This is a genomic window from Synechococcus sp. HJ21-Hayes (genome assembly GCF_024345835.1).
GTDB lineage: Bacteria > Cyanobacteriota > Cyanobacteriia > PCC-6307 > Cyanobiaceae > Vulcanococcus.
The window spans coordinates 1-47,109 of the sequence record NZ_JAGQBW010000020.1 but is presented as its reverse complement, the minus strand read 5'-3'; the positions used below and the strand labels follow the sequence as shown (position 1 = coordinate 47,109).

Genomic DNA, 47,109 nt, shown 5'->3' with positions numbered 1-47,109 from the left:
GGTTGAGTTGGTTGCGATGAAGGCGGAGCTAGCCCAGCTGTGGAGTTCCTGGCAGGAGTGCGGGGGCGTGAAGTCCGCCTGAGCGTCAGCTGGGAGAGGGCAGCTCAAACCATTGGGGCACAGCCTCGAAGCAGGCGGCGTTCTTCTCGTTTTCGCGGGCTTCCACCTTCCAGCAGCAGCTGCGGCTCCCGTCGCGGGCCTGAAGCAGCGCGTTGGCCCACTGCCACACCAGCTGGGCACTGGCCTCCATGCCCACGTTGTCCATCACCCGCAGGTCGAGGGCCCCTTGCTCGTGCAGGGCCTGCCACTGCTCCAGCAGCGGGTCGTCGGCATTCACCAGAAAGGTGTGGTCGAACTGTTCCGCCAGCTGGGCCTGCAGGGCGCCGAGGCTGGAGAAATCCACCACGAAGCCGTGGATGTCCAGAGCGTTGGCCTGGAACCACACGGTGAAGCTGCGGCTGTAGCCATGCACGAACCGGCAGTGGCCGGGATGGCGCCACTGGCGATGGCAGCAGGGGTAACCGCTGAAGGTCTTCGAGCAGGTGAAGGCGGCGGTCATTCCCTCGGGGAGTGGGGCGGGAGGTGGGTCTTGCGGGAGGATCAGGTCAGATGGATCGGCTGCCCGTGCAGGCATCATTTCAGGCCCCGGATCCGGCCTTTCGCGCCTCACTCCTCGCCAGCCTTCGTTTTAACGAGGCCGGCCTGATCCCCGCTGTGGCCCAGGACTGGCTCGATGGAGCCGTGCTGATGGTGGCCTGGATGAATCAGGAGGCCATCGAGCACACCCTGGCCAGCGGTGAGGTGCATTACTGGAGCCGTTCCCGCCAGGAGCTGTGGCACAAGGGGGCCACCAGCGGTCAGCTCCAGAAACTGCGGGGCCTCCGCTACGACTGCGATGCCGATGTGCTGCTGCTCAGCATTGAGCAGATCGGAGCTGGGGCCTGCCACACCGGTGCCCGCAGCTGCTTCTACGACGAGGGGCCCACACCCAGCGGTGGCGGTCCTGCGGCTCCCCAGCCCCCGGCCGATGCCTGCACCGAGCTGATGCGGGTGATCGAGGACCGCCGCGATCGGCCCGAGCCGGGCAGCTACACCAACAAGCTGTTGGAGGGCGGTGACAACCGCATCCTCAAGAAGATCGGCGAGGAGAGTGCCGAGTTCGTGATGGCCTGCAAGGACAACAACCCCGCCGAGATCGCCGGAGAAGCGGCCGACATCGTGTTTCACCTGCAGGTGGCCCTGGCCCACCATGGCGTCAGTTGGCGCCAGGTGCAGGAGGTGCTGGCGCAACGCCGCGGGGCGCCCCGCCGGCCTTGATCCTCACCGGGCTGCCGTGCCGCAGCCCCATGGTGCCCGACACGATCACCCGCTCCCCCGGCCGCAGCCCCTCCAGCACCGGATAGCGGTTCCCCTGCAACGGGCCCACCTGCACTGGGCGCTGCAGCGCCATGGCGGTGCCTTTGTGGAGTCGCTCCAGCGCCTTCAGGTCGGCGCGGCCAGGGTCCTGGCGTAGCTGCTCGAGGTTGCCCACCACAAAGACAAAGGCCTGGCCGAACTGGCGGGTCACCGCCTCAAACGGCACCGAGAGCTGCTGCTCGCTGCCCAATAGCACCCGCGTGCGCAGCCGCTGGCCATTGCGCAGCAGGCCATCGGGATTGCGGATGATGGCCTTGGCCAGCAGGGTCTGGCTGGTGGCGCTGACGCCGGGGTCCACCTGGCTGATGCGGCCCTCCGCCTGCGGCTGGTCGCTATCGGCCGCCAGCAGCTGCACCGATTGCCCCGGCCGCAGCTGACCCATCCGGCCGGCGGGCACATCGATGCGTGCCAGTAGTCGTTCGTTGCGGATGATGCGGCTGAAAGGGGTGCCCGCGGACACCACATCGCCGGGCTTGATGGTCAGATCCCCCATCACCCCAGCAATCGGGGCGCGGATCTCCTTGTAGGCAAGATCCGCCAGCCTGGCCCGCAGGGACTCGCTCGATCCGATGGCGTTGGCCTGGTATTCCTCGGCCTGTAGGGCGCTGGCGGCCCCCTGGCTCACCAGGCTGCGAAAGCGCTCGTAGGCCAGTTGATCCCGTTTGGCCTTGGCCCGTAGGGCCTGCACCTCGGCCCGCAGCTGGGTTTGATCCAGCACCACCAGCAGCTGGCCGGCCCGTACGGAATCACCGGTGCGCACCAGCAGCCGCTGCACGCGACCGCCCGCTTGGGCCGCCAGGTCGATCTCCTCAGCCGCCTCGAGGGTGCTCACGGTGTTGAGGGTCTGCTCGAAGCGCTGGCTGCTGGCCGGCGCCACCGTCACCAGTGCCGGTGGCCGCCGTTTGCCGCCCTCGCCGCAGCCCGCCAGGCCCAGCAGGAGCGCCGCCAGGGTCACCGCCCCGGCGGGAGATCGATGGCGGCCACTGCCAGAGCCGATGTCAGCGTCCATGCCCTTGGCCCTTGCTTCAGCCATGGTGTCGTTGCCTCCAGCGCGATTGGTTCTGGAGCTCCCAGCCCTTGATGACCCGATAAACGCTGGGGACCACGAACAGGCTCAGGGCGGTGGACACCAGCGATCCTGAAAACACCACGGTGCCAAGGCTGATGCGGCTACCGGAGATGGCGCCACTGGCCAGCAGCAGGGGTACAACGCCCGCCAAGGAGGAGAAAACCGTGAGCAGGATCGGCCTCAGGCGACTCACGGCGGCTTCACGGATCGCCGCTTCGAGCTCCAGGCCCTCCCGCAGCCGTTGGTTGGCGAACTCCACGATCAACACGCCGTTCTTCGCCGCCAGGGCCACCAGCATGAGCAGGCCCATCTGGCCGTACACATCCAGGGGCAGGCCCCGCAGCATCAGCCCCGCCAGGGCTCCCAGGAGGGCTAGGGGCACGGTGATCAGGATGATCAGTGGATCGAGCAGGTTCTCGTAGAGGGCCGCTAGCACCAGCCCCATCACCAGCACCGCCAGCAGGAACACCCGCAGACTGCCGCCCCCCGCCAGCCGCTCTTCCCTGGCCAGGCCCGCCCATTCCAGGTCGGTGTCGCTGCTGCCCAGCCGCTGCTGGATCTGCTCCAGCTCCGCCATGGCCTGGCCGGTACTGACACCCGGGGCCGGAAGGGCCCGGATTGTGATCGCCCGCACCAAGCGGCTGTGGTTGATGGTGCTGGGGCCGGTGGCAGGCAGCACACGCACCACTTGGCCCACGGGGATCAGCTGGCCACTGCGGCTGCGCACCTGCAGGCTGAGCACATCCTCCGGGCCGCGGCGCCCCTGACCGTCGAGCTGCACGATCACGCGCCGCACCTGGTCGGCTTCAAAGCTGTCGTTCACATAGCTGCTGCCGAAGCTGGCGCCAATGGTGGACACCAGAGTGTCCAGGTCGATGCCCAGTGAGGCCAGCTGCAGCCGGTCCGGCTCCAGCCGCAACAGCGGCGCATCGGCGTTGAAGCGGGTGGAGACCCGCTCAAAGCGGCCGCTGGCGTTGGCGGCACTGATCAGAGCCTGGGCCCGTTGGGCGAACTGCTGCAGGCTGAGCTGGCCGTTGCTGGTGTCCAGCAGCTCAAGTTCCAGCCCCCCTTCGCTGCTGAAGCCCCGCACACTGGGGGGCGGACTCAGCTGCACCATGGCGTCGCTGATGCGCCGGCTGAGGGCGCGGTTCAGCCGTTGGGCAACGGCCTCGAGGCTGGTATCGCCGCTGCCCCGCTGGCCGATCGGCTTGAGCCGCAGAAACACGCTCCCTTTGTTGGGGCTGCTGTCCCCGAAGGAGCGGCCGGCGTAGAGGTTGGCGCTGGCCAGGCTCGGTTCCCGTTCCACCACCGCCCGTACTTGCTCCATCACCGCCTGGGTGCGCTGCAGTGACGACCCCTCCGGCAGCACCACGACCCCCCGCAGCTGGCCGTTGTCCTCCTGGGGCATGAAGGCGGTGGGACGCAGGCTGAGGCCAACGGCGGTGATCAGCAGCCCCAGGGCCAGGGCAAGCAGCACCCGGTGCCGCTGCTCGAGGCTGCGCTCCAGCCAGCGGCCGTAGGGCTCCTCCAGGCTCTCCAACCACCGCCGCGGCGGGTCGATGCAGCGCTGCAGCCAGGCCGGCTCCCGTTGCTCAGCGTGCAGGAAGCGGCTGGCCGCTACCGGCGTGAAGCTGATGGCGTTGAACGTTGACACGATGATCGCCGAGCCGATGCTGATGGCGATCGGGGCGTAGAGCCGGCCGAGGCTGCCCTGAAGCCCCAGCACCGGCAGAAACACCACCACCAGCACCACGGAGGTGGCAATCACGGCGCCCCCCAGCTCCGCCATCGCCTCCCGGGCGGCCGCCAACGGTGAAGCCCCACGCTCCAGCCGGCGCCCGATGTCCTCACACACCACGATGGCATCGTCCACTACCAGGCCCGACGCCAGCACCATCCCGAACAGGCTGAGGGTGTTGATCGAGCTGCCCGAGAGCTTGATCAGGCTGATGGACCCCAACAGGGACACCGGCACCGCCAGGGCGCTGATCAGGGCCAGGCGACTGTTCCCCAGCCCCAGCAGCAGCGTCAGGAACACCAGCAGCACCGCATCGCGCAGGCTGCCGGTGGCCTCGGCGATGCTCTCGCGCACCGTGTCGGCTTCGTTGACGATCAACTGCAGGTCGATCCCTGGCGGGAAGCGGGGCTCCAGTTCGGCGATGGCCTGCTCCAGCCGTTCGCTCACCTCCAGGGCATTGCTGCCATCGCGCTGGTACACCGCCAGCGCCACGGTGGGATCGCCCTGCAGGTTGGTGGCGATCGTGTCGTAGGTCTCGCTGCCCAGGTCCACACGGCCGATGTCGCGCAGCAGCACCACCCCCCCCTCTGGCCCGCGGCCCACGACCAGTTGCGCCAGTTCCTCGGGGCTGCGTAGCCGCCCTTCCATCCGCAGCGGCAGGGTGGTGGCCTGACCTGGTGGGCCGGGTTCATCGCCCGTCTGCCCCAGGGCCGCCAACACGTTCTGGGCCTCCAGGGCGCGGCTAACGTCAGCGATGGTGAGTTGGCGCTCCAAAAGAGCCGCCGGCTTGAGCCACAGCCGAAAGGCCAGCGGGCTGCCGCCATTGAGGGTCACTAGGCCCACCCCCTCCACCCGTTGCAGGCGTTCCTTCATCACCTGGTTCACCCAGCCGCTCAGGAACTGGGGGGAGTAGCGCCCCTTGCGAGCGCTGAAACTGAGCACCATCAGCAGGTCGTCGGAGCTGCGGCGCACCTGCACCCCCAGCCGCGCCACCGGTGCCGGCAGCTGACGCAGCACCTGGTTGGCCTCGTTCTGAGCATTGATCTGGTTGAGCTCCGGCTCACCCCCTTCAAAACTGAGGGTGATGGAGCTGCCGTTGGCGCTGCTGCTGGAGCGGATCGTCTGGAGGCGCTCCAGGCCGTTCAGCTGTTTCTCCAGCAGGGCCGTCACCCCTTGCTCCACTACCTCCGGGTTGCCGCCGGGATAGGTGCTGCGCACGGTGACCCGGCCCGGGGCGATGGGCGGCAGGTTTTCCACCTGCAGGCCTGCCAGGCTCAGGATCCCCAGCAGTAACAGCAGCAGGCTCAGCACCAGGCTGAACACCGGCCGGCGCAGGAACAGATCAGAGATGGTGCGCCGCGGTGGGTTCGGTTGGCTCATGGCTTCCCCAGCCCCGGCTGCTGCTGCACCCACTGCAGGGTGGCCCGGTCGCGCGGACTCAACTCCAGCACCGGTTCGGCTCCCGGCTGGGAGGCCATGGCATCACCGGGCTGATCGCTGTGGCCCCAGAGCCCAAAGGCATGGCCCAGCTCATGCAGGGCCGTGGCCTGGATGGCTCTGGGCCCCTGGCCAGGACTGATCAACACCTCCACCCGCGGCTCCAGTTGCCAGGGGCCGTCCCTTTTTACCTCCAGCAGCTGCAACTGCGCCCGGCCATGGCTGGCGCGCTGATTACGCAAGGGTGGGCGGCGCTGTTGCACCAGCACCTGGGCCCGGGTGGGGTCACTCACCAGGGTGATCGGCAGCTGACGCTGCCAGGTGGCCACAGCCGCCAGCACAGCCCCATGCCAGCGCTGCTGCCAGATCCCGGTGGGTTCTGTGTCGCTGATGGGTTCCACCCAGAGGCACCAGTGGTCGCGCCGGGGCCAGCCGGCGGGGGTGGGTCGCAGGGCCTGGCGGTAATCCGTGGGAGGCGTGGCGGCCGGATGGGCTGTTGGCGGAGCAGTGCTGCGGGCGTTGGGCGGTGCACTCCAGGGCCGGATCTCCGTGGATCTGGCACAGGGGAGGGTCGCGGGGGGTAGGTCCACGCGGGGCCGGTTCAGGCCGCCGGCAGGCCAACGCCCCGGGCCATCAGGGTGGCCAGCAGCGGCACAGCGGCAAAGCCCACCAGTTCGATGTTGAGGATCCAGCCCAGCCGTTTGGCCAGGGCCTCGCTCACTTGGGGGAGTTCCCCCTTGCGCAGCGGGATGGCCCAGAGGATGTAGGTGACGGTGGGATAGAGCGACAGCCCGCCCACCGACAGGTAGAGGCCCACCTTCCACCAGAACAGGGGATTCTGGGTGTAGAACTCGCTGCCCTGGCCGAAGTAGAGCACCCGCAGGATGCCACTCACCAGGAGTGCCAGAGCGGCCAAGCCGTACACCACATCGGTGATCACCATCAAGGTGGCGTCCTGCTTGCTGGGGTTCGGCTTGATCAGCCGCCGCTCCAGCACCAGGGCGCCGAAGCAGAGCATGAAGCTCAGATAGTGCACGTAGGCCACGCCCGCCCGGGAGAGCACATCGGGGGCGATCGCCGCAAAACCGGCCATGGAACTGGGGCTTCAGAAGGCCACGACCGTAGCCACCAGCCTCCTCAGGTGTGTGCATGGCAGGCAACACCGCCGGCGATGCGCTCAAAAGCGTTGGAAATCCGCAGGAATTAAGCGTTCTTTCTGGAGTTCAGTTGTGAATCTGTAGTTGGGAAGAAAACCGGTACTTGCGAAGCAATTGGGAAAGTTGGAAGCCTTTTGGGGGCTTTCATTTCTTCCTGAAAAAGCTTCTAGGTTCATTTGAGTGGATCGGAAGGATCATGGCCAGCTCCCTGAGTGCTTTCCTTGGAGAAATCGGCCGCCATCAGCTGTTGACTCCCGAGCAGGAGTTGATGCTCGGCCGCAAGGTGCAGGCCATGGTGGCCCTGAACGAACGCTGTGCCATGGCGGGGGGTGAGGGGGAAGCCTGCTCCTACGACGATGGTGAGAAGCGCACGATGCGTGTGGGTGAACGAGCCAAGGATCAGATGATCACGGCCAACCTGCGGCTGGTGGTGAACCTGGCCAAGCGCTACCAGGGCAAGGGCCTCGACCTGCTGGATCTGATCCAGGAAGGCACGCTTGGTCTCACCCGTGCCGTTGAGAAATACGACCCCACCCGTGGGCACCGTTTCAGTACATATGCCTATTGGTGGATTCGCCAGGGCCTGAACCGAGCCCTCTCCACCCAGAGCCGCACCATTCGTATTCCCGTGAATGTGAATGAGAAACTCACCCGTTTGCGGGCCGCCAAGGCACGGCTGTTACAGGCCAATGGCCTGCTGCCCACCGCCAAGCAGCTCGCCCAGATGATGGAGTTGCCCCTTGAGGAAGTGGAAGATCTGCTGGGTTGCGAACTGCGCAGCGTCACGGTGAGCCTCCAGGGAGTGGTGAAGTCGAAGTCGGATCCCACCGAGTTGGTGGATGTGCTTCCCAGTGAGGAGATGGCGCCGATGGAGCGCTGTGAGCTGGCGGAGCGCAATGCGGCGGTGTGGAAGCTGCTAGATCAGTCGAATCTCACCCCCAAGGAGCGCACGGTGGTGATGCTGCGCTTCGGGCTCGATGGCGGCAACGAGTGGCGCACCCTGGCGGAGGTGGCACGGCAGTTGGGCTGCAGCCGCGAGTACTGCCGCCAGGTGGTGCAACGGGCCCTGCGCAAGCTGCGCAAGGCCGGCATTCAGAGTGGGCTGGTGGAGGCCGATTGAGCCTCCGCTTCTCCAGGCGGTAAACCGCCGTGCAGGGCCGTGGCGACCCCCCTGCTGCCATGGCGCGATCAACTCACAATGGTGTCGTTGTTCCTCATCGGGAACTCTCTGCCATGGCTGCATCAAACCCCGTGAATGGCGATCCTCTAGATGCCCAGGTGCTCGACAGCACTGAGGTGGATGAGGGCGCTCTGCGCCGTTTGCTGCGCCGTGCGGGTCGCACCTTGGCCCGTCCTGCCCTCGAATGTCTGGAGCTGCTGCTCGATGGCAAGACTCCGCCGCAGGTGCGCATCACGATGGTGGCCGCCCTCACCTATCTGCTGGTGCCGATGGATCTGATTCCGGATTTCATCCCCGCGGCTGGCTTCAGCGACGACCTGGTGGCCCTCACGGCCCTGCTGGGCCTGTGCAGCACCCACATGAATGAGGAGATCCGCATCCGGGCACAGCGCAAACTGGATCGCTGGTTTCCCCACGGGCGCTGATGGCCACGCTCACTGCCGAGCAGCTCGACGACCTCCAGTCCTTTCTCAAGGACTGGTTGCGCCATGCGGGTCGCACCCAGGCGGACCTGCGCCGGGCCCTGCGGGCCAGCTCCATCCGTATGCCTGTGCTGCTGGAGGAGCTCGCCAGGATCCACGGCCGTGATGGTCTGATCGGCCTGGCAGAGCGCCTCTGTGAGATCGAATCCCTCTGGCAGGGCGAGGAAGACCTCGCTGATGACGACGAGAGTCCCCTGCCCCTGGCTCTGGAGGATTCCCTGGGCCAGCTCGACCTGCTGCTTCGGGAAATCCGGCTGGATACCTGACCCGCGGCCAGGGGGGGCGCGTCAGACTGAGCGCCGTAAGGGCAGGTGCCATGGTGTCGAACGCAGTGGGTGTGGTGTCGGGGCTCGTGTTGCTATTAGCAGCCACTCCCGCCCTGGCCCAGGTGGAGAGCTTCCTGTTGGGTCCTGGCAGCAAGGTGGGTCCCGCCACCAAGGTGGAGCCCACCAACTGCGTCACCGCTCCAGATGGCTCGATCACCTGTGGCACCAAGATCGTGAATCCGGAAGGCGATACGCCCGCCAAGCCGCAGTACAGCCCCTTCAACCGCTGAGTCCGTGGTGGAGAAGGGGTTTCTGAGGGTCGTGTACGGGTTTGAGCGGCAGCTGGCCAAGCTGCTCGCCAGCATCCTGGCGGCTGTGATTGTGGTGGCCACCCTCCAGCTGGTGCTGTTCCTCGGCACCGATCTGCTCGATCTGCGGGTGGACTGGACGGGCGAAGGCCTGATTGGCTTGCTCGACCAGATCCTGGTGATCCTGATTGCCTTGGAGGTGCTCCAGAACCTCACGGCCTATCTACGCGAGCACGTGGTGCAGATCGAGCTGGTGCTGATCACAGCCCTCACGGCGCTGTCCCGCAAGCTGATCGTGATGCCGCCGGGTAGCCAGAAAGATGGCTCTCTGTTGATTGGCCTCTCGGCGGGAGTGCTCTCGCTGGCGGTGGCCTATTGGCTGGTGCGCCAGTCGCACCTTATGCGGATGCCTTCCAGAAGAGAGCCAGCCAAAGGGTTCCTGGAGCAGGATCCGTAGCCAGCACCCGATGGCGGCGGTGGGCCTCGATCAGCACACTGTCGCCCACGCAGAGGTCCCGGGGTGCCGTTTCATCGGCGAATTCGATTGTGGCGCTGCCCCGTAGCACCAGGATCCATTCGTGGTCGTGTTGGTCGTACCAGAACCCTGGTGCGCTGCAGGATCCACAGGAGTGGATGCGCTCCAGTCTCCAGTCCGGCGTCTGAAGGAGCACCTCCACCCGTTCTTCGCCGGCAGCTGGGGCCCTGCCCTCCAGCAGGTTGCGCTGATCAGGATGGTTGGCGCCTGGATGCGTTGGGCTGGGCCCCTCGGCTCTGTCACCCCAGCGCCGGCCGATGTCAAATCCCCATTGCGCAGCCAGGGTCACCACATCGTGATGGCTGTCGCAGTCCCGTAGGGCGTTTTGCACGGCGGGGTTCGCCTCACTCAGGGCCACAAGGGCATTGAGCTGGCGGATCTTCTCGAGAAATTGCTGCAGCTGGGCTTCGGCCATCAGCTCAGTATCAATGCCCCCTGGGCTTGGTTCAGGGGTTTGGCCATGCGGAAGCGGCGGAACAACACCCCGTTGATCAGCAGTTCCTCCTGCCAGCTCACCTGCCAGCCCTGGCTGCGGAACAGCGGTTCTGAGATCAAGCTGGCCTCCGTTCGCAGCCGCGGGATCCCACGCCGGCGGCCCTCCTCTTCCAAGGCCCGCAGCAGTGCCCCGCCACGACCTTCACGGCAGGCGCGGCCCCGGCAATAGAGCAGGGCCACGTGATCCTCGGGGTCCAACAGTGCAAAGGCCTCAGCCTTGCCATCCACTGAACGACTCACGAGCCCCCAGCCCCGCCGCAGGGAGTTCCGTAATGGTGTAATGCCAGATCCCGATCTTGCCTGCTGTGACCAGGCCTTTACCTGTGCTGGGCTGTACTGGGCGGGGGCGACAGTTTCCACCGCATCGCGATAGATCTCCAGGGCAGCATCGTGATCCTGGGCTGCAAGGGGAGTGATGGCGTTCATTTCCGTGGCGTACTGCCGATATGGCTGGGTTGATTCTTCCGTGCTCATCGGCGAGCCATGGCATGCATCGTGGGCATGTTGTAAGTTATGGAGGCTGAATTGATGAACCCACGAAATCAATGCTCACCGGATCCGAACTGCTGGCCAAGGTCAAGGAACTGGGCGATGTGGGTAAATCCGAGATCGTCCGCTCCTGCGGTTACGTCTCCACCAAGAAGGATGGCGGCGAGCGGCTCAACTTCACGGCCTTCTATGAGGCCCTGCTGGAAGCCAAGGGTGTTGAGCTCGGTGTCAGCGGCAAGGTTGGCAAGGGCGGCCGCAAGCTCAGCTATGTGGCCACCGTTCAAGGCAACGGCAATCTTCTGATCGGTAAGGCCTACACCGCCATGCTCGATCTCAAGCCCGGCGACGAGTTTGAAATCAAGCTGGGTCGCAAGCAGATCCGCCTGATCCCTGCAGGCTCCACCGAAGAAGACGAAGAGTGAGTCCTGTGGTTCAGCACCCCTGAGGCCCTGGCTGTTACCCACTCAGCCCTCGGTTCTCAACTCAGCTGAACCCACATCACGTCGTCGGGCAGATTCCGCTGCTGTTCGCCCCCGTTGATGCGTTCACCGGGGGCTTTTTGTTGGCTGCCGGCGGCATCAAGGTCGCGATAGTCCTGCGGCTGGCAGGAGAGCAGCAGGATCTGGATGCCCTGCTCCATGCCACGCCGCAGCATGTGTTTGAGCCCCACCAGGCGTTCGCGGTCGCTGTTGGTGAAGGCATCGTCAAACACCAGCGGTAGGCCAGAGGCGTAGGCGGGGTGCAGCACCTCCGCCAGCGCCGGGCGGCGGCCAGCTGCCAGCTGCTCGCGCATGCCGCCACTGAGACGATCAAAGTCATAGGCCTCGCTGCCCTGGCGCAGCTGCAGATCCTGAAAGCCCTGCTGGGGATCGAAGGCCAAGAGGGGCTGGAGTGGCGTGGTGGTGAGGGTCGCCATGTAGGGGCCGATTGCCTCCCGCAGGGGTTCGCTGTAGCGGTTGGCCAGCCGGCTCTGGGCCTCGTGAAAGCGGCTCTGCAGCAGGGTGAGGGCCTGGGCCTGCCGTTGCTCCAGCTCGGCAGCGGGGTCGTTGGAGCCCAGGCTGGCGCAGCGCTGTTCGGCCTGGCCGCGGCTGGTGGTGAGCTGCTGCTGGAGTGCGCGCTCGCGCGTTTCACTCTGTTGCTGGCTGGTCGCCAGCCGCTCCAGCTGGCGGTTCAGGCTGGTGCTGGAGCTGCGCAGGTTCTGCAGTGCCCACTCCAGGCCAGCACGATCCAGCTGAGGCAGATCGGAAGCCTCAGGATCAATGGCCAGGTTGACCGCCCAGGCCAGGGAATGGCGGCCGCTGCCTTGCGCAGGGTGGTGAGCTCCGCGTCCAGATCGCACCGTTGGCGTTCGATTGTTTCGGCGGCATCGCTCGTGGCCACTCCGAGCTTGGCCTTGAGGCTCCTGAGACGCTCGCGGCAGCGCAGCTGTTCAGCCTGGGCCTGGGGCAGAGCCTGGTCCCCCCTGGGTTGAGTCGCATTACCCCCCCGGACCTACCTGCAGGTTCACCTCGGCCGTGAGCTGATAGCGCTCGCCGGGCTATAGCGGGGTGCCGCCATCCAGGCGGATGGGCTCGTCGGCTTGGAGCACCTCCAGGCTGGCCGCCATGGCCTGGCAGCGGGCGCCAGGGCCTGTTCGGCCTGGCGCAGCTGACGTACCTGCTCCGTGGCAATGGTCGGCAGGGACGCCAGTTGGCGCTTGAGGCCCTCGGCTTCGCCCCGGAGTGCCTGGAGCTGCTGCTGGTGTTCGTGGAGTTGCAGCTCCTCCGCTCGGAGTTGGTGTTGATCCAGCCGCTGCCGCTGCAGGAGGGCCGGCCGTTCGTTGCTCTCGATGCGCTGCTGGGCCATGGGCCAGCACGAGCCGCGGCTTGCTCGTGGGTCAGTCAGCCCAGGCGATCTGCCGCAGCCAGGCACAGGGGTCGTCGCTGTCGCTGCGGCCCAGCAGCGGGCAGGGCAGCACGATGGCGTGCTCCAACTCCAGAACCTGGCGGTTCAGCAGCACCTGCAGGTTCGGGGTCCGCCGTTGCTGTTCACTCCGGAAGAAGCTGTTGTGCCACACGCTGCCGGGGATCACCAGCACCGGCACTGCCAGGTTGCCGATGGCCTGGCACACGGCGCTCACGTCGCTGCTGCTGGGGGTAGGCGAGTTGAACAGATCACCGGCTACCAAGAGAAAAGCCGCCTGGCGGGCCTGGACGTGGTGGCCGATGCCCGCGATGGCCTCCAGCCGCACCTGGCGCAACCGGGCTCGCTTATCGGGGTCCTTCACCCGGGCATAGGGCTGTCCGATCTGCCAGTCGGCACTGTGCAGAAACGACAGCATGCAGGTGGGTGAAGACGCGTCCATCTCAGCGCGTCGGCACAGGCCTGGCGAGCATCAGACTTCCCCAAGGATCCTGCACCGCTATTCCCATGGCCATCAGCCTCAAGCCCTGGAGTGAGGCCCGCCCTCTGGCCTTGGGCCTGTTGCGTGGGCTGCTGCTGCTGGCCGCGTTGCTGCTGCTGCTGTTCTGGCCGCGTCCGGCCTGGGCCATGGCCGACGCTGTCGACTTAGGGCGTGGTGCTCAGCTGTTCGAGAATCACTGCGCTGGGTGCCACGTGAACGGCGGCAACATCATTCGCCGTGGCAAAACATTGCAGCTCAAGGTATTGGAGCGGCAGGGGCTGGCCTCCGAGGAGGCGATCGCCGCCATTGCCACGGCTGGTCGCGGCCAGATGAGCGGCTATGGCTCCGTTCTGGGAGACGATGGCATTCGCGATGTGGCGGCCTGGGTGTGGCAGCAGGCGCTATCGGATTGGCCTCGAGGCTGAGCAGCCCATCTCCACGCATTCCTCATCGACGGTTTGAGACCAAAGGTCTGCAGGACAAGGTTGCTGCGTCCTCGCCTTGTTGCTAACGCGCTCGCTGATAGTTATTGCCGCAGGGCTGCGTCGTTTTTGCTGAAAATGTCAACTTCTTTCGGGGGGCATGTTTTGCTCTCGATGAGCACTCATTGGTGCTGACTAGCTTCGTGTTTTGGTATCCATCGATTCACCCTGACGAAATGACCCGTTCATTTTTCTCGGCGCTTCTGCTCGGTGCCGGTGCGGCCATGGGCACCGCGCCAGCTCTTGCTGCTGACCCTCAGGTCGCTCAGAGCTACGCCGTTGAGCCGGTGGCTTACGAGCAAGGAACTGGTTTCTACGCCACCATCGGTCTGGGCGCCCAGTGGCCCCAGGGGCAGAACGTCAACGGCGGCGGTGCCTGGAATGGCTTCAGCGCTGAAACCGGCTATGGCGGTGGTTTCTCGGGAGAAATAGGCGTTGGTTACGATTTCGGTGCGATCCGCACGGAGCTGACCTACGGCTACTCCCAGGCCAGTGCCAACAATCTCACCGTGAATGCACTGGGTGGTGTGATCAGTCCTGGTATCAGTGGCAACATCAGCAAAAATGATGTGCTGGTGAGTGCTTATTGGGATATCGCCATCGGCAGTCGCTGGGTGCCTTACGTCGGCGGTGGCATTGGCTACACCAATCTCAGTACCCCCAATATCTCCGCTGCTGGCTATAATACTAGTGGTGGTAATAGTGGTAACTTTGGCTATCAGGCCAAGGTTGGCGTCTCCTATGTAGCCAACCGCAACGTGGACGTCTTCCTAGAAGGTGTCTATCAAGGTGCCAACAGCGGTCGCACCATCAGCGGTACCAACGCTGCTGGTCAGAGTGTTTCGGCCGATTTCGGCTCCTTCAATAGCTGGGGCGCCAAGTTGGGTGCCCGTTGGCGCTTTGGCGGCGAACCTGCTCCAGTGGCAGTTGTTGAACCTGCTCCCGCTCCTGCGCCGGCCCCCGAGCCTGTGCCTGCCCCGGCTCCCGAGCCCATCCGTGGCCTTTGGTGAACATCGAGGTCAGCTGACCGAGGGATGAGCGGGGTTCCCCCGCTCTTTTCTGTGGTTGTAGTTGTGCCTCAGAAGGCCTGGATCCAGGGGTACACCTGGATCTCCGTCCAGATGCCGTGGCGCCAGTACACATCGGCCTTGAGCAGCTCGTCCACCTGCTGTTGGTTCTCTGCCTCGTAGATGCCAAACACGTGGGTGCTGCCCTCCGTGGGCCCGAGGGTCACGAGAAGGCCCGCATCCTTTTGCTGCTGCAGACCTGCCAGGTGCTCCTCTCGGTAGGGAGCGCGCTTCTCAAGGGCGTTGTCGCAATAGGTGCCCCAGAGCACGAAACGCATGGCGGTGTCAGCGCAGATTGTGCCTCAACCTACCGGTTTAAGGCGAGAACAGCCGCACGGTCACGCTGCAGGTGAATTGGCGCGGATGCTGGTTGGGATGGGTGTGGGCTGCCTGTCAACGATGTGGGTCTTGATCAAGATCGTGATGCTGCATCCAGAAGGCATGCCCATGGCAACGGCTCATCAGCACCTCAGGCGGGTGCAGGTTCTCTGGCTGGCGTGGTTCCTGGCGATGCTGTTTCACACGGATCTGGGCTTGATGCCGCTGTTCCACGGGCTCTCTCCCGAAATTGAGAGCCATGTGGCGGTGGAACGGCTGCCGATCGTGTTCTGGGCGATGTTGCTCTATTTCATGATCCCCCTGGCGGCCATGGTGTTGAACACCTACGCCGATACCAGCGCCACTGGATGGCGGGGATGGCGTCGGTTTCACCTGGGCCTGGGCATCGTGTATTCCCTCACCAATGGGGTCCACATGGTGGTGGACATCTTGATTCCCGATTCCCGGGCCGATCAGGTGCTTCTGATGGCGGTGATGGTGCTGATCGGGTTGTTGATCAACCGCGAGAGTTGGGGTTGGTGCCGCCACCGCTGAGCCGTCAGGGGGACACCAGTCCCCAGCGCCCCATGAAGGGCCAGCGCACCGGCACCCTGGCGGCGGCGCCGCCGGGCCAGAGGAGCTCCAGCTCCGCGGCCAGGTTCGCCAGCGGATCCACACCGGTTTCCCGCGCCGCCTGCACGGCCGACCAAGTGCCCAGGTAACCCAGCAAGGCAGGCAAGGTCCATTGTCGTTCGATCACCAGGTCGGCAGGGAACGGCCATTCCTCGCCGGGGAAGGGCAGTCCGGCGTAGGACTGATCCACCCAGCGGCGCTGGGGAGGCCACCAGGGTGTGAGATCAACGCTGTAAAAGCGATCCACAACGGTCTGGAGGTGGGGCTCCGCCAGCTGTAGGGGCAGGTAGCCGATCCAGGCCATGGCAGCCCCGGGCCTGATCACGCGCCGCACCTCGGCATTGAAGCCCTCCCCGGCAAACCAGTGCACAGCAGCAGCCACCAGCACCCCATCCACGCTGGTGTCCTCCAGGCCGCTGCCTTCAGCCGAGGCGCAGCGGTAGTGGACCCCTGGGTGCTGGAACGCTGCTTCCAGCTGGGCAGCACTGGCATCGGTGGCGATCACCTGGGCGAAGTGCTCGGCCAGGGCCAGGGAGGCTTGGCCGTTGCCACAGCCGCAATCCCACACCCGCTCCTGGCCAGGGCAGCGCTCAGCGAAGGCGGCGAAGAAGGCAGGGGGGTAGGTGAGCCGATGGCTGGCGTAGTGGCGGGCTACGGCCCCAAACAGTTGCTCAGGCGTCGAGGGCATGGCGCAGCTGGCCGCAGAACTGACCAGCAGCGGCGGCCACATCCGCTCCCTGGCCATGGGCTTCCGCCATCACCTTCACCAGGGCACTGCCCACGATGGCTCCATCGGCTCCCCAGTCCCGCACCTGGCGGGCCTGATTGGGGCCGGAGATGCCGAAGCCCACGGCCACGGGGGTGGGTCCCATGCCCTTGAGCTGCTGCACCAAGCCGCCCACACGGTTCTCGATGGTGGTGCGCACACCTGTCACCCCGGTGACACTCACCAGATAGGTGAAGCCGCGACTGGCCGCAGCGATACGCCCCATGCGCTCGGCCGGAGTGGTGGGGGCCACCAGCAGCACTAGGTCGATGCCGTGGGCGGCGGCGATGGCGGAGAGCTTCTCCGCTTCTTCCAGGGGCAGATCCGGCACCACCAGGCCTGCGGCCCCAGCGGCAGCGGCCTCGCGGCAGAAGGGTTCCATGCCCCGATTCAGTAGGGGGTTGCTGTAGGTGAACAGGATCACCGGAATGCCCAGCTCCCCTTTCAGGCTGCTGAGCATCTCCAGAACCTTGCCGGGGGTGGTGGCGGCCGCCAGGGCTCGGCTGGCGGCCGCCTGAATCACAGGACCGTCGGCCAGGGGGTCGCTGTAGGGGATGCCCAGCTCAATCATGTCCGCCCCGGCGGCTTCCAGGGCCAGCAGGGTGGAACGGGTGTGCAGCAGGTCAGGATCCCCTGCCATCAGGAAGGGCATCAGGGCGCAACGCCCCTGGCTCTTGAGGTGCTCGAAGCGCTGCTGGATTGGGGTGGTCACGGCAGCGGTCATCGGGCCGGCGGGTCTTGCAATGCCACGAGCCTATGGGGTCGCTGGGCGTCGGCTTAGGCCTCAGCCCTGGGAGTTGTCATCCAGTTGGCCCAGCTCCCGCAGCAGTCTTTCCTGCTCGGCAGGGGGCAGGGCCTCGAAGCGCTTCTGCAGTTCCTCCTCAGTGGCGGAGTCGTAGGCCTCCCGGTAGCGGCGCCGCTGCTGCATGTAGGTCATGTTGCCTGTCACCACGCGGAACAGGTAGGAGCCTGTCCAGCCCAGAACGATCAGCACCAGCACAGCCTGGGCGGCGATGCCGGCTGAAAACCCCTCAAAGCCAGCGGCTGCAAAGGCCCAGTAGCCCAGGCCACCCACCGCAAAGATGCCCACGCCCAGGACGAGGGCCTTGGCCCGGGTAATGCCGGAGCCTCCAGTGCCTGACTCTGCCGCCATCAACCCTGGCCCTGACCGGCCATGCGCAGGTTGATGAAGGGAGCGAACAGGATCAGGCCGGGGAAGAACAGGAAGACCAGGCCGTAGACACCCGTGCGTTCGATCTTGCCCATGGTGGTCCAGCGCTTGGTCATCCAGGCCATCAGGGCCAGGGGCACCGCCACCAGATAGGCAAAGCCCAGGGCTGCGTAAGCCCCCAGCACCAGCAGCGTGTCCAGGGAGATGGAGCTGAGAAAACCTGGCAGAGGCACGGTGCCGGATCAGATCGTGCTCCAAATCTAGGATGGGTGCCTGGAAGGCTGGGAGACCCCGCTTCCAGCGCCTGGGAGCATGGCGGAATTGGTAGACGCAGCGGACTTAAAATCCGCAGACGGCAACGTTGTGGGGGTTCAAGTCCCCCTGCTCCCATCGAGGCCACTCACGCCAACCGCCAGCCTTGGGGCCAGGGTCATGTTGCGCTGATTGGCAATTCATGACAGCCGCATGACGAAGCCCGTGGGACTGCCCAGCGTGGGTGGATTCAGCACGGGCTTTCCCATGCTTGAGCTGCTACCGCCGCTCAACGACCACAACCTGCCCTGGATGGACACGATCCATCCGATCGTCGTTCACTTCGTGATCGCGATGGCGCTGATCGCCTTCGTGTTCGATCTGGCAGGGGTTCTGCTCCGCAAGCCAGCTCTCTATGAGGTGAGCTTCTGGAACTTGCTGTTCGCCACCGGAGCCATCTTCGTGGCGATCATCTTTGGCCAGGTGGAGGCGGGCCTCGCCTCTCCCTATGGGGCAGCCCGCAACATCCTCGACATCCACACCACCATCGGCTGGTCGCTGGCGGGAATTCTGTCGCTGCTCACCGGCTGGCGCTACGTGCTGCGCAACCGCGATCCCGAAACCCTCCCCCTTCCCTTTCTGGGGGCCGGCGGCCTGGTGAGTGCCCTTGTGCTGGTGCAGGTTGTTCTTGGCGACAAGTTGATCTGGACCTATGGCCTCCACACCGTGAAGGTGGTGGCGGCCATGCGAGAGGGGCTGATCTGATGGCTGCCCTCCCGCTCCTCATGGCACTGGCGTACAGCCCAGCAGAGGCGCCGATTGATCAGATCGCCTCCGCATTGGGAGCCAATGGCCTCCCCTACACGTTGCCGATCCACCCAAACCTGGTGCACCTCACCATCGGGTTGTTCGTGATCGCCATCGCCTTCGACGTGGTCGGTGCGCTTTATCCCCTGGAGAAGCGGGTGTTCCGCTTCCTGGCTCTGCCCATCACCCGGGGTGGCTTCCACGATGTGGGTTGGTACAACCTACTGGTGTGCTGCCTGGTGACCTTTTTCACCGTGGCGGCCGGCTTCTACGAAATGCTCACTGCGGTGGCCCTGCCGGGGGTTACTAGCACCTTCGGCCTCGGCAGCATGACCACCATGCTTTGGCATGGGGTTGGCGGCGTACTGCTGCTGCTGATCATCACCGGCATGACCGTTTGGCGTGGCTTTCAACGCTTCGTGTGGCGCCGGGAGATGGGCCGCCAGGTGCAGTGGCTCTACCTGGGCGTGGGGGTGGTGATGTTTGCGTTGCTCGGTCTGCACGGCACCCTCGGTGCCCAGTTGGCCGCCGAGTTCGGGGTTCATATAGCCGCTGATCAGTTGCTCCAGGCCGGGGCTGATCTGCATACCGCCCTTCCCTGAGGAGATTCTTCACCATGACAACCTCCTCGCCTCGACCCATCAACCGCTCAGCGGTTCTGGGCGTGTCCCTCTGGGTTGGCGTGCTGGTGCTGCTCAGCCACTGGATGGGCCAGCAGGCTTACCACTGGCTACCGGTGCAGGCCTCCAACGCCGCCCCACTGGTGGATGGCCTATTCAGCTTCGAAACCGCCCTCGGCACCTTTGTGTTTGCCGCTGTGGTGTCGGTGATGCTCTGGGTGATGGTGTTCAACCGCGCCGATAAATACGACGACAGTGATGCCGTTCCGATCGAGGGCAACACCAAGCTCGAAGTGATCTGGACCGCCATTCCTTTTGTGCTGGTGATGGGCATTGCCGTGTATGCGATGCGGGTGAACCACACGCTGGGGGTGCTGGGCCCGATGGAGCACATTCACGCCCACAACTCCACGGAGATTCAGGGCGGCTATCCAGGTGATCGCCTGCCTGCGGAGCAGGTGGAAGTCATTGCCAGGCAATGGTCCTGGGAGTTTCGCTATCCAGGGAGGAACGTGTCTGCCACGGAGTTGCATCTGGCCGTGGACCAACCGGTGACCTTCCGGCTTACCTCCGACGACGTGCTGCACGGCTTTTACATCCCCGCCTTCCGCTTGAAGCAGGATGTGATTCCCGGTAGGGCGATTGATTTCAGCCTCACCCCCACCCGTGAAGGTCGCTATCGCCTGCGGGATTCCCAGTTCAGCGGCACCTGGTTCGCTGCCAACCAGGCCGATGTGCTGGTGCACAGCCAGGACGATTATGCCGCCTGGTTGAAACAGGCCTCCGGCCAACCCCTGCAAGCGGGCTTGAGCCTGGCCAGCGAGGAATTCAGCCAGCGTCAGCAGCAGAAAAACCCGGGCTGGGCCACGGTGCCGCCCGCTCCACCGCCCCAGGTGAACGTTCCCGGATCCCCTTCACTCCCCCACGACGGCTGAAGCCATGACCAGCGCCACCTTCCCTGCCGATCCCAAACCGCCCGCTGGTTGGTCCCGTTATTTCGGCTTCAGCACCGATGCCAAGGTGATTGGCATTCAGTACATCGTGCTGGCGTTCTTCTATTTCCTGGTGGGTGGCTTTCTGGCCATGATCATCCGGGGTGAACTGATCACGCCGGCCTCAGATCTGGTGGATCGCACGGTGTACAACGGCATCTACACGATGCACGGAACCATCATGTTGTTCCTGTTCATCTTTCCGGTGCTGAACGGGCTGAACAACCTGTTGATCCCCACCATGATCGGCGCGCCCGACATGGCCTTCCCGAGGCTTAACACAGCGGCCTTCTGGCTGGTCCCCGTGTTCTCCCTACTGCTGGTATCCAGTTTCTTTGTGCCGGGCGGTCCTGCGGCGGCGGGTTGGTGGTCCTATCCACCGGTGAGCATTCAGAACCCCCTCGGCCACTTCATCAATGGCGAGTTCCTCTGGATCTTGGCGGTCGCCCTGTCCGGCATCTCCTCGATCATGGGGGCGGTGAATTTCGTCACCACCATCCTGCGCATGCGCGCACCGGGCATGACCCTGTTCCGCATGCCGGTGTTCTGCTGGACGGCCTTGGCGGCACAAAGCCTTCAGTTGATCGGTCTGCCTGCCCTCACCGGTGGCGCCATCATGCTGCTGATGGATCTCAGTTTCGGCACCAGTTTCTATCGGGCCGAGGGCGGTGGAGATCCGGTGCTGTATCAGCACTTCTTCTGGTTTTATTCTCATCCGGCCGTGTATGTGATCATCCTGCCGGTGTTCGGAATCTTCTCCGAGATCTTTCCTGTTTACAGCCGCAAGCCACTGTTTGGCTACGTCTATGTGGCCCTAGCCTCCTTCATCATTGTGGGTCTGGGGCTGGTGGTGTGGGTGCACCACATGTTCCCAAGCGGCGTATCCCAATGGATGCGTGATCTGTTCATGGGCACCACCATGCTGATCGCCGTTCCCACAGGCGTGAAGGTGTTCGCCTGGCTGGGGACGATCTGGGGAGGCAAGCTGCGGCTTACAACCCCGATGCTGTTCTGCTTGGGGGGCTTGTTTAATTTCGTGTTTGCCGGCATCACCGGCATCATGCTGGCCACGGTTCCGGTGGATATTCACGTGTCCAACACCTATTTCGTGGTGGGACATTTTCACTACGTGATTTATGGCGCAGCGGTGATGGGCATCTTTGCGGCCATCTACCACTGGTTTCCCAAGTTCACGGGTCGGATGCCCTACGAGGGCCTCGGCAAACTGCATTGTCTGCTTACCTTCGTGGGGGCGAACCTCAACTTCCTGCCCATGCATCCCCTCGGCCTGATGGGGATGCCCCGGCGGGTGTCCAGTTACGACCCTGAGTTCACCTTCTGGAACGTGATCGCCAGTCTGGGGGCCTTTCTGCTCGGTGTGTCCATCATTCCCTTTCTGCTCAACATGCTGAGCTCCTGGATTCGCGGACCCAAGGCCGGCCATAACCCTTGGAATGCCATCGGTCTGGAGTGGTTGCTGCCCTCTCCCCCACCGGTGGAAAACTTTGAGGATGAGGTCCCCACCGTGATCAGCCGTCCCTATGGCTATGGCTCCGGTGAGCCGCTCGTGGAACACCAGGAGGAGATTGAACGGCGTCTGGAGCTGCAGGAGGCAACGGCATGACCAGCGCGATCCCTACCCCGGCTCCAGCCCACGGGCATAGCGAGCATCCCAAGCACAATCTCACCGGCTTCATCATCTTTCTGTGCTCTGAGAGCGTCATCTTCCTGGCGTTCTTCAGTGGCTACGCCATCCTCAAAACCTCGGCCCTCAACTGGCTGCCGGCTGGTGTGGATGGCCTCGAGTGGCGCACCCCGCTGCTCAACACCGTGGTGTTGCTCTCCAGCTCCGGCGCCATAGTGGTGGCTGAGCACTTCAAGGCCAAGGAGAAGCTCTGGCTGTTCCGAGGCTTCTGGCTGCTCACCATGGCCATGGGGGCCTATTTCCTCTATGGCCAGGCGGTGGAGTGGAGCGGCTTGAAGTTCGGCTTCACCTCAGGCACCTTCGGCGGCACCTTCTACCTGCTCACGGGTTTCCATGGCTTGCATGTGGCCACGGGCATCCTGTTGATGGGAATCATGCTGATCAAATCCTTCATCCCCGGCAACTACGACGGCGGCGAACAGGGCGTTCAGGCCACCTCTCTGTTCTGGCACTTCGTGGATGTGATCTGGGTGGTGCTCTTCCTCCTTCTCTACGTGTGGCAGGCCTGATGTCAGGAGCTCAACCATGATCATCGACGACAACCATTACGACGTGATTGTGATCGGCAGCGGCGCTGCCGGTGGCACCCTCGCTGGGCAGTTGGCTTCCTCCGGCAAGACCGTGCTGCTGTTGGAACGTGGCGGTGCCATGCCCTTGGCGGATCAGAACGTGGCCGATGTGGATCTGTTCCGCAAGGACCGCTATCACCCCGGGGAGCAGTGGTTCGGCACGGATGGCGATCCCTTCTCTCCGCAGACGATCTATGCCCTCGGCGGCAACACCAAGATCTGGGGGGGCGTGTTGGAGCGCATGCGTGAGCAGGAGTTCAGCGGTGTGCAGCTGCAGGACGGAACGACCCCCAGCTGGGAGATCAGCTACGCCGACCTGGCTCCCTTTTACGAGCGTGCTGAACAGCTCTACCGCGTTCATGGTGTGGCTGGCGTGGATCCCACCGAGCCTCCCCGCAGCGGCGATTACCCCGCCCGTCCGCGGCCTGTGGAGCCATTCATGCAGGAGTTGCGCGTGGCCCTCGAGCGCCATGGCAGCCATCCCTACGACCTGCCCCTGAGCTGGTCGGAATCCCACTTGGATCCCACCGGTGATGCCGAATTGTTCGGTGTTGATCTGGCCCGCAAGGTGGCCACGGTGACCGTGCGGGAGCGCGCCAAGGTGCGGCGGATGCACGTGAATCCCAGCGGCACCGAAGTGCGGGCCGTGGAGGTGGAGATCGATGGCCACGCCTGGCTGTTCAGTGCCCATGTGGTGGTGCTGGCCGCCGGTGCCGTGAACAGCGCCGAGATCCTGCTGCGCTCCGCTACGGACCATCACGCCCGTGGTCTGTCGAATGGCTCTGATCAGGTGGGTCGCAACCTGATGAAGCCCCAGCTCACCTCCATCATCCAGCTGGCTGCCGCCCCCAATTCCGGCCGCTACGGCCGCAGCTTCGGCATCACCGACTACTACTGGGGCGATCAGAACGTGGGTTTCCCGCTGGGCTCGATCCACAGCGGTGGCGGCGTCCTTCAGGACGCGCTGTTTGCTGAATCCCCGCCGGTGTTGTCGCTGGTGACCAAGCTCATGCCCACTTTCGGGCTGGAGCAGCTGGCCTCCCGTTCCGTGGCCTGGTGGGCGATGAGTGCCATGCGGCCTGATCCCCACAATCGGGTAGCCCTGCGGGGCAACCACCTAGAGATTCACTTTGTGGCCAACAACCGTGAGGCCCACGACCGCCTGGTGTATCGCTGGATTGACACCCTCAAGCAGGTGGAGGCTGACCCCCTCACCCATGTGGTGAAACCGGCCCCCACCCATCCCCGTGGCGAGGCACCACTCACCGTGTTGGGCAGTGTGTGCGGCACCTGCCGCATGGGCTCCAACCCCGCCACCTCGGTGGTGGATCTCCAGGGCAAGAGCCATGAGCTGGCCAACCTCTACATCGCGGATGCCAGCCTGTTCCCCAGTTGTCCAGGTGTGGGCATCGGCCTCACGGTGATCGCTAACGCCCTGCGCATCGGCGAGCGCATCCTGGAGGCCCTGTGACGAACGACATGGGTTCTGAACTCCGCCGTATGGCGGAGCGTGACCACGAACAGGTGCCCTGGGATCTGTGGGGCAGCTATCTGCCCGATCGCCAGTGGGGCACGGTGCGGGAGGACTATTCCGCCGATGGCAATGCCTGGGTGTCCTTCCCCCACGACCATGCGCGTTCCCGGGTTTATCGCTGGGGTGAAGACGGGCTGCTCGGCATCTGCGACAACCAGTGCCGCCTGTGTTTTTCGGTGGCCCTCTGGAATGGCGTGGACCCGATCCTGAAGGAACGCCCCTATGGGCTGGGTAACCCCGAAGGTAACCACGGCGAGGACATCAAGGACTACTACTTCCACATCGCCAATACCCCCACCCATAGCTTCATGCGGGGGCTCTACAAGTACCCCCAGCAGCGCTTTCCCGACGAGCAGCTGATTGCTGAAAATGCACGCCGTGGTCGCGATCAGCCCGAGTATGAGCTGGTGGACACGGGCATCTTTGATGAGAGCCGCTACTTCGATGTGTTCATCGAGTACGCCAAGGCCTCCCCGGATGACATTGCCATTCGCATCCGGGTGCTGAACCGCGGGCCCGAAGCGGCTCCACTCACCCTGTTACCCACTCTCTGGCTGCGCAACACCTGGAGCTGGGGCTACCCCGATGAGCAGGAGACCCCCCTGCAGCTGGAAGGCGATGCGGTGCTGGCCCATCCCGGCGGTGGTCTGGGTGCCTATCGCTTGGCCTGCCGCGAGCAGGGTGACTGGCTTTTCACCGACAACGAGACCAACACCGAGCGGTTGTTTGGCGAGCCCAATGCGAAGCCCTTCCAGAAGGATGGCTTTCACCGGTTTCTGATTGATGGCGACCAGGGTGCCATCAATCCCCAGCAACGCGGTACCAAGGCCGCGCGCCTGCTGAGGCGCACCTTGGCCGCTGGTGAGGAGTGGACCTTGGAGTTACGGCTCACCGGCTCAGCATCCGAGGCTTCTGCCCAGGCCTTTGGCGAGGAGTTTGACCAGCTCTTCACGACCCGTGAGCAGCAGTGGCACGACTTTTTTGAGTCGCGAGTGCCCAACCTCTCCGAGGATGATCGGCTGCTTCACAACTCTGGGGCCGCAGGGCTGTTGTGGTGCAAGAAGTATTACGGCTGGAGTGTTCAGCGTTGGCTGACGGGGGATCCCACCACACCGCCTCCACCGCATCAGCGCTGGCTCACTGAGAACGCCCAGTGGCAGCGGCTGCATGCCCATGATGTGATCTCGATGCCCGATGCCTGGGAATATCCCTACTTCTGCCAGTGGGACCTGATGTTCCACTCTGTGGCCTTTGCGGTGTTCGATCCGGCCACAGCGAAGGAGCAGTGCATGTTGCTGCGCTCCCCTCACTACACGGCTCCCAACGCCCAGACCCCTGCCTACGAGTGGGCTCTGTCCGATCCCAATCCCCCCATCGGGGCCTGGGCGGCCATGCGGATCTTTCAGATCGATCGCAAGACCAGCGAAGAGCCCGATTTTGGCTTCCTGCGCTCTGCCTTGCGCAAGTTGATCCTCGAATACGGTTGGTGGGCCAACCGCAATGATCGCTCCGGCGACAACGTGTTCGAAGGGGGATTCCTCGGCCTCGACAACATTGCTGTGTTTGATCGGCGCTACCCCCTCGCTGATGGCAGCCACATCGAGCAATGCGATGGCACCTCCTGGATGGCCTCGCTCAGCCTCAACCTCCTCAATATCAGTGTGGAGCTCAGTCGGGAGGAGCCGGAATATGCCGATATCGCTGAGCGCTTTGTTTATGATTTTGTGCAGCTTGCCCTGACCTTGAATACCCCAGGTAGCCGTGGCTATGTGAACTGGGATGAGCAGGATGGCTTCTACTACGACGTGATCAAGCGCCCTGATGGCAGCACGGAATATCTGCGCAGTCGTTCTGTTTCCGGTTTGATTCCCTTGCTGGCTGTGGCCAGCTTTGATGTGGATACGGTGAAGCGCTTGCCCTGCCTGGATGTGCGCCAGAGCTTGGCCTGGTTTCTGCATGAGCGCACCCGTCCCGCTTGGTTGGTGGATCACCTCGGCCAATGGCGGAACGACCGAATGCTGTTTTCTTTGGTGCCGGAGGATCGGCTCAGGCGCATCTGCGAGCGGCTGTTTGATGAAGACGAGTTCCTCTCTCCCTATGGCATCCGGGCCCTCTCCAAGGTGTATGAGGACAATCCCTACACCTTTACAGAAGGATCCCAGACCCAGACCCTGGCCTACAGCCCTGCGGACAGCCCGGTTGCCATGTTTGGCGGTAACTCCAACTGGCGAGGCCCGGTGTGGATGCCGATCAATTTCCTATTGATTGAATCCCTGCAGAAGTTTGGCCACTACTACGGCGATAGCTTCATGGTGGAGTTCCCCACCCGCTCAGGGCAGTGGATCACCCTCTGGGACGCTTCCTTGCAGCTAGAGCAGCGGCTCGTGAATTTGTTCCGCCGCAACGGCGCTGGACAGCGCCCCTTCAATGGTGATGTGGAGTTGTTCCAATCTGACCGCCATTGGCGTGATCTGATTCAGTTCAACGAATATTTCCATGGTGATAACGGCCGCGGTGTGGGAGCCAGTCATCAGACGGGCTGGAGCGCCATGGTTTGCAAAATGATCAATCAATTGAGTCGTTATCCCGTTACCTGAGGCAGCCAAAATCTGCAACGCTGTCTAGCTTGTGGGCAACGTGTCGGCCTCTAGCTGAGCCCATGGTTGCCTCTCTCCCGTCCCTTGAGCAGCTGCAGGTTCCTGCGCAGACTCACTTTGATGTGTTGATCATCGGCAGCGGTGCTGGCGGCGGCAGCCTGGCCCATCAGTTGGCCCCTTCTGGTCTGAAGATCCTCGTGCTGGAACGGGGCGATTGGTTGCCCCGTGAGCGCGAGAACTGGGATGCCGATGCGGTGATGCAGCAGGGCCGGTATGTGTCGAAGGACACCTGGTTTGACCAGCACGGCAAACCGTTTCAGCCCGGTAGCCATTACTTCGTGGGTGGCGCCACCAAGATGTACGGCGCGGCCCACTTCCGTCTGCGGCAGCGGGATTTTGAAGAGCTGCACCACCATGACGGCATCTCCCCGGCCTGGCCCCTGCGCTACAGCGATTTCGAGCCCTATTACCAGCGGGCCGAGCAGCTCTTCCATGTGCATGGGCTGCGGGGGGAAGACCCCACGGATCCCCCTAGCTCAGCACCCTTCCCCTATCCGCCGATTTCCCATGAACCGCGGATGCAGAAATTGGTGGATGATCTGCGCGCCATTGGCTTGCATCCCAGCCATGCGCCTTGCGGCGTGATGCTCGATGAAATCAATCCAGCCTTCAGCCGCTGCATTCGCTGCAACCGCTGTGATGGTTTCCCCTGTCTGGTGCATGCCAAAGGTGATGCTGAGGTGTGCTCGATGCGCCCCGCGCTGCAGGCGTCCAACGTGTCCCTGCTTACCCGCGCCCAGGTGAAGCGGCTGATCACTGATGCCTCCGGCCGCACGGTGACGGCGGTGGAGTTGGAGCGTGATGGTGAGCCACTGCGCTACTCGGCGGACATCGTGGTGGTGAGTTGTGGCGCTGCTAACAGCGCCCGGCTGCTGTTGATGTCGGCCAACGACAAGCATCCCCGTGGCCTGGCCAACAGTTCAGATCAGGTGGGGCGGAACTACATGTTCCACAACAGCAAGGCCATGGTGGCCCTGGCCCATGAGCCCAATACCACCGTGTTTCAGAAAACGGTGTGCATCAACGACTGGTACTTCGGCTCGGAAGACTTTGACTATCCGATGGGGAACATCCAGATGACGGGCAAGACAGATGGCTCGATCATGAAGGGCTATGTGCCGCAGGAGACCTTCTTCATGCCCACCTGGAGTATGGACAAGATCGCCGAGCATGCCCTGGATTTCTGGGTGTCCAGCGAAGATCTTCCCGATCCCAACAACCGTGTCACGATCAATGCGGAGGGTCAGATTCATCTGAGCTACACCCCGAACAACCAGATGGCCGCCACGAAGCTCAACAACAAGCTGGTGTCGGTCTTGGATCACCTCTATCTCAAGAACCATCTGGTGGAACGCCAGATCTATTTCAAGAGCACCATGGGAATCGCTGCTGTGGGGCACCAAGCCGGCACCTGCCGTTTTGGCACGGATCCCGCCAGCTCCGTGCTGGACATCCACTGCAAGTGCCACGACCTCGACAATCTCTACGTGGTGGACACCAGTTTCTTCCCCAGCATCGGAGCGGTGAACCCCTCACTCACCGCCATCGCCAATGCCATCCGCGTTGGTGAGCATCTTGTGGAGCGCTTGGGCCGCTGAGCGGCCGCCGCTCCATCAAGTCAGGGCCAGCCTGAGCAGATCAGCGATCAGCAGGTTGTCGAGGGAGAACAGGCCACCGCCGCAGAACATGGTGACCAGGCACATCACCACGTACATGGCGGCCTTCTCCCAGCTCGGTGGTTCGCCGATCCCCATGGGGCCCACATAGTCGCCCTCTGGAATCTGGTAGGGATCCGGCGCAAACCAGGGGAAGCCAGCCTTGATCTCGATCACCATGGCGTAGGCCATGGATACGAGGATGGCGAGGGCGGCCAGGGGCGTGAGCAGTCCTGGAATCAGGGCAATCCCAGCCCCCCACATGGAGGCTGCGGAGAGAAAACAGAGCCATTCCGGCGTGTTCATCGCCGTGGCCCAGGTTTTCAGGTTGCGCAGTTTGGGCCAGCCGTGGCGAATGAAGGCGATGCCCAGGAACAGGCGCAGCACCAACAAGGCGGCCTGGGCCAGGGTTGACGGCGCCGTTGGCACCAGCAGCTCCACCACGGTGATCTCCATTGCAAGGCCTCTAGCTGGCCGCAAATTAGGGGCGTTTGCCTGGGCCTGCACCTCCCTGTGATCAGGGGCTCACCAGTTGCAGTTGGTGGCCATCCGGATCTCGCACCTGTAGGCCACGGCTGAAGCCCAGCAGCTCCGCCTGGGCTGGCTCGAGCTCCACGATGCCGGGGCTTACCCGGCTGCCGCCGTAGGCCTCCAGCTGGGAGTTGATCGCATCGAGATCACGCACCTCAAGGCGAATCTGCCAGTGGGCATGATCGGCCGCGGTCTGATCGGCTGGCAGGGGGCGGCCCCCCTGGGGCTGTTGGTAGTTCAGGCATTCAACCCCAGCCCCCTGGGAGCAGCGGTGGGACGTGATCAGCACCTGGGTGTTGTCCAGCCCATCGAGCTGGTCTTGTTCCGGGCCGCTGTTGACGCCCTCGCCCCCCAGCCGCAGCCCCAGCAGCCCTTCGTAGAACCGGCAGCTCCGCGGCGTGTCGGCATTGGCGATGGCGCTGTGGTCGATACCCAGGAAGGGTGTGCTCGCCGAGGAGGCCGCCTGATGCCAGCGGGCGTCGCCCTTGTCAGGTGGGAACTGCAGTAGCTCTAGGCAATGGCCTTCCGGGTCATGCACCTTGTAGGCCTGAATGCCGGCAGCGGCGATGTTCCAGCTCGGCAGGGTCTGAGGGGTTGTGGAGATCGCCCTCAGTGTTCCCGCCGCCACGCGGGCCTGGAGCGGCGCTGCCGCTTCGTCCATGTTGGCGACCACCACGCAGATGTGCTGGAACCACAGGTCGCAGCTGAGGGAATCGCCGGGCACGGGCCGGCCGGGCCGGAGGCCTGGGCCCAGGGCCTGCACCTCGGTGAGTTCCAGCTGTTCCTGTCCCAGGTGCAGCTGCTTGAGCAGCAGCCGTGAACCGGGTAGGCCGATCAGTTGCGCGTAGCGGCCGCCCTCAATGGCGAGGGTCCGGCCGGGCTGACATCCCAGGTTCGCGCCATAGAAGTGCGCCAGTTGCTCGGCATTGGCCGTGGTGAAGCCAAGGCTGCGGATGTGGGGGAGATTCATGGTTGGCTGTGCAGGGCCTGCAGGCCTGCACTGGCGATGGCGGCATCCAGTTCCGGAGTCATCCCGGAGACGCCGATGGCTCCGATGCAGCTGGAGCCGATCAGCAGGGGCAGCCCGCCCGCCATGGCGGCAGACGGTTGCTGCAGCAGAACTGCCAGCTGCAACAGGCCTGGCCGGGGCCCATTGATGCTCGCTTCCATCTCCGCCGTGGGCTTGCCGCACAGGGCGGCCATGCGGGCCTTGGCGATCGCGGTTTCAGCACTGGAGATGCTGGCACCGTCCAGGCGTTGGAAGGCCAGCAGATGGCCGCCACCATCCACCACCGCAACGCTCACCAGCCCCTGGTGGCTGTCGGCATGGGCGCGGCTGGCCTGCAGGGCCAGTGCGGCGTCGTTCAGATCGAGGGTTTGTTGGGGATGCATCGGGACTGGCTCCTCAACCCCAGACGATCTTCATCAGCCAGAGGTGACCCTCCAGCTCCACGCCAGCGGCGGCGGCCTCTAGGTCGGCCTGGCTGAGCCGCAGGGTGGCCTCGGCCTGGTGTGTCACCAGATCGACTCCCGTGAACGTGTAGCCCAGTTCCGCCCCGAGCTGGGCGATGGCATTGAGATGGGGGCAGGCGCTGAAGCGGGACAGCAGATCCGCATCGCCCTTGACGCGCTGGAGAAAGGCTTCGAGTTGGGGGTTGGCCATGGGGATTCAGGGTGTTTGGGCGCCGCGGGTGTTGGTGAACAGGCTGTAAAGCGCCGTGGAGGCGCACAGAAAGAGGCGACAGTGGTGGCGGTCGCCGAAGCAGAGGTTCGACACACGCCTGGGCACCAGCACCTTGCCCAGCAGGGTGCCGTCAGAGGCAACCACGTGGACGCCATCGGCAGCGCCGCACCAGAGGTTGCCCTGTTCATCCACCCGGAAGCCATCGGCCCAGCCGGGGCTGATCTTGTGAAATAGCTCGCCACCGCTGAGGCTGCGGCCATCGGCGCTCACCTGGAAGCGGCGGATGTACTGGCGCGGATTGGCCACGCCGGCGCTCCCGGATTCCGCCACATAGAGCAGGCTTTCGTCGGGGGAGAAGGCCAGGCCATTGGGGCCGTCGAAGTCGGTGGCCATCGCCTGCACCTGCCCGGTGTGGGGCTCGAGGCGGTAGAGCGCAGCGGGCTGCTCGGAGTGCTGGCGGCCACCTTCGTAGTCGTTGAGCAGGCCGTAGAGGGGATCGCTGAACCAGATCGAACCATCCCGTTTCACCACCACGTCGTTGGGGGCGTTGAGCCGATGGCCCCCGGCCTGGCTCACCAGGGTGGTGGTGGTGCCGTCGTGCTCCAGGCGGGTGACGCAGCGGCTCTGGTGGTGGCACTGAATCAGCCGCCCCTGGTGGTCGCGGGTTTGGCCGTTGGCGTACTGCGAGGGCTCGCGGAACACGCTCACCCCATGCTGTTCGTTCCAGCGCAGGGTGCGGTTGTTGGGGATGTCGTTGAACAGCAGGCACTGGTGGTCGCCGAACCACACCGGCCCCTCCAGCCAGCGGAAGCCCTCAGCGAGCAGCTCCAGCTCGGCGTTGAACAGCACCAGCTGCTCAAAGCGCCGGTCGTAGCTCTCGGTGCAGGGGGAGGGGTGGGTGCTGGCCATCGCTGTGGAGTTGGTGGTGTTCAGGAGAAGAACCCCGGCCGTGCCCGCCGCCAGGCCTCGTCGTTGCGCTGAATGATCAGCTGCACGCAGGGTTCATCCCCCACCTGGGCGGAGAGGTGGCCTCGCTGTCCCGCGGGTGTGGCGATGCAGTCCTGGTCGCCCCCGAAGGAATACTCGCCAGCCCGCATGATCACCTTGCGGCCATCCATGCTTTCCACCGACCAGGCCCCCCGCAGCACGTAGATCCATTTGGGGATGTGGTTCTCATGCCAGTCGGCCGTCCAGCCCACGGGCAGGTAGGTCACGAAGGCATTGCCCTGATCGAACAGGGGGCGGGAGAACTGCGGGGAATCGCCGGGGCCCAGTTGGCCGAGCTCGAAGGAGCTGATCGTGCATTGCTCCTGGCGACTGATGCCCTGGTCGTCGGTCCAGAGATGCCAATAGGACTCCGGCGCCGGAGCCAGGCTGAAGGGATCAGGCATGGTTGGTAGAGGGGGGTCAGTCTTTGATGGCGATGGCGGAAATCTCCAGCTGGATGCCCAGCACCAGTGCTGCCACCTGCACCACGGCCCGGGATGGATAGGCCTGGTTGTCCGGGAAGTACTCCTGCCACACCGCATCAAAGGTGTCGAGCTTGTCGATGTCGGTGAGATACACCGTGGCGCTCACCACATGTTCAAAACCGAAGCCCGCCTCCTCGAGCACCGCCCGCATGTTCTCCATCACCTGACGCGATTCCACGGTGATGTCACCGTTGCCGACTTTGAGGTTGGTGACAGGGTCGACGGGCAACTGCCCGGTGATGAACAGTGTGTTGTTGTGCTGAAAACCCTGGCTATAGGAGGCCACTGGTGTTGGGAAGCGGTCGCTGTGGATGGCGCGACGGATCACGGCTGGGCTCATCGGGGTATTGGCGTTGCAGAGATCTCTGCTCAACGTAGGGATCTCCTGGCGGATGTCAGCGCCCTGTCATGGGTCGCAGGCTGGATTACGTGCCGCTGGCGTGTGGGTCTCCCATTCACAGGTGTTGCAGATGGCGGCATGGCTGGCAGGTGCCCACTAGCGTGCGCGCAATAAGCCCTCTCCCCTGGCTGAGCCATGACCACAATCAACCCCTACGCGCTTGAAACCCTTTCCAATTTTCTTAAGGGCAAGGTGATCATCGTGACCGGTGGCAACAGCGGCATCGGGAAGGCGATTGTGGAAACCATTGGCCGGCTTGGCGCCAAGGTGGTGATCGACTACCGATCCCATCCCGAAGCCACCGAGGCGATCGAGGAGGAGATTGGCGAACTGGGGGGGACCTGTATCGGCGTGCAGGCGGATGTGAGCAAGCTCGAGGATCTGCAGCGGCTGATCAACGAGGCGGTGAGCCGTTATGGCCGTCTCGATGTGATGGTGAACAACGCCGGCATTGAAACGCGCACCTCCATCCTCGACACCACGCCCGACGATTTCGACAAGGTGTTGAACGTGAACCTGCGGGGTGTGTTCTTCGCCACCCAGTACGCGGCCAAGCAGATGATCGCCCAAGGTGGCGGTGGCCGAGTGATCAACATCTCGTCGGTGCACGAGGACTGGCCCATGCCGAACAACACCCCCTACTGCGTGGCCAAGGGGGGTGTGCGCATGCTCACCCGCACCGCCGGTGTGGAGCTCGCACCCCATGGCGTGTCGATCGTGAATGTGGGCCCCGGCGCGGTGGCCACCCCCATCAACGACTCCACCATGAACAACCCTGAGCTGCTGGCCAAGCTCAACGCCGCGATCCCCATGGGACGCATGGCCCAGCCCGAGGAGATCGCCAAGCTGGTGGCCTTCCTGGCCAGTGACTCTGCCAGCTACATCACCGCTACCACCATCTTTGCGGATGGCGGCATCATGCAGAGCAGCCCGGGCCTCTGAGGCCTCGCAGGTCGTGAAATTCAGCCGAGCCCAGCTCCAGCAGCTGCGTCACCGTCATCGCGGTTATCGCATCAGTCTCGGTTGCGAGGTGTTGCTGCTGCTGCTTCTGCCCCTGGCCCATCAGATGCCCTGGTTGCTCTCGGCACAGTTGATTGGCCTGGCTGTGGCACTAGTGGTGTTCGTGAGCCGCTTTTCCGTGCTGAAGACGGGGCGCCCCCTGATCATCGCCCTCGGCTCTCTGGCGGTGCTGTTTGAGTTGCTATGGCATGGCGCCCTGCGATTTCATCCTGCCCTCGGTCAGCTGCTGACCCTGCCCCATATGGTGGTGTGGACGTTGTTTCTACTGGTGGCGGTGGTGCGCACCGTCAAAGCGCTGATTCGTGAGCCATACGTCACTGTGGCCGTGGTGCTCGGAGCCGCCTCTGGTTATCTGTTGGTGGGGATCGCGGGAGGGGTGCTGCTCACGGCCCTTTGGATGATGCATCCCACGGCGTTTGACCCTTCGGCATTGCCTCCGTTCGCCGCGACCCTAGCCAACCCTGTGCCGATGGCCCCGGCGCTGATGGTGGCTGCCTTTGGCTTGCTCACCACGGTGGGCACCGGCGTGCTGTCTCCTTCGAATGTCTCGGGTCAGGTGGCGGCCGCGGTGATCACCATCGCCGGCCAGCTGTATGTGGCGATCTTGATTGCGTTGATTCTCGGTCGCTTTCACCGCCGTTCCCTCTAATTCAGGCTTATTGGCGTGGTTGGTGGGCATCATGAAAGCCGAAACGGCTGGGAAGTGCAGGTGCTGCGTCCACGAACACTCCTGAAGCAGTTGCTCCAGTTGGCCGTTTTGGGCCTGCTGGTGGGTCTGGCCTGCTGGCCGTTCAACCTGTTCGACCAGTGGCAGGACGCGCTGCTTCGCCGGCTTCCCGCCTTCACGGGCCAGCGTTGGTCGGCCCAGGCTGTGGCCTTGGCCTGCTCACCGCTACTGGCGACTCCGCTGGTGTTGTGGTTGCAGACGGGCCCCTGGCAGCGCGGTGCTGGCTCGGGTATCCCCCAGACCATGGCCAGCATCGAAGACCCTGACCAGGCCCGCAGCTTGCTGGGCCCTGTGCCTACGGTCCAGCGGCTCGGCCTCTGGGGCATCGCCACCCTGGCCCTGATGCCGATGGGTCGGGAGGGCCCGGTGGTGCAGGTGGGTGCTTCGGTGGCCGAGGGGTTGCGCCGTCGCTTCCCCGCTCTCCTGCCCGAGCTCAACCAGGGGCAGTTGTTGGCGGTGGCCGCCGGCGCCGGCCTGGCGGGTGGGTTCAACACCCCCTTGATGGGGGCGGTGTTTGTAGCTGAGGAGCTCACCAGGTCCTTTCAGGCCTCGTTGGTGTGGCCTGCGTTGGTGGTGTGTGGGGTGGCTGCAGCGTTTAGCAACCTGGCCGGTCAGCCGGAATTTGCCCTCGGCATCCTGGGCGTGGAGCCGATCGAGCTGATCCAGGTGCTCTGGGCGGTGCCGATCGGTGTGGCCGGCGGTTTGCTTGGAGCCCTGTTCGGCCGGTTGCTGCTGGCGATGACCGCACGGCTCAAGCCCCAGGTGCGCCGTTATCCCCTGCGCATCGGCCTGGCCCTGGGTGGACTGCTCAGTTTGTTTGCGGTGCTCAGCCGTGGCACCAGCACCGGCGATGGCGAAGCGCTGATGACCCACATCATTGCCGGCGATGGCCTCGATGGGGTGGGCTCCGGCCTGCTCACCCTGGTGGTGCGGGTGCTGGGCCCGGTGCTGGCCCTCGGTGCGGGGATCCCGGGGGGCTTGATCGATCCCTCCCTTGCTTTCGGGGCTGTGTTTGGCCGCGGGCTTGGCGATCTGGCTGGCCTGGGCCCCCTGGGCATGGCCCTGGGCATGGCGGCGGGCCTGGCCGGGGCCACCCAACTGCCGGTGATGACGGTGGTCTTCGCTCTGCGACTAGCGGGGGATCAACAGTTGCTGCCGGGTGTGCTGGTGTCGGCGGCCCTGGCGGCCTATGTGAGCCGGCTGCTGTTGGCCAAGTCCATCTACCACGCGCTGCGGGAGCTGTTTGCCGCTCCTACCGCTCCGTGATCAACAGGGCAGGCCGCTCCCGGGTGGCGATCATCCACAGCCACTTGGTGAGCAGGGTGATCCGGTTTTCGCTGGCCGGGATGAAGGCCAGGTGAGCCACGCCCCACAGCAACCAGCCGAGGGGGCCCCACACCTTCAATCCCCGCAGATCGGCCACCGCAAACAGGGGGCCCACCACGGCCATGCTGCCGAAATTGGTGAAGCTGAACGGGCTGTGGTCCCGCCCCTGAAGGTTGGCCAGGATGTCCTCCGCCACCCAGCCGCCCATCTGCACGGCGGGGCCAGCCATGCCCGGCAGGGGTTTGCCGTCGTTGGTGTGGCTGTAGCTGCAGAGATCTCCCACTACGCGGATTTCGCGATGGCCTGGGATGGAGAAATCGGGCCCCACCACCACGCGGCCGCCGCGATCCACGCTGCAGCCGGTGCGCTCCGCCAGCAACTTGCCCAGGGGTGAGGGCGCCACGCCGGCGGTCCAGCAGATGGTGCTGGCCTCCAGGGTTCTCTCGCCTTCGCTGGTGGTCACCACCACGGAGTTGGCCTCGATGGTTTTCACCCGCCCTCCCAGGAGGAGTTCCACGCCGCTGCGCTTGAGGTGATCGCCAGCCGCCTTCGAGAGTTGGGGATCCATCGCCCGCAGCACCCGGTCGCCCGGGTCCACCAGGGTGACGCGGCACTGGTTGGGATCTACCTGCTTGAACTCGCGCTCCACGATGTGGTGCATCAGGTCGTTCAGCGAAGCCGCCAGTTCGCAGCCGGTGGGTCCACCGCCGATCACCACCACCGATTGCAGCAGCCGACGGCGCTCCGGATCAGGGGTTTGTTCGGCCTCCTCGAGGGCACTGATGATCTTGTGGCGGATCACCTGGGCATCCTCCAGGGTTTTCATTGGCGGAGCGAGCTCCTGCCAGTCGTCGTGGCCGAAATAGCTGCTGCCCGACCCTGCCGCCAGGATCAGGTGGTCGTAGCGGTAGCGGCGGTTGTTGAACACCACCTCCTGGTTGGTGGGGTCGATGTCGTCCACCTCCCCGAGCAGGATCTGCAGGTTCGAGGCCTGCCCCACCATCTGGCGCAGGGGGGTGGCCACATCGGTCTGGGCCACAAGCCCTGTGGCCACCTGATAGAGCAGGGGCTGGAACAGGTTGAAATTGCGTCGGTCGATCAGGGTGACGCGTACGGCTTTTCCGGCCAGGGCATGGGCCGCCTGGAGGCCGGCGAACCCCCCACCCACGATCACCACATGGGGGGCTTCTCGCAACAGCTCAGAAGGGGGTGTGAGCTCGAGAAAGAACCGCTCCGGAGCCATCACAGACCACTGACTAGCCGAACGCTATCGGGATTTTCGTGGACGTCTGCCCCCCGGTGTGGGCGAGCCCACGGGGAGCTCAGCGCTGACCCAGGAGTTCCTCCCAGGTGGGCTGAGGCGTGGCTGGGGGTGCGGCCTGGTGGCTGCGCAGATTGGTGGGGCTGATCTGGCCGCTGTTGGGCTTGGGGCGCTTGGAGGCGATGTGTCGTTGCATGGTTTCTGCTCGGATGGAATATGGATCGGGCACCGCAGCAACGCCGTTGCTGTCGATCAAATCGGGACTGGTTCTGTGGCCTTCCCTGGTGGGATCACGCTGGCCTGAGCCCGAAGAGGGCCGTGCCTGGGGATTCCGAATCGGGACCGTATCGGCTGCAGTCCCTGGTGCTGACTCCGGCAGAGGCTGTTGGTTGCCGCTGCTTCTACCGGTAGCCACCACCATAGACCTGAATGCCCGTGCAGAGCGAACCATGGCCGCCCAACCGATTGTGATCCTGGGTGGTTTTCTGATCACGCCCGAGGCCTATGAGCCCATGCGCCGCTGGCTTGCAGCGCAGGTGCAGCAGCCCGTGGTGGTGGTTCCGGCCAGTCGGATGGATTGGCTGTTCACGGTGAGCGGCTGGGGCTGGGCGCGGTTGCTGGATCGCACCGTCGCCCTGCTGCAGCAGCAGGCGGCCCTCTCGCCCACCGGCAAGGTGACCCTGATCGGCCACAGCTCGGGAGGGGTGATGCTGCGGTTGCTTTTGGCGGATCAACCGTTTCAAGGCCGCTGCTACGACGGCAAGGCCCTAGCCGATCGCCTGGTGATGCTGGGCAGTCCCCATACGGCGTTGAAGGCCACACCCCTGCGGCAGTGGGTGGATCGGCGCTACCCCGGAGCCTGCTTCGCCGAACAGGTGCACTACCTCTCGGTGGCCGGCGACCTGCCGCTGGCCGATGGCTCTGCCACGGCTCGTCGCCTTGCCCCCAGCAGCTACCGCAACATCAGTGGTAGTGAGGCTGGGCCTGGCGATGGCCTGGTGCCGGTGGCCTCAGCGTGTCTACACGGATCGGAGTGTCTGGTGCTGCCCGGTGTGGCCCATGGCGGTGCCTTTGGTGCGCGCTGGTATGGAACACCGGAGGTGGTGGCCCAGTGGTGGCGCACTTGACGGCAAGCTGAAGCGCATCTCCAGTAGCCCCACGGCATCCACCCACGCTGGCCCTTCGGCGCTGGATGGTCTCCATAGCGTCCGGGCACCATGCCCTTCAACGCTGCCATGAAGCGCCAGCACCTACGCACGTTGCAGGCCCTGTTTGCCCACCCGCTGCAGCACGGGGTGCGCACCTCCCAGGTGGAGGCCCTGATGCACAGCCTTGGCGCCGAGGTGACGCCCCTCGATCGCCATCGGTTGCGGATCCGCTGGCCCAGCGGCGAAGAAACCTGGTTGCATACCGCCAGTGGCACGCGCCGTGCCGATCTCGATGGCGAGGCGATGCTGCGCTGTCGCCATCTGCTGCAGCAGGTGGGCGTTACGCCGGATCACCCCGAGCCGGAGAAGCCTGGGCCCCACGGCGACATCGGCCGCTGCTTGGTGTTGCACCTGAGCCACCGCTGCACCGAGGCTTACCTGCTGGAGGGCGACGCGGTGGAGCATGCCCAACTGCGGCCCCATGGGATGTGGGGCACTGAGCAGAACCTCACCCACCGCCATGACCGCGACATGGCGGGTCAGCGGGCCCCGCTGGATCATGACTACCTGTCGCGGATCACCGAGGCCATGGCCAGTGCCGATGCGGTGCTGCTGGTGGGTCACGGCACCGGCGAGAGCGACATGCGCCAGGTGCTGCTGCGCCATCTCCACCCCCACCACCCGGAGTTGCTGGAGCGGCTGGTGGGGGTGGTGGGTGGTGACGACAAGGCCCTGGGGGAGGCGGCACTGCTGGCCCTGGCCCGGGAGCATTTCGGCCATCAACCCCATCGCCGCCTGCTGGTGATTCCTGGCCAGGAGGTGAAAGAGGCTGGCTCCAGCTGAGCCCATCGTGTGGAGCAGCTGCGCCAAGCTGGGGCTGCTGTTGGAGATCTCCGGTTTTGCGGCGCCGCCTCTTGCTCCGGCTCTTGCCAGCGGCGCTTGCCGCTGCGGCGGCCTCGGTTCGGGCGCAGACCAGGCCCCAGCCATTGCCCCCGCCGCAGCTCCCTGCCTCGGGCCGTGGTGCCACCCGTTTTCTGGCGGTGGCCGATACGGGCAGCGGGGATGGCAACCAACGGGCCCTGGGGGGACAGATGGCTGCGGTGCATCGCCGCCGTCCGGTGGACCTGGTGGTGCTGGGGGGCGACAACATCTACCCCTCCGGCGACATGGCCCTGATTGAGGCCACCTTCCTTAAGCCCTATGCCGAGCTGCTGGCCGCCGGGGTTCCTTTCCATGCGGTGCTCGGCAACCACGATATCCGCACGGCCAATGGCAACCCCCAAGTGGCTTACAAGCCCTTTGGCATGAAGGGGCGTTATTACACCCTGCGCCGCGGTGATGTGGCGTTCTTCATGCTTGACACCAACGGCAATGCTGATTGGCAGCGGCAGCTCAGCTGGCTGCGCACGTCCCTGGCCACCAGCACCGCCCCCTGGAAGGTGGTGGTGGGTCACCACCCCATCTACTCCTCTGGCCTGTATGGCAACGACCCCGGCCTGAAGGCCAAGTTGAGTGCGTTGATGCGCCAGCACGGTGTGCAGCTCTACATCAATGGCCACGAGCACAACTACGAGCGCAGCAAGCCCATCGATGGCATCACCTATCTGGTGGTGGGTGGCGGCGGCGCCAGCTTGCGGCCAGTGATTGCCACGGCCCAGACGGCCAAGGCGGCCAGTGTGTTCAGCTTTGCTGAGATTGAGGCCGGTCCGCGTCAGCTGAGTTTGGTGGCTTGGGACAAGAACGGCCGCGAGATCGATCGGGCGGTGATTGCCAGCCGTTAGGGCCAATCAGACGGTCACCTTGTTCCAGGGCATGCCGGCCACGATCGGCACCAGGGAATCGATGCGGTTCGCCGCTCGGGCCACCGGGATCATCAGCGGGATCGCCAGGGAGCACTGCCACCACTGCGCCAGGCTCAGCGGTGCGGTGCCGAAGAACGTGTTCATCGGCTCCCACTGGCTGAACAGCACCTGCAGGAGCAGGGCGGCGCCCAGGCCGAGCATCAAGGCAGGGGATCGCCAGAGGGCAGTGGCCAGCCTCCCCCAGGCCCAGGGGAGGTGCTGACTCACCTCGCTGAGGCTGAGGAGGTAGGTGACCCGCGACAGCACCAGGGCCTGGACGGCCATCGTGCGGGAGATAGAACGGTCGCCGTAGCGGGCTTCCGCCCAGAAGAACGTGGCGAAGATCACCACCCAGCTGAAGGCCGACACGAGCAGCAGCCGCTGTACCAGCGGACGATTGAGCAGGGGCCGATCTGGCCGCTGCGGCGGCATGGCCATCAGCCCGCAGGCCTTCGGTTCAAAGGCCAGCGGTAGCGACATGGTGAGGGAGTTCACCATGTTGAGCCAGAGCACCTGCAACGCCGTGATCGGCAGCACCAGTCCCATCAGGGCACTGATCAGGATGGTGAAGGATTCGCCCCCATTCACCGGTAGGCAGAAGGCCATGGCACGGTGCAGGTTGAGGGCGACACCCCGTCCCTCTTCCACGGCCGCTGCGATAGCGGCGAAGTTGTCATCGGTGAGCACCATCGCGGCTGCTTCGCGGGCTACGGCCGTGCCACCGGCCCCCATGGCGATGCCGATGTCGGCTTGACGCAGGGCGGGGGCATCGTTGACACCATCGCCAGTCATGGCAACGATCTGACCGCTGGCTTGAAGGCTGCGCACCAGCTGCAGTTTTTGCGCTGGAGCCATCCGGGCAAACACATCGGTGTCCAGCACGACGTCGCTCAACGCGTCGGCTGCCACCGCTTCCAGGCCTCGGCCATCGATGCAGACGGGCGTGGGCCGATGTCCGATGTCCATCTGCCGAGCGATCGCTGTGGCCGTGCGGATGTGATCGCCGGTGATCATTTTCACGGCGATGCCGGCGGCTCGACAAGCCGCTACGGCCTGGGTAGCTTCTGGCCGCGGCGGATCGGCCATGCCCTGCAGGCCAAGGAAGGTGAGATTGCTCTCGATGTGGTGGTGAACCAGGGCCGACTGGTTGGGCGGGACCTGGCCCATGGCAAAGGCCAGCACGCGCTCTCCTTGGCCGGCCATCGTGTCCACCGCAGCCCGGATCGCATCAGGATCGAGGGGGGCATGTTCGCCGTCGCTGCCGCACTGCCAGCGGCAGCGGGGCAGCACCCCTTCCAGCGAGCCTTTCACCACAATCCGTTCACTGCCATGCAGGGTGGCCATCACCTGCAGTTCCGCCTCAAAGGGCAGGGCATCGCGGCGAGGGTGCTGCCGGTGCGCTTCGGCATAGTCAAACCCGGCTCGCTGTGCCGCCGCCAGCAGGGCTGTTTCGGTGGGATCCCCCACCAGGCCCTCGTGAACGTCGCTGGGCCTGGCATCACTGCATAGCAGGCCCGCGAGCAGCAGCTCGCGCAGGGCCTTGTTGCTTTGGAGGGGATCGGGAGCTGAGCCATGGGCTGCCTGGCCATCGAGCCACAACGCCTCCAGCCGCAGTCTTTGGCCGGCGGCATAGAGCTCCTGCACCGCCATACGGTTCTGGGTGAGGGTGCCAGTCTTGTCGGAGCAGATCACCGTGGCGCTGCCCAGGGCTTCCACGGCGGGCAGCTTGCGGATGATCGCGTTGCGTTGGGCCATGCGGCGTACGCCGATGGCCAGGGTGATGGTCACGATGGCCGGCAATTCCTCCGGGATCGCACTCACCGCCAGCGCCACGGCGGCATCGAACATCTCCGCGCCACTGCGGCCCCGGGCCAGGCCCACCACGGCCGTAACGATCGACAGGCCCAATACCAGCCTCAGGATTGTGAGGCTGAAGCGGCTGAACTTGCGGATGAGGGGGGTGCTGAGGGGAGCCCCCTGCTGCAGTGAGCACGCCAGGTTGCCCAGTTCCGTGGCATCGCCAGTGGCCACCACCACACCACGTGCCTGCCCGGTGGAGACGAAGCTGCCGGCATGGGCCATGCCCTGGCGATCCGCCAACGGGGCCTCGGCGGGATCCGGCTGGGTGGTCTTGGCTATCGGCAGCGATTCGCCGGTGAGGCTTGATTCATCCACCTGGAGGTTGCGCACCGCCAGCAGACGAAGGTCTGCCGGCACCCGATCTCCGCTGGAGAGGATCACTACATCGCCAGGCACCAGGTCCTGGGCCTCCAGGCGCTGCAGCTGGCCATCGCGCAACACCTCATTCTCGGAGCGGATCACCTGGGCCAGGGCTCCGATCGAGCGCTCGGCCCGGCTTTCCTGCACAAAACCGATCACCGCATTGATCACCGTGACACTCCAGATCACCCCGGCTTCCCGTAGCGAGCCGGTGAGAGCCTTCACCGTGCCGGTGATCAGCAGGGCGTAGAGGAGGGGGGCATGGAACTGGGCTAGAAACTGCTGCCAGAGGGGGCGTTCCTGCCGGGCTGTGAGGCGATTGGCCCCGCAGCGGTGCAGGCGCTCGAGGGCCTCGCCAGCGCTCAGGCCCCGCTCCAGGTTCACCGCCAGCTGCTCCTGCAGCGCTACCGAACTGAGGGCATGGGCACCGCTCAGTTGCAGAGGGGGAGGTTGCCGGCTCATCGCGAGGGGGTTGGCGTGACGGAGTTGGCGAGAGTGAGTCGGCTACCGGGTCATAGTGAAAAGGGCCTGCTAAGGATCGGTGCTGCCGCTGGAGTGGATCGCTTCGCCCTGGATCTGATGCGCCTCTCTACAGCAGCCACGCCCGCCGCTTCAGGGTTCAGTCGTTCGATCTCTTTGCGGCTGTTGTAGGTGGTGAAGAACACAAAGCCCCGCTGATCGAAGGCCTTGAGCAGCACCGTGCGGTTCTTGAGGTGCTCGCCGTTCGTGGAGCCCAGGACCATGGCGTTGGGCTCCAGCAGCTCGGCCCCGCAGGCCTGCTGGTGCGAGGCCGGCTCGCCCTTGGCGGCCTTCAACGCTGCAGATCAAAGCGATCGGCGTTCATCACCTTCACCCAGGCGGCCACGAAGTCGCCCACCAGGCGGCCGGCCCCATCAACTCTTCGCTGCCGGCGCCATGGGCCTTGCCGAAGGTATGGCCGCCGGCGGTGAGGGCCATGGTTTCCTCGTCGTTCATGGCCATCCGCGCGAAGGTCTCGCGCACGTCACGCCCCGAGGCCACCAGGTCGGGCACCCCGTTCGGGCCCTCGGAGTTCACGTGGATCAACCCCATCTGCACCGCCGCTAGCGGGTGTTCCAGCTGGCGATCGCCGCTGTAGCGCCCATCGCCGAGCCAGGTGGTTTCGTTGCCCCAGTAGATGTCTTCCTCCGGTTGCCAGATGTCCACGCGGCCGCCAGCGAAGCCGAAGGTTCGTAGGCCCATCGATTCCAGGGCGCAGGTGCCGGCGAGGATCATCAGATCGGCCATGCGCTTACCTGCCCGATCCCAACCGTGGAGCCATGTGCCAAGTCGCCCATTGGGATCAGCGCTGCCGTGACGGCCGTGGCGCTTCGGATCCAGGTAGGGATGCGAGGCTGTGGGGGAGGGCTTGGTAGCCGGCGGTGTTGTGGATCCCTCTGAAGAGCTCAGCTCCCTACCCCTCAGTGCGGCAGCGGTGGGTGCCTGTTTCCAGGTGGAATCTCTTCCCCCCGATCCGCTGCTCAGGAGTCGATTGCAGGCCATGGGTGTAAAGCCTGGAGCGCAGCTGCTGGTGCTGCGGCGTGGCCAGCCCGGCGGAATCCTGCACGTGGCCTGCGGGATGGTGGAGTTCATGATCCGCCAGGAATATGCCGCTCAGCTGATGGTGAGGTGTTGGCCTCCCTGATACACAATCAAGGCCATCACCCAGGCCAGGCTGAGCGACCAACCCAGGGAGAGCAGGGCAAAGTTGCGGCTCTTGGATTCCTGAAGTTGCGCGGCCACTGTTCCCAGGCAGGGGGTGTAGAGCAGCACGAAGGTCATGAAACTCAGGGCCTGCAGGGGGGTGATCACGGTGTGGAGCACACCACCAAGCTGGCTTGAGCTTGTCTTGTAGATCACGGCCATGGCGCCCAACAGAATCTCCTTGGCGATGAATCCAAAAAACAGTGACACCGTGAGCTCAGGATTCATGCCAATCGGCCCCAGCAGTGGTTGAAATAGGTTGCCGATTCGATCAGCCAGCGTGAGTCCGGAGCCTTCCAGGGCTCCGGGCGGTAGGTTGGTGAGTAGCCAGATCATGGCCGCCCCCAGCACAATGAATGCCCGGGTGGTGACCAGGAAATTCAACATGGCGATCCAGGCCCTGCGCACAATCGTTGCCACACTGGGCGCCCGATAGGGAGGCAGTTCCAGAATCAAGGCCTCCCGGCTGGGCAGGGCTTGCTTGAACACAAGGCCGGTGATGATTGCCGCCACAAAACTGAGCATGTAAAAGCCAAACACCACCAGCCCTGGTGCCCACCACGGTTGCGGAAAGAACACTCCGGCCATGAAGATGAACACCGTGAGCCGTGCTTGGCAGAGGGCAAATGGAATGCACAGCATGGCCAGCAAGCGCATGTTGCGATCCCGGATCACGCGGGTGCCCAGGATCGAGGGCACATTGCAGCCAAAACCCATCACCTGCAGCACGAAGGCACGGCCATCCAGCCCCAGCCAGCGCATGAAGCCATCCATCAGGAAGGCGGCCCTGGGGAGATAGCCCGAATCCTCCACAATCGCCAGGGTGAGATAGAAGAGAAAAATGATGGGTAAAAAGGTGGCCACCGTGGCCACACCCATCCACACACCATCCAGCAGAAAACCACGCACAACGTCTGGAACCTTGAGCAGGGTGAGGCCCGGTGCCAGCAGTGTGGTCTCGATCCAGTCGAGCAGGCTGGCTAGCAGATCCTGGAGTGGTGCCCCCAGCACATAGAGCAGCTGGAACATCGCCAGCACGATCACCAGAAACAGCAGCAAGCCCCCCGCTGGGTGCAGCAGCAGCCGATCGGCGTTGCGGGTGCGCTGGGTGTGCTGGTTCAGGGGTTGTGGCGGTTGTTGCACGCAGCCGGCCAACAGCCTGTCCTGTTCGGCATCGATGGATGGGGGCGTTGGCCAGGGGTTCGGGCGGCTGGGCTGATGCACCGCTGCCACCAGCTCCCGGGTGCCCTGGTTGCGCTTGGCGCTGATGGGCAGCACGGGGATGCCCAGCTCGGCGCTGAGGCGCCCATGGTTGATCGTTACGCCCAGCCGCTGCGACTCATCGCTCATGTTCAGGGCCACCACCATGGGCAGGTCCAGCTGCCGCAGTTGCAGGGCCAGCCGCAGTTGGCTGCTGATCTGACTGGCATTGAGCACCAGAAGGATCAGGCTGGGGGGCGTGTGCTGCAGGAAGCGCTGCACCACGGCCTCGTCTTCGCTGCTGCCCGTGAGGTCGTGGATGCCGGGCAGGTCTACAAGGGTGTAGCGCTGGCCCTGGCGATCGCTGGCCATGGTCCCGCGCAGCAGTTCCACCGTGAGCCCGGGCCAATTGGCGATGTGGGCATGGCCACCGGTGAGGCGGTTGTAGAGGGTGGATTTGCCGGTGTTGGGCATGCCCAGCAGGGCCACCGTGGCCCCCTCCCCATCGGCCCCGGCTCCACTGGCCTCCCCGTGGCAGCCAGCCGGGCGCCGCTTGCGTGGCTCAGGGGAGGGATCGATGCTCATGGCTCCTCACGGATGGCGGGTCAGCGGTTGATCCGCTGCATCTGCCAGGTCACCAGCGTGCCGACCGGGCTCCACAGCAGGTAGGGGATCAGCAGTTGGGCGGCCTGGTGGTTCACCCCCTGCACCGCTCCCGCCAGCACCAGCCCCCACAGCCAGCCCAGCAGGCCAATGGCCGTGCCGCTGGACAGTTTGCGGGTCTTGCAGATCACCAGGGTGTAGCTCTGCACCAGCACAAGCAGCAGCAGGTAGCCCGCCATCAGGCCATTGCCCCCGCCCGCCCGCCAGGTCAGCAGGGCTGAGCCATAAAAGCAGGCGTAGATCGCCAGCCAGATCAACGGGATCCAGCGCTCAAACGTGAGCCAGGCCGGACGCCGCAAGCGCAGGAACCAGCTGAACTCTGCGCTGCTCGGGTTGAGGGCGATGCCCACGATCACCATCACCAGGAGGATCGAAAGCCAGGCCGGCATCGGGCTGCGCTCGGTTGTTGTGTTCCCTCCCTAGCCACGACGCCCCCAACAGCGCCGTGACAATCCATGGCTGCCGCTGGGGTAACGGCCCATCATCGGGAGAGCGTTTGGCACGCACAGGCTTGAGCAGCCCGGATCTGATTGTGGTGGGAAGTGGCCTGGGGGGCCTCTGTTGCGGGGCCCTCGCCGCGCGCCATGGTCTGGAAGTGCTGGTGCTGGAAGCCCACGACCGGCCGGGTGGCGCGGCCCACGGGTTTGAACGCCGGGGCTTTCAGTTCGAATCGGGCCCCTCCCTCTGGAGTGGCCTGGGGCGATGGCCCTCCACCAATCCCCTGGCCCAGGTGCTGCGGGCCGTGGGGGAAACGGTGCCCGTGGTCACCTACAGGGAGTGGGGGCTGCTGCTGCCGGAGGGGCAGCTGCGCCTGGGGGTGGGGGCTGAGCCGTTCCTGGCGTTGCTGCGGGGGCTGCGGGGATCTGCGGCTGCTGAGGAGTGGGCGGCCTTCATGCGCTGGCTTGAGCCCTACTGCCGGGCCACGGCCGCCTTGCCCCTGCTGGCCCTGCGTCCCGGTCTGGGCATGGCCGGCGCCCTGGGGGCCCGGGGTTCGGCGGCGCTGCTGCGCCATGCTCCACGGCTGGCGGCCTTGGGCGGTGCCTTCGGGCCCATGGCCCGCAAGCACCTCCGGGATCCCTTCCTGCTCCACTGGGTGGAGATGCTGTCGTTTCTGATCTCCGGCCTGCCGATGGATCAGACCAGCGCCGCCGCCATGGCCACCCTGTTCGGCGAGTGGTTCGAGCCCGATGCCGCCCTCGACTACCCCGTGGGGGGCAGTGCGGCGGTGGCCGAGGCCCTCGTGCGCGGCCTGCAGCGCCATGGCGGCGAGCTGCGCTGCCGTGCCGGGGTGGCCGAGATCCTGGTGGAGGGGGGGCGTGCCGTGGGCGTTCGCCTGGAGAGCGGCGAGCAGCTATGGGCCCGCCAGGGGGTGGTCAGCAATGCCAGCCCGTGGGACACCCTCGATCTGCTGCCGCCGGAGGCCCTGCCCCGGCGCTGGCGCCAGCAGAAGGCCGATAGCCCCGCCTGCGCCAGCTTTCTGCACTGGCATGTGGGCCTGCGCGGGGATGGCCTGGAGACGCTGCCGATCCACCACGTGTGGGTGGGTGATTGGCAGCGCGGGATCGGCGCCGAGCGCAACATGGCGGTGTTCTCGATGCCCTCGCTGCTGGATCCAGCCCTGGCGCCGCCGGGCCATCAGGTGTTGCACGCCTACACCCCCGCCAATGAACCCTGGGCCCTGTGGCGGGATCTCGAGCCCGGCCCCCCCGCC

Annotated in this window: 53 protein-coding genes, 1 tRNA gene and 2 pseudogenes; 27 read left to right on the top strand and 29 right to left on the bottom strand. The window is 64.9% G+C overall.

All coding sequences use genetic code 11. The features are described from left to right. Positions 1–85: 85 nt before the first annotated feature. Positions 86–559 carry a 6-carboxytetrahydropterin synthase gene (locus tag KBZ14_RS13695; protein ID WP_255118900.1) on the bottom strand — a complete coding sequence of 158 codons (474 nt, stop codon included), beginning with the start codon at positions 557–559 and terminating at the stop codon, positions 86–88. Between the two features lie 50 nt (positions 560–609). Here KBZ14_RS13695 and hisIE point away from each other — a divergent pair, with 50 nt between their 5' ends. Further along, a complete protein-coding gene (gene hisIE, locus KBZ14_RS13690) occupies positions 610–1,317 on the top strand; it encodes a bifunctional phosphoribosyl-AMP cyclohydrolase/phosphoribosyl-ATP diphosphatase HisIE (protein ID WP_255118899.1) in 708 nt (235 codons plus the stop codon). Here hisIE and KBZ14_RS13685 read toward each other — a convergent pair. The 4 genes from KBZ14_RS13685 to KBZ14_RS13670 are packed head-to-tail and all read right to left on the bottom strand — an operon-like array spanning position 1,256 to position 6,753. Beyond that, positions 1,256–2,449, bottom strand: coding sequence for an efflux RND transporter periplasmic adaptor subunit (locus KBZ14_RS13685; RefSeq protein WP_255118898.1), 1,194 nt, complete (start codon positions 2,447–2,449; stop codon positions 1,256–1,258). The genes hisIE and KBZ14_RS13685 overlap by 62 nt on opposite strands. Then, the gene (locus tag KBZ14_RS13680) at positions 2,442–5,603 is read right to left on the bottom strand and encodes an efflux RND transporter permease subunit (protein WP_255118897.1); all 3,162 of its coding nucleotides are present in this window, start codon (positions 5,601–5,603) and stop codon (positions 2,442–2,444) included. The genes KBZ14_RS13685 and KBZ14_RS13680 overlap by 8 nt, the downstream gene beginning before the upstream one ends. Continuing rightward, on the bottom strand, positions 5,600–6,250 hold the full coding sequence (locus KBZ14_RS13675; protein ID WP_255118896.1) for a zinc metalloprotease: 651 nt from the start codon (positions 6,248–6,250) through the stop codon (positions 5,600–5,602). Before KBZ14_RS13675 ends, KBZ14_RS13680 begins: the two co-directional genes overlap by 4 nt. An 11-nt stretch (positions 6,251–6,261) precedes the next feature. Next, the gene (locus KBZ14_RS13670; protein WP_255118895.1) at positions 6,262–6,753 is read right to left on the bottom strand and encodes a DUF2214 family protein; all 492 of its coding nucleotides are present in this window, start codon (positions 6,751–6,753) and stop codon (positions 6,262–6,264) included. Between the two features lie 260 nt (positions 6,754–7,013). Between KBZ14_RS13670 and KBZ14_RS13665 the strand changes: the two genes are divergently transcribed. The 5 genes from KBZ14_RS13665 (at position 7,014) to KBZ14_RS13645 (ending at position 9,510) form a co-directional block, all read left to right on the top strand. Continuing rightward, positions 7,014–7,937: a sigma-70 family RNA polymerase sigma factor gene (locus tag KBZ14_RS13665; RefSeq protein WP_255118894.1), complete on the top strand. Its 924-nt coding sequence runs from the start codon at positions 7,014–7,016 to the stop codon at positions 7,935–7,937. Between the two features lie 113 nt (positions 7,938–8,050). After that, positions 8,051–8,422 carry a YkvA family protein gene (locus tag KBZ14_RS13660; protein ID WP_255118893.1) on the top strand — a complete coding sequence of 124 codons (372 nt, stop codon included), beginning with the start codon at positions 8,051–8,053 and terminating at the stop codon, positions 8,420–8,422. Continuing rightward, positions 8,422–8,745 (top strand): hypothetical protein, encoded by a 324-nt coding sequence (locus tag KBZ14_RS13655; RefSeq protein ID WP_255118892.1) that lies wholly within the window; start codon positions 8,422–8,424, stop codon positions 8,743–8,745. The genes KBZ14_RS13660 and KBZ14_RS13655 overlap by 1 nt, the downstream gene beginning before the upstream one ends. Positions 8,746–8,795: 50 nt before the next feature. Beyond that, complete coding sequence (locus tag KBZ14_RS13650; protein ID WP_255118891.1) at positions 8,796–9,035, top strand: hypothetical protein; 240 nt, start codon at positions 8,796–8,798, stop codon at positions 9,033–9,035. Between the two features lie 7 nt (positions 9,036–9,042). After that, the gene (locus KBZ14_RS13645) at positions 9,043–9,510 is read left to right on the top strand and encodes a phosphate-starvation-inducible PsiE family protein (protein WP_255118890.1); all 468 of its coding nucleotides are present in this window, start codon (positions 9,043–9,045) and stop codon (positions 9,508–9,510) included. On the opposite strand, the gene KBZ14_RS13640 is transcribed toward KBZ14_RS13645, so the two are convergent. Next, entirely contained in the window at positions 9,452–10,003 is a 552-nt protein-coding gene (locus KBZ14_RS13640; RefSeq protein ID WP_255118889.1) for a Nif11 domain/cupin domain-containing protein, read from the bottom strand. The two genes, KBZ14_RS13645 and KBZ14_RS13640, sit on opposite strands and share 59 nt — an antisense overlap. Beyond that, positions 10,003–10,509 carry a GNAT family protein gene (locus tag KBZ14_RS13635; RefSeq protein WP_255118888.1) on the bottom strand — a complete coding sequence of 169 codons (507 nt, stop codon included), beginning with the start codon at positions 10,507–10,509 and terminating at the stop codon, positions 10,003–10,005. The genes KBZ14_RS13640 and KBZ14_RS13635 overlap by 1 nt, the downstream gene beginning before the upstream one ends. Before the next feature lie 119 nt (positions 10,510–10,628). On the opposite strand from KBZ14_RS13635, the gene KBZ14_RS13630 reads away from it, so the two are divergent. Then, positions 10,629–10,994, top strand: coding sequence for an AbrB family transcriptional regulator (locus tag KBZ14_RS13630; RefSeq protein WP_255118887.1), 366 nt, complete (start codon positions 10,629–10,631; stop codon positions 10,992–10,994). A gap of 56 nt (positions 10,995–11,050) precedes the next feature. Here KBZ14_RS13630 and KBZ14_RS13625 read toward each other — a convergent pair whose 3' ends face one another. The 3 genes from KBZ14_RS13625 to KBZ14_RS13615 form a co-directional block, all read right to left on the bottom strand. Next, a complete protein-coding gene (locus KBZ14_RS13625; RefSeq protein ID WP_255118886.1) occupies positions 11,051–11,911 on the bottom strand; it encodes an ATP-binding protein in 861 nt (286 codons plus the stop codon). A 164-nt stretch (positions 11,912–12,075) separates the two neighbouring features. Beyond that, complete coding sequence (locus tag KBZ14_RS13620; RefSeq protein WP_255118885.1) at positions 12,076–12,417, bottom strand: hypothetical protein; 342 nt, start codon at positions 12,415–12,417, stop codon at positions 12,076–12,078. A 31-nt stretch (positions 12,418–12,448) separates the two neighbouring features. Beyond that, on the bottom strand, positions 12,449–12,892 hold the full coding sequence (locus tag KBZ14_RS13615; protein WP_255118884.1) for a metallophosphoesterase family protein: 444 nt from the start codon (positions 12,890–12,892) through the stop codon (positions 12,449–12,451). 89 nt (positions 12,893–12,981) lie between these two features. Here KBZ14_RS13615 and KBZ14_RS13610 point away from each other — a divergent pair, with 89 nt between their 5' ends. Continuing rightward, a complete protein-coding gene (locus KBZ14_RS13610; RefSeq protein ID WP_255118883.1) occupies positions 12,982–13,380 on the top strand; it encodes a c-type cytochrome in 399 nt (132 codons plus the stop codon). 104 nt (positions 13,381–13,484) lie between these two features. Then, the gene (locus tag KBZ14_RS13605) at positions 13,485–14,447 is read left to right on the top strand and encodes an outer membrane protein (protein WP_255118882.1); all 963 of its coding nucleotides are present in this window, start codon (positions 13,485–13,487) and stop codon (positions 14,445–14,447) included. A 68-nt stretch (positions 14,448–14,515) separates the two neighbouring features. Here KBZ14_RS13605 and KBZ14_RS13600 read toward each other — a convergent pair whose 3' ends face one another. Continuing rightward, positions 14,516–14,782, bottom strand: coding sequence for a YciI family protein (locus tag KBZ14_RS13600; protein ID WP_255118881.1), 267 nt, complete (start codon positions 14,780–14,782; stop codon positions 14,516–14,518). Positions 14,783–14,951: 169 nt separating this feature from the next. On the opposite strand from KBZ14_RS13600, the gene KBZ14_RS13595 reads away from it, so the two are divergent. Then, entirely contained in the window at positions 14,952–15,377 is a 426-nt protein-coding gene (locus tag KBZ14_RS13595) for a hypothetical protein (RefSeq protein ID WP_255118880.1), read from the top strand. Positions 15,378–15,381: 4 nt separating this feature from the next. Here KBZ14_RS13595 and KBZ14_RS13590 read toward each other — a convergent pair whose 3' ends face one another. The 4 genes from KBZ14_RS13590 to KBZ14_RS13575 are packed head-to-tail and all read right to left on the bottom strand — an operon-like array spanning position 15,382 to position 17,625. Then, on the bottom strand, positions 15,382–16,143 hold the full coding sequence (locus KBZ14_RS13590; RefSeq protein ID WP_255118879.1) for a class I SAM-dependent methyltransferase: 762 nt from the start codon (positions 16,141–16,143) through the stop codon (positions 15,382–15,384). Further along, positions 16,127–16,945 carry a tryptophan synthase subunit alpha gene (trpA, locus tag KBZ14_RS13585; protein WP_255118878.1) on the bottom strand — a complete coding sequence of 273 codons (819 nt, stop codon included), beginning with the start codon at positions 16,943–16,945 and terminating at the stop codon, positions 16,127–16,129. Before trpA ends, KBZ14_RS13590 begins: the two co-directional genes overlap by 17 nt. A gap of 60 nt (positions 16,946–17,005) precedes the next feature. Beyond that, on the bottom strand, positions 17,006–17,341 hold the full coding sequence (locus KBZ14_RS13580; protein WP_255118903.1) for a DUF3007 family protein: 336 nt from the start codon (positions 17,339–17,341) through the stop codon (positions 17,006–17,008). Between the two features lie 32 nt (positions 17,342–17,373). Next, positions 17,374–17,625 (bottom strand): NAD(P)H-quinone oxidoreductase subunit L, encoded by a 252-nt coding sequence (locus KBZ14_RS13575; protein WP_315856152.1) that lies wholly within the window; start codon positions 17,623–17,625, stop codon positions 17,374–17,376. 73 nt (positions 17,626–17,698) lie between these two features. Here KBZ14_RS13575 and KBZ14_RS13570 point away from each other — a divergent pair. The 9 genes from KBZ14_RS13570 to KBZ14_RS13530 all read left to right on the top strand — a co-directional run bounded on the left by KBZ14_RS13570 (position 17,699) and on the right by KBZ14_RS13530 (position 28,126). Beyond that, positions 17,699–17,782 (top strand) — tRNA-Leu (locus KBZ14_RS13570). A gap of 129 nt (positions 17,783–17,911) precedes the next feature. Further along, a complete protein-coding gene (locus KBZ14_RS13565) occupies positions 17,912–18,409 on the top strand; it encodes a DUF2231 domain-containing protein (protein ID WP_255118901.1) in 498 nt (165 codons plus the stop codon). Beyond that, complete coding sequence (locus KBZ14_RS13560; protein WP_255118877.1) at positions 18,409–19,053, top strand: DUF2231 domain-containing protein; 645 nt, start codon at positions 18,409–18,411, stop codon at positions 19,051–19,053. Before KBZ14_RS13565 ends, KBZ14_RS13560 begins: the two co-directional genes overlap by 1 nt. A gap of 14 nt (positions 19,054–19,067) precedes the next feature. Next, positions 19,068–20,006: a cytochrome c oxidase subunit II gene (locus KBZ14_RS13555; RefSeq protein WP_255118876.1), complete on the top strand. Its 939-nt coding sequence runs from the start codon at positions 19,068–19,070 to the stop codon at positions 20,004–20,006. A gap of 4 nt (positions 20,007–20,010) precedes the next feature. Next, positions 20,011–21,687, top strand: a complete 1,677-nt coding sequence (locus KBZ14_RS13550) for a cytochrome c oxidase subunit I (protein ID WP_255118875.1) — start codon at positions 20,011–20,013, stop codon at positions 21,685–21,687. Beyond that, positions 21,684–22,277, top strand: a complete 594-nt coding sequence (locus KBZ14_RS13545; protein ID WP_255118874.1) for a cytochrome c oxidase subunit 3 — start codon at positions 21,684–21,686, stop codon at positions 22,275–22,277. The genes KBZ14_RS13550 and KBZ14_RS13545 overlap by 4 nt, the downstream gene beginning before the upstream one ends. A 16-nt stretch (positions 22,278–22,293) precedes the next feature. Further along, the gene (locus KBZ14_RS13540; protein ID WP_255118873.1) at positions 22,294–23,808 is read left to right on the top strand and encodes a GMC oxidoreductase; all 1,515 of its coding nucleotides are present in this window, start codon (positions 22,294–22,296) and stop codon (positions 23,806–23,808) included. Positions 23,809–23,816: 8 nt separating this feature from the next. Continuing rightward, complete coding sequence (locus tag KBZ14_RS13535) at positions 23,817–26,468, top strand: MGH1-like glycoside hydrolase domain-containing protein (RefSeq protein WP_255118872.1); 2,652 nt, start codon at positions 23,817–23,819, stop codon at positions 26,466–26,468. A gap of 62 nt (positions 26,469–26,530) precedes the next feature. Continuing rightward, a complete protein-coding gene (locus KBZ14_RS13530) occupies positions 26,531–28,126 on the top strand; it encodes a GMC oxidoreductase (RefSeq protein WP_255118871.1) in 1,596 nt (531 codons plus the stop codon). A 15-nt stretch (positions 28,127–28,141) separates the two neighbouring features. Here the strand turns inward: KBZ14_RS13530 and KBZ14_RS13525 are convergent, their stop codons facing one another. The 7 genes from KBZ14_RS13525 to KBZ14_RS13495 all read right to left on the bottom strand — a co-directional run bounded on the left by KBZ14_RS13525 (position 28,142) and on the right by KBZ14_RS13495 (position 32,210). Further along, positions 28,142–28,639 (bottom strand): DoxX family protein, encoded by a 498-nt coding sequence (locus KBZ14_RS13525; protein ID WP_255118870.1) that lies wholly within the window; start codon positions 28,637–28,639, stop codon positions 28,142–28,144. Positions 28,640–28,700: 61 nt separating this feature from the next. Then, the gene (locus KBZ14_RS13520) at positions 28,701–29,684 is read right to left on the bottom strand and encodes a VOC family protein (RefSeq protein ID WP_255118869.1); all 984 of its coding nucleotides are present in this window, start codon (positions 29,682–29,684) and stop codon (positions 28,701–28,703) included. Beyond that, positions 29,681–30,106, bottom strand: coding sequence for a GlcG/HbpS family heme-binding protein (locus KBZ14_RS13515; protein ID WP_255118868.1), 426 nt, complete (start codon positions 30,104–30,106; stop codon positions 29,681–29,683). The genes KBZ14_RS13520 and KBZ14_RS13515 overlap by 4 nt, the downstream gene beginning before the upstream one ends. Before the next feature lie 13 nt (positions 30,107–30,119). Beyond that, on the bottom strand, positions 30,120–30,377 hold the full coding sequence (locus KBZ14_RS13510) for a Nif11-like leader peptide family RiPP precursor (RefSeq protein WP_255118867.1): 258 nt from the start codon (positions 30,375–30,377) through the stop codon (positions 30,120–30,122). 6 nt (positions 30,378–30,383) lie between these two features. Next, positions 30,384–31,307, bottom strand: coding sequence for an SMP-30/gluconolactonase/LRE family protein (locus KBZ14_RS13505; RefSeq protein ID WP_255118866.1), 924 nt, complete (start codon positions 31,305–31,307; stop codon positions 30,384–30,386). A 20-nt stretch (positions 31,308–31,327) separates the two neighbouring features. Next, entirely contained in the window at positions 31,328–31,789 is a 462-nt protein-coding gene (locus KBZ14_RS13500) for a cupin domain-containing protein (protein WP_255118865.1), read from the bottom strand. 16 nt (positions 31,790–31,805) lie between these two features. Next, on the bottom strand, positions 31,806–32,210 hold the full coding sequence (locus KBZ14_RS13495; protein ID WP_255118863.1) for a Rid family detoxifying hydrolase: 405 nt from the start codon (positions 32,208–32,210) through the stop codon (positions 31,806–31,808). 195 nt (positions 32,211–32,405) lie between these two features. Between KBZ14_RS13495 and KBZ14_RS13490 the strand changes: the two genes are divergently transcribed. Genes KBZ14_RS13490 through KBZ14_RS13480 form a run of 3 tightly spaced genes read left to right on the top strand, consistent with a single transcriptional unit; the run spans position 32,406 to position 35,283 of the window. Next, on the top strand, positions 32,406–33,212 hold the full coding sequence (locus tag KBZ14_RS13490) for an SDR family NAD(P)-dependent oxidoreductase (protein WP_255118862.1): 807 nt from the start codon (positions 32,406–32,408) through the stop codon (positions 33,210–33,212). Between the two features lie 13 nt (positions 33,213–33,225). Next, entirely contained in the window at positions 33,226–33,939 is a 714-nt protein-coding gene (locus KBZ14_RS13485; RefSeq protein WP_255118861.1) for a hypothetical protein, read from the top strand. Between the two features lie 60 nt (positions 33,940–33,999). Beyond that, positions 34,000–35,283 carry a chloride channel protein gene (locus KBZ14_RS13480; protein WP_255118860.1) on the top strand — a complete coding sequence of 428 codons (1,284 nt, stop codon included), beginning with the start codon at positions 34,000–34,002 and terminating at the stop codon, positions 35,281–35,283. Here KBZ14_RS13480 and KBZ14_RS13475 read toward each other — a convergent pair. Then, the gene (locus tag KBZ14_RS13475; RefSeq protein WP_255118859.1) at positions 35,270–36,586 is read right to left on the bottom strand and encodes an NAD(P)/FAD-dependent oxidoreductase; all 1,317 of its coding nucleotides are present in this window, start codon (positions 36,584–36,586) and stop codon (positions 35,270–35,272) included. The genes KBZ14_RS13480 and KBZ14_RS13475 overlap by 14 nt on opposite strands. Positions 36,587–36,665: 79 nt before the next feature. Then, positions 36,666–36,800, bottom strand: coding sequence for a hypothetical protein (locus KBZ14_RS13470; protein WP_255118858.1), 135 nt, complete (start codon positions 36,798–36,800; stop codon positions 36,666–36,668). A 253-nt stretch (positions 36,801–37,053) separates the two neighbouring features. Between KBZ14_RS13470 and KBZ14_RS13465 the strand changes: the two genes are divergently transcribed. From KBZ14_RS13465 to KBZ14_RS13455, 3 genes are all read left to right on the top strand, one after another. Further along, complete coding sequence (locus tag KBZ14_RS13465) at positions 37,054–37,731, top strand: esterase/lipase family protein (protein WP_255118857.1); 678 nt, start codon at positions 37,054–37,056, stop codon at positions 37,729–37,731. A 90-nt stretch (positions 37,732–37,821) separates the two neighbouring features. After that, entirely contained in the window at positions 37,822–38,595 is a 774-nt protein-coding gene (locus KBZ14_RS13460; RefSeq protein ID WP_255118856.1) for a hypothetical protein, read from the top strand. A 143-nt stretch (positions 38,596–38,738) separates the two neighbouring features. Then, entirely contained in the window at positions 38,739–39,533 is a 795-nt protein-coding gene (locus tag KBZ14_RS13455; protein WP_255118855.1) for a metallophosphoesterase, read from the top strand. A gap of 6 nt (positions 39,534–39,539) precedes the next feature. Here the strand turns inward: KBZ14_RS13455 and KBZ14_RS13450 are convergent, their stop codons facing one another. The 3 genes and pseudogenes from KBZ14_RS13450 to KBZ14_RS13440 form a co-directional block, all read right to left on the bottom strand. After that, entirely contained in the window at positions 39,540–42,275 is a 2,736-nt protein-coding gene (locus KBZ14_RS13450; protein WP_255118854.1) for a cation-translocating P-type ATPase, read from the bottom strand. Between the two features lie 173 nt (positions 42,276–42,448). Then, positions 42,449–42,595: pseudogene (locus KBZ14_RS13445) on the bottom strand (pyridoxamine 5'-phosphate oxidase); the annotation flags it as partial. A gap of 103 nt (positions 42,596–42,698) precedes the next feature. Then, a pseudogene (locus KBZ14_RS13440) lies at positions 42,699–43,076 on the bottom strand (peroxidase family protein); the annotation flags it as partial. A 142-nt stretch (positions 43,077–43,218) separates the two neighbouring features. Between KBZ14_RS13440 and KBZ14_RS13435 the strand changes: the two are divergent. Continuing rightward, positions 43,219–43,476: a FeoA family protein gene (locus KBZ14_RS13435; RefSeq protein WP_255118853.1), complete on the top strand. Its 258-nt coding sequence runs from the start codon at positions 43,219–43,221 to the stop codon at positions 43,474–43,476. On the opposite strand, the gene feoB is transcribed toward KBZ14_RS13435, so the two are convergent. Next, positions 43,446–45,320: a ferrous iron transport protein B gene (feoB, locus tag KBZ14_RS13430; RefSeq protein WP_255118852.1), complete on the bottom strand. Its 1,875-nt coding sequence runs from the start codon at positions 45,318–45,320 to the stop codon at positions 43,446–43,448. The genes KBZ14_RS13435 and feoB overlap by 31 nt on opposite strands. A 20-nt stretch (positions 45,321–45,340) precedes the next feature. Next, positions 45,341–45,787 (bottom strand): TspO/MBR family protein, encoded by a 447-nt coding sequence (locus KBZ14_RS13425; protein ID WP_255118851.1) that lies wholly within the window; start codon positions 45,785–45,787, stop codon positions 45,341–45,343. A gap of 122 nt (positions 45,788–45,909) precedes the next feature. Here KBZ14_RS13425 and KBZ14_RS13420 point away from each other — a divergent pair. After that, positions 45,910–47,109: phytoene desaturase family protein (locus tag KBZ14_RS13420; RefSeq protein ID WP_255118850.1), on the top strand; the 1,200-nt coding region annotated here is incomplete at its 3' end.

Coding starts and splice junctions, on each gene's coding strand:
- KBZ14_RS13695 (WP_255118900.1), bottom strand. CDS start 559: ATGACCGCCGCCTTCACCTGCTCGAAGACCTTCAGCGGTTACCCCTGC.
- hisIE (WP_255118899.1), top strand. CDS start 610: ATGGATCGGCTGCCCGTGCAGGCATCATTTCAGGCCCCGGATCCGGCC.
- KBZ14_RS13685 (WP_255118898.1), bottom strand. CDS start 2,449: ATGGCTGAAGCAAGGGCCAAGGGCATGGACGCTGACATCGGCTCTGGC.
- KBZ14_RS13680 (WP_255118897.1), bottom strand. CDS start 5,603: ATGAGCCAACCGAACCCACCGCGGCGCACCATCTCTGATCTGTTCCTG.
- KBZ14_RS13670 (WP_255118895.1), bottom strand. CDS start 6,753: ATGGCCGGTTTTGCGGCGATCGCCCCCGATGTGCTCTCCCGGGCGGGC.
- KBZ14_RS13665 (WP_255118894.1), top strand. CDS start 7,014: ATGGCCAGCTCCCTGAGTGCTTTCCTTGGAGAAATCGGCCGCCATCAG.
- KBZ14_RS13660 (WP_255118893.1), top strand. CDS start 8,051: ATGGCTGCATCAAACCCCGTGAATGGCGATCCTCTAGATGCCCAGGTG.
- KBZ14_RS13655 (WP_255118892.1), top strand. CDS start 8,422: ATGGCCACGCTCACTGCCGAGCAGCTCGACGACCTCCAGTCCTTTCTC.
- KBZ14_RS13650 (WP_255118891.1), top strand. CDS start 8,796: ATGGTGTCGAACGCAGTGGGTGTGGTGTCGGGGCTCGTGTTGCTATTA.
- KBZ14_RS13640 (WP_255118889.1), bottom strand. CDS start 10,003: ATGGCCGAAGCCCAGCTGCAGCAATTTCTCGAGAAGATCCGCCAGCTC.
- KBZ14_RS13635 (WP_255118888.1), bottom strand. CDS start 10,509: ATGAACGCCATCACTCCCCTTGCAGCCCAGGATCACGATGCTGCCCTG.
- KBZ14_RS13630 (WP_255118887.1), top strand. CDS start 10,629: ATGCTCACCGGATCCGAACTGCTGGCCAAGGTCAAGGAACTGGGCGAT.
- KBZ14_RS13620 (WP_255118885.1), bottom strand. CDS start 12,417: ATGGCCCAGCAGCGCATCGAGAGCAACGAACGGCCGGCCCTCCTGCAG.
- KBZ14_RS13615 (WP_255118884.1), bottom strand. CDS start 12,892: ATGCTGTCGTTTCTGCACAGTGCCGACTGGCAGATCGGACAGCCCTAT.
- KBZ14_RS13610 (WP_255118883.1), top strand. CDS start 12,982: ATGGCCATCAGCCTCAAGCCCTGGAGTGAGGCCCGCCCTCTGGCCTTG.
- KBZ14_RS13600 (WP_255118881.1), bottom strand. CDS start 14,782: ATGCGTTTCGTGCTCTGGGGCACCTATTGCGACAACGCCCTTGAGAAG.
- KBZ14_RS13595 (WP_255118880.1), top strand. CDS start 14,952: ATGGCAACGGCTCATCAGCACCTCAGGCGGGTGCAGGTTCTCTGGCTG.
- KBZ14_RS13590 (WP_255118879.1), bottom strand. CDS start 16,143: ATGCCCTCGACGCCTGAGCAACTGTTTGGGGCCGTAGCCCGCCACTAC.
- trpA (WP_255118878.1), bottom strand. CDS start 16,945: ATGACCGCTGCCGTGACCACCCCAATCCAGCAGCGCTTCGAGCACCTC.
- KBZ14_RS13565 (WP_255118901.1), top strand. CDS start 17,912: ATGCTTGAGCTGCTACCGCCGCTCAACGACCACAACCTGCCCTGGATG.
- KBZ14_RS13560 (WP_255118877.1), top strand. CDS start 18,409: ATGGCTGCCCTCCCGCTCCTCATGGCACTGGCGTACAGCCCAGCAGAG.
- KBZ14_RS13555 (WP_255118876.1), top strand. CDS start 19,068: ATGACAACCTCCTCGCCTCGACCCATCAACCGCTCAGCGGTTCTGGGC.
- KBZ14_RS13550 (WP_255118875.1), top strand. CDS start 20,011: ATGACCAGCGCCACCTTCCCTGCCGATCCCAAACCGCCCGCTGGTTGG.
- KBZ14_RS13545 (WP_255118874.1), top strand. CDS start 21,684: ATGACCAGCGCGATCCCTACCCCGGCTCCAGCCCACGGGCATAGCGAG.
- KBZ14_RS13540 (WP_255118873.1), top strand. CDS start 22,294: ATGATCATCGACGACAACCATTACGACGTGATTGTGATCGGCAGCGGC.
- KBZ14_RS13535 (WP_255118872.1), top strand. CDS start 23,817: ATGGGTTCTGAACTCCGCCGTATGGCGGAGCGTGACCACGAACAGGTG.
- KBZ14_RS13530 (WP_255118871.1), top strand. CDS start 26,531: ATGGTTGCCTCTCTCCCGTCCCTTGAGCAGCTGCAGGTTCCTGCGCAG.
- KBZ14_RS13525 (WP_255118870.1), bottom strand. CDS start 28,639: ATGGAGATCACCGTGGTGGAGCTGCTGGTGCCAACGGCGCCGTCAACC.
- KBZ14_RS13520 (WP_255118869.1), bottom strand. CDS start 29,684: ATGAATCTCCCCCACATCCGCAGCCTTGGCTTCACCACGGCCAATGCC.
- KBZ14_RS13515 (WP_255118868.1), bottom strand. CDS start 30,106: ATGCATCCCCAACAAACCCTCGATCTGAACGACGCCGCACTGGCCCTG.
- KBZ14_RS13510 (WP_255118867.1), bottom strand. CDS start 30,377: ATGGCCAACCCCCAACTCGAAGCCTTTCTCCAGCGCGTCAAGGGCGAT.
- KBZ14_RS13505 (WP_255118866.1), bottom strand. CDS start 31,307: ATGGCCAGCACCCACCCCTCCCCCTGCACCGAGAGCTACGACCGGCGC.
- KBZ14_RS13500 (WP_255118865.1), bottom strand. CDS start 31,789: ATGCCTGATCCCTTCAGCCTGGCTCCGGCGCCGGAGTCCTATTGGCAT.
- KBZ14_RS13495 (WP_255118863.1), bottom strand. CDS start 32,210: ATGAGCCCAGCCGTGATCCGTCGCGCCATCCACAGCGACCGCTTCCCA.
- KBZ14_RS13490 (WP_255118862.1), top strand. CDS start 32,406: ATGACCACAATCAACCCCTACGCGCTTGAAACCCTTTCCAATTTTCTT.
- KBZ14_RS13475 (WP_255118859.1), bottom strand. CDS start 36,586: ATGGCTCCGGAGCGGTTCTTTCTCGAGCTCACACCCCCTTCTGAGCTG.
- KBZ14_RS13470 (WP_255118858.1), bottom strand. CDS start 36,800: ATGCAACGACACATCGCCTCCAAGCGCCCCAAGCCCAACAGCGGCCAG.
- KBZ14_RS13465 (WP_255118857.1), top strand. CDS start 37,054: ATGGCCGCCCAACCGATTGTGATCCTGGGTGGTTTTCTGATCACGCCC.
- KBZ14_RS13460 (WP_255118856.1), top strand. CDS start 37,822: ATGCCCTTCAACGCTGCCATGAAGCGCCAGCACCTACGCACGTTGCAG.
- KBZ14_RS13450 (WP_255118854.1), bottom strand. CDS start 42,275: ATGAGCCGGCAACCTCCCCCTCTGCAACTGAGCGGTGCCCATGCCCTC.
- feoB (WP_255118852.1), bottom strand. CDS start 45,320: ATGAGCATCGATCCCTCCCCTGAGCCACGCAAGCGGCGCCCGGCTGGC.
- KBZ14_RS13425 (WP_255118851.1), bottom strand. CDS start 45,787: ATGCCGGCCTGGCTTTCGATCCTCCTGGTGATGGTGATCGTGGGCATC.